This window comes from Deinococcus koreensis (assembly GCF_002901445.1).
Taxonomy (GTDB): Bacteria; Deinococcota; Deinococci; order Deinococcales; family Deinococcaceae; genus Deinococcus; species Deinococcus koreensis.
Map to the genome: position 1 here is coordinate 446,535 of NZ_PPPD01000001.1, position 56,614 is coordinate 503,148.

54 protein-coding genes (2 of these 54 only partly in view) are annotated in these 56,614 nt (G+C 70.9%); 30 read left to right on the forward strand and 24 right to left on the reverse strand.

All coding sequences use genetic code 11. The features are described 5' to 3' along the window. Positions 1–308: the 5' portion of a hypothetical protein gene (locus CVO96_RS02080; protein WP_103309786.1), read on the reverse strand. 115 nt of this gene lie to the left of the window's left edge; 308 of the gene's 423 nt are visible here — the first part of the coding sequence; its start codon is at positions 306–308; its stop codon lies off the left edge, out of view. 110 nt (positions 309–418) lie between these two features. Here CVO96_RS02080 and CVO96_RS02085 point away from each other — a divergent pair, with 110 nt between their 5' ends. Further along, complete coding sequence (locus CVO96_RS02085) at positions 419–1,657, forward strand: lipid-A-disaccharide synthase-related protein (protein WP_243398125.1); 1,239 nt, start codon at positions 419–421, stop codon at positions 1,655–1,657. Positions 1,658–1,712: 55 nt separating this feature from the next. Here the strand turns inward: CVO96_RS02085 and CVO96_RS02090 are convergent, their stop codons facing one another. From CVO96_RS02090 to CVO96_RS02115, 6 genes are all read right to left on the reverse strand, one after another. Continuing rightward, positions 1,713–1,970: an M-like protein gene (locus CVO96_RS02090; RefSeq protein ID WP_103309792.1), complete on the reverse strand. Its 258-nt coding sequence runs from the start codon at positions 1,968–1,970 to the stop codon at positions 1,713–1,715. A gap of 93 nt (positions 1,971–2,063) precedes the next feature. Next, positions 2,064–3,197, reverse strand: coding sequence for a DUF58 domain-containing protein (locus CVO96_RS02095; protein WP_103309795.1), 1,134 nt, complete (start codon positions 3,195–3,197; stop codon positions 2,064–2,066). Further along, positions 3,194–4,222, reverse strand: coding sequence for an AAA family ATPase (locus tag CVO96_RS02100; RefSeq protein WP_103309799.1), 1,029 nt, complete (start codon positions 4,220–4,222; stop codon positions 3,194–3,196). Before CVO96_RS02100 ends, CVO96_RS02095 begins: the two co-directional genes overlap by 4 nt. Then, positions 4,219–5,637 carry a DUF4129 domain-containing protein gene (locus tag CVO96_RS02105; RefSeq protein WP_103309801.1) on the reverse strand — a complete coding sequence of 473 codons (1,419 nt, stop codon included), beginning with the start codon at positions 5,635–5,637 and terminating at the stop codon, positions 4,219–4,221. The genes CVO96_RS02100 and CVO96_RS02105 overlap by 4 nt, the downstream gene beginning before the upstream one ends. 343 nt (positions 5,638–5,980) lie before the next feature. Next, complete coding sequence (gene rpoD, locus CVO96_RS02110; RefSeq protein WP_103309804.1) at positions 5,981–7,657, reverse strand: RNA polymerase sigma factor RpoD; 1,677 nt, start codon at positions 7,655–7,657, stop codon at positions 5,981–5,983. 299 nt (positions 7,658–7,956) lie between these two features. Next, the gene (locus CVO96_RS02115) at positions 7,957–9,156 is read right to left on the reverse strand and encodes a class I SAM-dependent methyltransferase (protein WP_423739368.1); all 1,200 of its coding nucleotides are present in this window, start codon (positions 9,154–9,156) and stop codon (positions 7,957–7,959) included. Positions 9,157–9,448: 292 nt separating this feature from the next. Between CVO96_RS02115 and CVO96_RS02120 the strand changes: the two genes are divergently transcribed. Beyond that, positions 9,449–10,579, forward strand: a complete 1,131-nt coding sequence (locus CVO96_RS02120) for a ScyD/ScyE family protein (protein WP_103309806.1) — start codon at positions 9,449–9,451, stop codon at positions 10,577–10,579. A gap of 424 nt (positions 10,580–11,003) precedes the next feature. On the opposite strand, the gene CVO96_RS02125 is transcribed toward CVO96_RS02120, so the two are convergent. From CVO96_RS02125 to CVO96_RS02155, 7 genes are all read right to left on the reverse strand, one after another. Then, a complete protein-coding gene (locus CVO96_RS02125) occupies positions 11,004–12,158 on the reverse strand; it encodes a phenylacetate--CoA ligase family protein (protein WP_103309808.1) in 1,155 nt (384 codons plus the stop codon). A gap of 34 nt (positions 12,159–12,192) precedes the next feature. Then, positions 12,193–13,038 (reverse strand): ABC transporter ATP-binding protein, encoded by an 846-nt coding sequence (locus CVO96_RS02130; protein ID WP_165795176.1) that lies wholly within the window; start codon positions 13,036–13,038, stop codon positions 12,193–12,195. A gap of 83 nt (positions 13,039–13,121) precedes the next feature. Further along, positions 13,122–14,306, reverse strand: coding sequence for an ABC transporter substrate-binding protein (locus CVO96_RS02135; RefSeq protein ID WP_103309810.1), 1,185 nt, complete (start codon positions 14,304–14,306; stop codon positions 13,122–13,124). A 177-nt stretch (positions 14,307–14,483) separates the two neighbouring features. After that, entirely contained in the window at positions 14,484–15,557 is a 1,074-nt protein-coding gene (locus tag CVO96_RS02140) for a branched-chain amino acid ABC transporter permease (protein WP_103309813.1), read from the reverse strand. Between the two features lie 105 nt (positions 15,558–15,662). Further along, positions 15,663–16,559 carry a branched-chain amino acid ABC transporter permease gene (locus CVO96_RS02145; RefSeq protein ID WP_103309816.1) on the reverse strand — a complete coding sequence of 299 codons (897 nt, stop codon included), beginning with the start codon at positions 16,557–16,559 and terminating at the stop codon, positions 15,663–15,665. A 38-nt stretch (positions 16,560–16,597) separates the two neighbouring features. Beyond that, the gene (locus CVO96_RS02150; protein WP_207795271.1) at positions 16,598–18,571 is read right to left on the reverse strand and encodes an AMP-binding protein; all 1,974 of its coding nucleotides are present in this window, start codon (positions 18,569–18,571) and stop codon (positions 16,598–16,600) included. Further along, positions 18,568–19,359 (reverse strand): ABC transporter ATP-binding protein, encoded by a 792-nt coding sequence (locus CVO96_RS02155; protein WP_103309819.1) that lies wholly within the window; start codon positions 19,357–19,359, stop codon positions 18,568–18,570. Before CVO96_RS02155 ends, CVO96_RS02150 begins: the two co-directional genes overlap by 4 nt. 262 nt (positions 19,360–19,621) lie before the next feature. On the opposite strand from CVO96_RS02155, the gene CVO96_RS02160 reads away from it, so the two are divergent. The 4 genes from CVO96_RS02160 (at position 19,622) to CVO96_RS02175 (ending at position 22,995) form a co-directional block, all read left to right on the forward strand. Continuing rightward, positions 19,622–21,163, forward strand: coding sequence for an AMP-binding protein (locus tag CVO96_RS02160; protein WP_103309822.1), 1,542 nt, complete (start codon positions 19,622–19,624; stop codon positions 21,161–21,163). Positions 21,164–21,265: 102 nt separating this feature from the next. After that, complete coding sequence (locus tag CVO96_RS02165; RefSeq protein ID WP_103309824.1) at positions 21,266–21,913, forward strand: ribonuclease HII; 648 nt, start codon at positions 21,266–21,268, stop codon at positions 21,911–21,913. 204 nt (positions 21,914–22,117) lie between these two features. Beyond that, positions 22,118–22,336 carry a hypothetical protein gene (locus CVO96_RS02170; RefSeq protein WP_103313245.1) on the forward strand — a complete coding sequence of 73 codons (219 nt, stop codon included), beginning with the start codon at positions 22,118–22,120 and terminating at the stop codon, positions 22,334–22,336. Positions 22,337–22,449: 113 nt separating this feature from the next. After that, a complete protein-coding gene (locus CVO96_RS02175) occupies positions 22,450–22,995 on the forward strand; it encodes an MOSC domain-containing protein (protein ID WP_103309827.1) in 546 nt (181 codons plus the stop codon). Positions 22,996–23,338: 343 nt separating this feature from the next. On the opposite strand, the gene CVO96_RS02180 is transcribed toward CVO96_RS02175, so the two are convergent. Continuing rightward, entirely contained in the window at positions 23,339–24,148 is an 810-nt protein-coding gene (locus CVO96_RS02180; RefSeq protein ID WP_103309829.1) for a GNAT family N-acetyltransferase, read from the reverse strand. A gap of 69 nt (positions 24,149–24,217) precedes the next feature. After that, positions 24,218–25,555 carry a M28 family metallopeptidase gene (locus CVO96_RS02185; protein ID WP_103309831.1) on the reverse strand — a complete coding sequence of 446 codons (1,338 nt, stop codon included), beginning with the start codon at positions 25,553–25,555 and terminating at the stop codon, positions 24,218–24,220. Between the two features lie 109 nt (positions 25,556–25,664). On the opposite strand from CVO96_RS02185, the gene lepA reads away from it, so the two are divergent. From lepA to ftsZ, 13 genes are all read left to right on the forward strand, one after another. Then, on the forward strand, positions 25,665–27,488 hold the full coding sequence (lepA, locus tag CVO96_RS02190; RefSeq protein ID WP_103313246.1) for a translation elongation factor 4: 1,824 nt from the start codon (positions 25,665–25,667) through the stop codon (positions 27,486–27,488). Between the two features lie 26 nt (positions 27,489–27,514). After that, entirely contained in the window at positions 27,515–28,123 is a 609-nt protein-coding gene (locus CVO96_RS02195) for a class I SAM-dependent methyltransferase (protein ID WP_103309833.1), read from the forward strand. A gap of 124 nt (positions 28,124–28,247) precedes the next feature. Then, positions 28,248–29,360: a sensor histidine kinase gene (locus tag CVO96_RS02200; protein ID WP_103309835.1), complete on the forward strand. Its 1,113-nt coding sequence runs from the start codon at positions 28,248–28,250 to the stop codon at positions 29,358–29,360. Next, positions 29,357–29,941 carry a response regulator transcription factor gene (locus CVO96_RS02205; protein ID WP_103309838.1) on the forward strand — a complete coding sequence of 195 codons (585 nt, stop codon included), beginning with the start codon at positions 29,357–29,359 and terminating at the stop codon, positions 29,939–29,941. The genes CVO96_RS02200 and CVO96_RS02205 overlap by 4 nt, the downstream gene beginning before the upstream one ends. 131 nt (positions 29,942–30,072) lie before the next feature. Then, the gene (locus CVO96_RS02210) at positions 30,073–30,573 is read left to right on the forward strand and encodes a hypothetical protein (RefSeq protein ID WP_133161727.1); all 501 of its coding nucleotides are present in this window, start codon (positions 30,073–30,075) and stop codon (positions 30,571–30,573) included. A gap of 60 nt (positions 30,574–30,633) precedes the next feature. Then, positions 30,634–31,800, forward strand: a complete 1,167-nt coding sequence (locus CVO96_RS02215) for a pyridoxal phosphate-dependent aminotransferase (protein ID WP_103309844.1) — start codon at positions 30,634–30,636, stop codon at positions 31,798–31,800. A 63-nt stretch (positions 31,801–31,863) separates the two neighbouring features. Further along, positions 31,864–32,634: an AIM24 family protein gene (locus CVO96_RS02220; RefSeq protein ID WP_103309847.1), complete on the forward strand. Its 771-nt coding sequence runs from the start codon at positions 31,864–31,866 to the stop codon at positions 32,632–32,634. 191 nt (positions 32,635–32,825) lie between these two features. Next, positions 32,826–34,013, forward strand: a complete 1,188-nt coding sequence (gene murG, locus CVO96_RS02225; protein WP_103309849.1) for an undecaprenyldiphospho-muramoylpentapeptide beta-N-acetylglucosaminyltransferase — start codon at positions 32,826–32,828, stop codon at positions 34,011–34,013. A gap of 118 nt (positions 34,014–34,131) precedes the next feature. Next, positions 34,132–35,502, forward strand: coding sequence for a UDP-N-acetylmuramate--L-alanine ligase (gene murC, locus CVO96_RS02230; RefSeq protein WP_243398429.1), 1,371 nt, complete (start codon positions 34,132–34,134; stop codon positions 35,500–35,502). After that, positions 35,499–36,404, forward strand: coding sequence for a UDP-N-acetylmuramate dehydrogenase (locus CVO96_RS02235; protein ID WP_103309854.1), 906 nt, complete (start codon positions 35,499–35,501; stop codon positions 36,402–36,404). Before murC ends, CVO96_RS02235 begins: the two co-directional genes overlap by 4 nt. Beyond that, positions 36,401–37,120, forward strand: coding sequence for a cell division protein FtsQ/DivIB (locus CVO96_RS02240; RefSeq protein WP_243398127.1), 720 nt, complete (start codon positions 36,401–36,403; stop codon positions 37,118–37,120). The genes CVO96_RS02235 and CVO96_RS02240 overlap by 4 nt, the downstream gene beginning before the upstream one ends. Further along, positions 37,117–38,442 (forward strand): cell division protein FtsA, encoded by a 1,326-nt coding sequence (gene ftsA / locus CVO96_RS02245; protein WP_103309856.1) that lies wholly within the window; start codon positions 37,117–37,119, stop codon positions 38,440–38,442. The genes CVO96_RS02240 and ftsA overlap by 4 nt, the downstream gene beginning before the upstream one ends. Positions 38,443–38,755: 313 nt before the next feature. After that, positions 38,756–39,823, forward strand: a complete 1,068-nt coding sequence (ftsZ, locus tag CVO96_RS02250) for a cell division protein FtsZ (RefSeq protein WP_103309859.1) — start codon at positions 38,756–38,758, stop codon at positions 39,821–39,823. A 65-nt stretch (positions 39,824–39,888) separates the two neighbouring features. Here ftsZ and pfkA read toward each other — a convergent pair whose 3' ends face one another. The 4 genes from pfkA to CVO96_RS02270 form a co-directional block, all read right to left on the reverse strand. Continuing rightward, positions 39,889–40,896: a 6-phosphofructokinase gene (pfkA, locus tag CVO96_RS02255; protein ID WP_103309861.1), complete on the reverse strand. Its 1,008-nt coding sequence runs from the start codon at positions 40,894–40,896 to the stop codon at positions 39,889–39,891. Between the two features lie 99 nt (positions 40,897–40,995). Further along, on the reverse strand, positions 40,996–41,997 hold the full coding sequence (gene rsmI, locus CVO96_RS02260; protein WP_243398128.1) for a 16S rRNA (cytidine(1402)-2'-O)-methyltransferase: 1,002 nt from the start codon (positions 41,995–41,997) through the stop codon (positions 40,996–40,998). Between the two features lie 22 nt (positions 41,998–42,019). Next, on the reverse strand, positions 42,020–42,235 hold the full coding sequence (locus CVO96_RS02265) for a hypothetical protein (RefSeq protein ID WP_103309863.1): 216 nt from the start codon (positions 42,233–42,235) through the stop codon (positions 42,020–42,022). Next, positions 42,232–42,660, reverse strand: a complete 429-nt coding sequence (locus tag CVO96_RS02270; RefSeq protein WP_103309865.1) for a hypothetical protein — start codon at positions 42,658–42,660, stop codon at positions 42,232–42,234. The genes CVO96_RS02265 and CVO96_RS02270 overlap by 4 nt, the downstream gene beginning before the upstream one ends. Before the next feature lie 157 nt (positions 42,661–42,817). Here CVO96_RS02270 and CVO96_RS02275 point away from each other — a divergent pair, with 157 nt between their 5' ends. From CVO96_RS02275 to CVO96_RS02320, 10 genes are all read left to right on the forward strand, one after another. Further along, positions 42,818–43,258: a 23S rRNA (pseudouridine(1915)-N(3))-methyltransferase RlmH gene (locus CVO96_RS02275; protein WP_103309867.1), complete on the forward strand. Its 441-nt coding sequence runs from the start codon at positions 42,818–42,820 to the stop codon at positions 43,256–43,258. A gap of 90 nt (positions 43,259–43,348) precedes the next feature. Then, entirely contained in the window at positions 43,349–43,975 is a 627-nt protein-coding gene (locus CVO96_RS02280) for a GNAT family N-acetyltransferase (RefSeq protein ID WP_103309869.1), read from the forward strand. 46 nt (positions 43,976–44,021) lie between these two features. Further along, a complete protein-coding gene (locus CVO96_RS02285) occupies positions 44,022–44,519 on the forward strand; it encodes a hypothetical protein (RefSeq protein ID WP_243398129.1) in 498 nt (165 codons plus the stop codon). A gap of 180 nt (positions 44,520–44,699) precedes the next feature. Further along, positions 44,700–45,500 (forward strand): hypothetical protein, encoded by an 801-nt coding sequence (locus tag CVO96_RS02290; protein WP_103309871.1) that lies wholly within the window; start codon positions 44,700–44,702, stop codon positions 45,498–45,500. A gap of 61 nt (positions 45,501–45,561) precedes the next feature. Next, positions 45,562–46,494 carry a phospho-N-acetylmuramoyl-pentapeptide-transferase gene (locus CVO96_RS02295; RefSeq protein ID WP_103309873.1) on the forward strand — a complete coding sequence of 311 codons (933 nt, stop codon included), beginning with the start codon at positions 45,562–45,564 and terminating at the stop codon, positions 46,492–46,494. A 28-nt stretch (positions 46,495–46,522) separates the two neighbouring features. Then, the gene (locus CVO96_RS02300; RefSeq protein WP_103309875.1) at positions 46,523–47,470 is read left to right on the forward strand and encodes a class I SAM-dependent rRNA methyltransferase; all 948 of its coding nucleotides are present in this window, start codon (positions 46,523–46,525) and stop codon (positions 47,468–47,470) included. A gap of 216 nt (positions 47,471–47,686) precedes the next feature. Further along, positions 47,687–48,361 (forward strand): monothiol bacilliredoxin AbxC, encoded by a 675-nt coding sequence (abxC, locus tag CVO96_RS02305; protein WP_103309877.1) that lies wholly within the window; start codon positions 47,687–47,689, stop codon positions 48,359–48,361. A 651-nt stretch (positions 48,362–49,012) separates the two neighbouring features. Beyond that, on the forward strand, positions 49,013–49,810 hold the full coding sequence (locus tag CVO96_RS02310; protein ID WP_243398130.1) for a hypothetical protein: 798 nt from the start codon (positions 49,013–49,015) through the stop codon (positions 49,808–49,810). Beyond that, on the forward strand, positions 49,807–50,211 hold the full coding sequence (locus CVO96_RS02315) for a DUF8082 domain-containing protein (protein ID WP_243398131.1): 405 nt from the start codon (positions 49,807–49,809) through the stop codon (positions 50,209–50,211). Before CVO96_RS02310 ends, CVO96_RS02315 begins: the two co-directional genes overlap by 4 nt. Before the next feature lie 76 nt (positions 50,212–50,287). After that, positions 50,288–51,898 carry a HAMP domain-containing protein gene (locus tag CVO96_RS02320; protein WP_103309884.1) on the forward strand — a complete coding sequence of 537 codons (1,611 nt, stop codon included), beginning with the start codon at positions 50,288–50,290 and terminating at the stop codon, positions 51,896–51,898. 72 nt (positions 51,899–51,970) lie between these two features. On the opposite strand, the gene CVO96_RS02325 is transcribed toward CVO96_RS02320, so the two are convergent. Further along, complete coding sequence (locus tag CVO96_RS02325; RefSeq protein ID WP_103309887.1) at positions 51,971–52,426, reverse strand: PA2169 family four-helix-bundle protein; 456 nt, start codon at positions 52,424–52,426, stop codon at positions 51,971–51,973. A gap of 182 nt (positions 52,427–52,608) precedes the next feature. On the opposite strand from CVO96_RS02325, the gene CVO96_RS02330 reads away from it, so the two are divergent. After that, the gene (locus tag CVO96_RS02330) at positions 52,609–53,325 is read left to right on the forward strand and encodes a YqjF family protein (protein ID WP_243398132.1); all 717 of its coding nucleotides are present in this window, start codon (positions 52,609–52,611) and stop codon (positions 53,323–53,325) included. Positions 53,326–53,467: 142 nt separating this feature from the next. Here the strand turns inward: CVO96_RS02330 and CVO96_RS02335 are convergent, their stop codons facing one another. The 3 genes in view from CVO96_RS02335 to CVO96_RS02345 are tightly spaced (each overlapping or abutting the next) and all read right to left on the reverse strand, a layout consistent with a single transcriptional unit that may run on beyond the window. Continuing rightward, positions 53,468–54,454, reverse strand: a complete 987-nt coding sequence (locus tag CVO96_RS02335) for a tetratricopeptide repeat protein (RefSeq protein ID WP_103309890.1) — start codon at positions 54,452–54,454, stop codon at positions 53,468–53,470. Next, the gene (locus tag CVO96_RS02340; RefSeq protein WP_103309893.1) at positions 54,451–54,981 is read right to left on the reverse strand and encodes a PH domain-containing protein; all 531 of its coding nucleotides are present in this window, start codon (positions 54,979–54,981) and stop codon (positions 54,451–54,453) included. Before CVO96_RS02340 ends, CVO96_RS02335 begins: the two co-directional genes overlap by 4 nt. Then, positions 54,978–56,614 carry the 3' portion of a RelA/SpoT family protein gene (locus CVO96_RS02345; RefSeq protein ID WP_165795347.1) on the reverse strand. 637 nt of this gene lie beyond the right edge of the window, so the window shows 1,637 of its 2,274 coding nt (coding positions 638–2,274); its start codon lies beyond the right edge, outside the window; it ends in the stop codon at positions 54,978–54,980. The genes CVO96_RS02340 and CVO96_RS02345 overlap by 4 nt, the downstream gene beginning before the upstream one ends.

Below are 56,614 nucleotides of genomic sequence, written 5' to 3' on the forward strand. Positions count from 1 at the left end.
CGGAACACGCCGCCCTCGCCGTATTCGCCCTGAAAGGCGCCGTCCAGGCGGCGCACGCGCACCAGCACCTCGCACAGCCCGAGCCGCAGCCAGGCCGCGTGGAAGCCGCCGCTGGGCGTGGGCCGCAGCCGGTTGGTGGGATCGTCGATGAAGTCCAGCGTGACGTTGTTCAGCGGCAGCCCCGGCCCGCTGGCTGTCCGCAGGGCGTGGTAGAGCGCCTGCAAGAAGGCCTCGCAGGCGCGTTCCTCGGCCTGACGCCGCTCGGCGTGCCGCTGGATGATGGCCTGGAGTTCGTCGAATTCGCTCATAGGGGGCCGGACGCCCGGGTCCGGCCTCCATTCCTACCACGGAACGGCGCCCGCCGGGTCGGGGGGCGCTCGAGATGGAGCGGCGACGGCCTGACCGCTATGCTGCCCCGGTGAGCGCTCCGCAGTCTGCCCCCGATTCCCCGTCCGGCGCGCTGTTCATTTCGAACGGCACGGCCGAAGACCTGATCGGGGCGCGGCTGGCCGCCCTGCTGGCTGGGGGCCCGGATGGACTGCAGGCCCGGTACGTGCCGCTGGTCGGGGAGGGCCGCGCCTACGCGGGCGTGAGCGGCGCCCGGCGGGTCGGTCGGGTGCTGCGGCTGCCCAGCGGGGGCTTCCCCTTCGGCAGCCTGGACAACCTGCGGGCCGATCTGCGCGCCGGACTGATCCGGGAGTCGCTGGGCCAGTGGGCAGATGCGGTGCGGGGCGCCCGGGGAGCCGGCGCGGTGGTGGTGGTGGGCGACGCCTACGCGCTGATGGTCGGTACCCTCACGGCGCGGCGCGGCGGGGCGGCCCTGATCCATGTCCAGCCGCTGCTGAGCGCCCACTATCTGGACGGTCTGGGCGTGGCCGGCACCCTGCGCGAACTCAATGCCATGGGAGCGAACCGGCCGCTGGGCTACGAGCTGGCCCTGGCCCGCCACGCCGACGCCGTGTTCGTCCGGGACGCCGCCACCGCCCGGTTCTACGCCCAGCGCGGCGTGCCCGCCCGCTTCGCCGGCAGCTTCGCCATGGACGTGCTGCCGGCGCCCGAGCGGGAGCTGGACGTGCCGGAGGGGCCTCCCCTGCTGGCCCTGCTGCCGGGTTCCCGGGACGATCACCGCCAGAGCCTGCCCCTGATGCTGCGCGCGGCGGCGCAGCTGCCGGAGATGCACGCGCTGGTGGCCTGGCCGCACGCCTTCGCGGACGTGACCCTCCCGCCGGGCTGGACGCTCGACCTCCAGGGCGGCGACCATCAGGGCGGGAACAGCGCCGTGGCCTGCGGGGAGGGCACGCGGGTCACGCTGCTGCGCGGGGCCTTCGGGGCCATAGCGCGCCGGGCAGACATCGCCGTGGGCACCTCGGGCACCGCCAACGAGCAGCTGGCGGGGCTGGGGGTGCCAGTGGTCGCCTTCCCGACGGACGGGCCGCAGTACACCGCCGGCTTCGCGCGCCGGCAGGGTCGCCTGCTGGGCGCGGCGCTGAGCGTGGTGGAGGCCGATCCGGAGGCGGTGGCGGCCGGCGCCCGCGCCTTCCTGCACAGCGGCCGCCTCAGGGCCCGCGCCGCCCACGCGGGGCTTGGCCGGATCGGCCCGGCCGGCGCGCTGCCCGTCATCGCGCGGGAGATCGTGCGGCTGGCCCGGCGCCCCTGAAGCGTGCAGGCCCCCGGCGCCGGAGCGGGGGGCCTGCGGGGATCGGGGTCGGGGCCTACTGCTCGTCCTCGGGAGGCATGGAGGTGCTGGCCGGGTCGCTGGCGATCATGCTGCCGGCCGAGGCCACGTCCTGGGCGTCCATGCCGCGCTGCTCGAACTCACCGGGGGCCTTGCTCTGCGCCTGAACCTCCGCGTCGAGCTGCTGCGCCGGGTCGGTGCGTCCCATGAACTGCAGGTCGACGTTGCTGACCTCTTCCTCGGTCTTGGGCAGCTGGGCCTGATCGGTCTGGGACTGGTCGGGAGTGTGCGTCATGGGGCCACGGTAGCAGGGGCGGCCCGGCCTGAATCTGAGGGCTTCCTTCACGTCGCTTGACCCTGCCCACCCCGACCGGCCCCGGCAGAGCGCTCAGCTCCCCAGCTTCAGGACACTCTGATTGCCGCGCAGTACGAAGACCAGAATTCCGGCCCCCAGCAGCGCTCCGGCCTGCTGCTCCAGCGCCCGCACGGAGTCCGGGGCGCCCACCCACTGGCGGCGCGGCTTCTCACCGGGCTCCAGGTAGAAGCCCTCGGGAAGCGCGATGATCGCCACCCGGCTGGCCTGCGCCCGGGCCCGCATGGCCTGGGCGATCAGCGCCGGGCCGGGCTGCGCGCTCAGGATGAAGAGGTTGCCGCCCGAGCGGGTCGGGGGAATGAGCGGCTCTCCAGGCTCCAGCGTCACCTGGGCCAGCCGCCGCAGGGCTGAGCGCACCGCCTCGGCGTGCTGCCCGGCCGGCGAAGCGCCGCTCCGCGTGGCGACCGACACCGGCAGGTTCAGGGCCAGCCCCTCCTGCACCAGACTCGCCGCGAGGCGCACGGCACTCTCCAGATAGACGTCGTTTCCGGCGGCCGTGTCGAGGTACACCGTGACGCTGCTCGCGGCGGTGCGCTCCGGATCCCGCACGGTCAGGGTGCCCAGGCCAGCGCCGGTGCCCAGGCTGCTGGCACTGCGCCGCCAGTGCACGCGCCCGGGCGGATCGCCCGCCACGTACTCGCGCACCCCGCGCAGGCTCAGGGGGTCGTCCAGGCCCAGGCGGCGGGTCAGGCCGCCCTCGCTCAGCAGGGGGCGCAACAGATCGGGCAGCACCAGCCCGTGCGTGCCGGGATAGACCACCAGTTCCTGCGGGGCGCTCACCGGGCAGTGCCGCCAGAACAGGCCCAGCGGGTCGGCCCAGCGCAGGGTGGCGCCGGGCCAGACATGCACGCCGCGGCGGTTCAGGCTCAGCGGGGTCAGGAACTCGACCGTGACCCGGCCGGCCCCCACCCCCGCCAGCGTGACCGGCGTATCCGGCACCACCGAGCGCGGGGCGGGGTCTTCCAGCACGAACCGCAGCGGCAGCCGCGAGTGCACCGCCACCTGCACCGTGAGCAGCGCGCGGGTGCCCTGGAAGCCGCTGGGAGGCAGCGCCCGTTCCAGGGTCACGGCCGGGGGCACGCGGTAGGCCCACCACAGCGCCCCGACCAGTGCCAGGACGACCCCCAGCCAGACCAGCAGGGGGGTCACGGCCGGGACGGCGCCGGACTGGGATCGGCCTGGGCCACCCCGGTCTGGGCCGTCCGCTCCGGTGCGGGGGCCTCCACGGGCACGGCCTCGGCCCTCAGCACCTCGCGCACCACGCTGTCGGGCGGCGTGCCCTGCAGGCGGGCTTCCAGGCTCAGGCTCAGGCGGTGGCCGAGCACGCCGGGCGCGGCGGTCTGCACGTCGTCCGGGGTCACGAAGCGGCGGCCGTCCAGCCAGGCCAGCGCCTGAGACATGCTCTGCAGCGCCAGGCTGGCCCGTGGCCCGGCCCCCAGCGTGACCTGCGGGTGGCGGCGGGTGCGGGCGCACAGGGACGCTAGGTAGCGCTGCAGATCGGCCGAGACGTGCACCTGCCGCACCCCCGCCTGGGCGGCGAGCAGGTCGGCGGGCGCCGCCACCGCCTGCAGCGCCTGGATCGGGTGCTCCGCGCGCAGTCGCCCGAGCATCTCCACCTCGTCCTCCAGCGCCGGGTAGCCCACCGAGAGCCGCAGCAGGAAGCGGTCGAGCTGGGCCTCGGGCAGGCGGTAGGTGCCCTCGTGCTCCACGGGGTTCTGGGTGGCGATCACCACGAAGGGGGCCGGCAGCGGCCGGGTCACGCCGGACTCGGTGACCTGCCCCTCGCCCATGGCCTCCAGCAGCGCCGACTGGGTGCGCGGCGTGGCGCGGTTGATCTCGTCGGCCAGCAGCACCCCGGTAAAGACCGGGCCGGGCACGAACTCGAAGACCCCGCTGGCCGGGCGGTACACGCTGACGCCGGTCACGTCGCTGGGCAGCAGATCCGGGGTGAACTGGACGCGGGCGAAGTCCAGGCCCAGGCTGCGGGCCAGGGCGCGGGCCAGCATGGTCTTGCCGGTGCCCGGCACGTCTTCGAGCAGCAGGTGACCTCCGGCGAGCACGCCGGCCAGCGCCAGCCGGGTCACGTCCCCTTTGCCGACGAGCACCTGGGCCACGTTGTCCAGAACGCGCCGGGCGAAAGCCGGCTGGGAGGGGGAAGCAGGGAGAAGGGTCATGGGTGTCCTTTTGGGGAGGGTGAAGGGGGATCGGGAGGGTCGGGGGTCGTCCGGTCGGCACTGTGCAGTTCGGCACTGTGCAGATCGGCACTGTGCAGATCGGTCGCCTGCGAGCGGAGGTCGGCCAGGGCGGCTTCGGCGACGTCCGCCTCGTCGTCGGTGATCCGGCCGCCGTAGCGCACGGGCCCGTAGGCGGCGCTGAGCACCTGCAGAGGCCCGGCCAGAGCGGGGAACTGGCGCCCCAGGCGCGCGGCGTACCCGGCCGGCGTCTCGGACTCGGCGCGGCCCTGCCCGGTGGCGCGCAGCGCGGCCTCGGCCTGCTGCCAGGCGCGGCGCACCCGGTGGAGGGGCTCGGCGGCCCGTTCCGGCCCGGCGGGCACCTCCGCGTCCGGCGCCGCTGCAGGCCGCAGAGCCTGTCCCAGCCGCAGGGCCAGGATCACCATCCCCACCAGCAGCAGCAGGCTCAGGATCAGCAGCACCGTGAAGAGCGGGCCGACGTCGATGATCCGCTCGGACGTGACCCTGTTCAGCAGTTCCCTGAGGGCATTGCCCGGCGGAGGAGGCGCTGACGTGGCGACCTGCTGCCCACCGCCCGCGCCGCTGCCGGAGAGCAGCAGCGACGCCGCGAGCCAGGCCAGGCCAGTAAGCAGCAGGCCCAGCACCATCAGCCGCTCGACCAGCGTGGGCCGGTGGCCGGTTCGCGCCCACAGCCGCCACTGGAGATACCCCAGGGCCGCCACCAGGGCCAGCCCGACCAGCAGGAAGAGTTCCAGAGGCAGGGCCGCCACCTGGCCCCCCAGCTGGAAGGGCAGGCGGATCTCCGGCGAGCCCCGCACCGCCTCCAGCAGCGGGCTGTCCGGCGGCGTGGGGGCGGCCGGGGGCGGGAGCGGGGGCGGTGGAGGGGCAGGAACGGAAGGCCGCGGCGCACTCGGGGCCGCCGGCCCGAACCACCCCGCCCACAGCGAGGGCTGCCGGGGCAGCAGCAGGGCGCTCAGGGTCAGCGCCAGCGCGGCCAGCCCCCAGCGCCACGCCGCGCCCCCGGGGGCGACCCGCCAGGCCACGGGGCGGTCGTCGGCGCCCGGCCGGGCCAGCGCGCCGCCCGCCAGGGCCAGCAGCAGCAGGGGCTGAGGGGCGAGCAGGCCCAGTCCCAGCGGCACGAGCAGGCCGGCCCGCCCGCCGTTCTCGGTCGACTGCGCCCCGAGGTGCATGGCCACCGCCAGGAGCATCTGCAGCACCAGGGCCAGGGCGGCCCGTAGCAGGGGCCCCGGTCCCGCCTCCAGGGTTCCGGGCAGCGCCACGAAGAAGCCCAGCGATACCACCAGCAGGCTGAGCAGCAGCCGGCCCGCCGCCCACTCGGCCGCGCGCACGCCCAGCGCGTACAGCGCACACAGCGCCCCCACCTGCCAGAGCGGCATAGCTCCGGCCAGGGCCAGGGGCAGCAGCGCCAGCCCGTACTGGCGCAGCGCCGGGGTGTCCGGCCGGATCGCCCCGGCCTCCGGGAGGGAGGGGGCGCTCAGGGGGCCGCCGACAGGGACAGGAAGCCAGACAGGAAGCGGGGGAAGATCACGATGGATCAGGATACGGGGCGAGGCGCCGCCGGGTTGCCGGCCATCCGGCGATGAGGTGTGCGGCGGCGATCACCCGTACTCCGCCAGTAGCAAGCACCGCCCCAGCCAGAAAGGCGTGGGGCGGCGGCAATGAGACCCGGTTCGATTCAGACCAGCCCAGTCCAGTCAGACCAGCCCAGTCCAGCGGGGTTCAGTCCAGGAAGTCGCGCAGCTTGCGGGTGCGGCTCTCGTGGTACTTGAGCTTGCGCAGCGCCTTGTTCTCGATCTGGCGGATGCGTTCGCGGGTCACGTTGAAACGCTGTCCGACCTCTTCCAGGGTATGTTCGCGGCCGTCCACCAGCCCCTTCCTGAACTTCAGCACCATCGCCTCGCGCTCGGTGAGCTTGCTCAGCGCCTTCTCCAGCTCCTCGCTGAGCAGGGTCTTGGCGGCGTTGTCTACCGGGGAGTCCAGGTTCTCGTCGGGGATGAAGTCGCCGTAGAAGGAGTCCTTCTCGTCGCCGATGGGGGTTTCCAGGGAGACTGGCTCCTGGCTGACCTTCTGCACTTCCTCGACCTTGGCGGCGTCCCAGCCCGGCCCCATCGCCTCGGCGATTTCCTCGTAGGTGGGTTCTCGGCTCAGCTCCTGCTGCAGCTGCCGCGCTGTGCGGGTCAGTTTGTTGATGGTCTCGACCATGTGCACCGGAATGCGGATGGTGCGCGCCTGGTCGGCGATGGCGCGGTTGATGGCCTGACGGATCCACCACGTCGCGTAGGTCGAGAACTTGTAGCGGCGGCGGTATTCGAACTTCTCGACCGCGCGGATCAGGCCCTGGTTGCCTTCCTGGATCAGGTCGAGGAAGCCCAGGCCGCGCCCGGTGTACTTCTTGGCGATGGACACGACCAGCCGTAGGTTCGCCTCGATCAGGCCCTGGCGCGCGGCGGCGCCGTCCTCGGTCTGGCGCATCTGGCGGCGGCGGGCGCGGTCGTCCATGTCGAGGTCTTCTTCCAGCACCTTGCGGGCTTCCTCGCCCTCCTCGATGCGGCGGGCCAGCGCGATCTCCTCTTCCAGGGTCAGCAGGGGCACCCGGCCGATCTCGTGCAGGTACTGCCGCACCGGGTCGTTGCTGACCGCGCGCGGCATGTCGTCGAAGTATTTCTCCTCGTCGTCTTCCTGTGGAGCGGCGGCCGCGACCGGGCCGTCGTCGGTATCGGCGTCGTCGGCGTCGTCATCGTCCTCGTCGAGATCCTGCACCTCGATGTTCTGGGCCGCCAGATACAGCTGCATGTCCTCGAAGGCGTCGGGGCTCTCCGGATCGAGGCCGCCCGCCTCCAGCGCGGTGGCGAGGGCCGTGGCGATGTCCTCGCTGGCCAGCACCCCCGTGGCCTTGCCGCCCTTGAGCAGTTCCTGAATGCTGGCGTGCGCGTAATACGGCTTCTCCGCGACACCCCCCTTGGGCGCTGGCGGGGCTTTGGGTGCCTTCGCCGCGCCTTTGGCCGCCTTGGCAGGCGTCAGGGTCGGGGTTACGGGGGTCGGCGTTGCGGGGCTCGCCACAGGGTCGACAGAAACCGTGTCGACAGCTTCAGTCTGGGCCGCCTCGGCCTTGCTGGCCTTGCGAGCCTTGACCGCAGGGGCCGCCGTGGGCTGCTCCTCCGTCAGGGCGGCCGAGGGCGCCGCCTGCGCCGCACCGGCTCTGGCGGGCCGGGCCTTGACGCCCGTCCTGGGCGCGCTGTCCTTGGTCTTGGCCTCAGGCTTGGCACTGGGCTTGGCCTTGGGCTCCGTCGTGGCCTTGGTTTTCGGTGCGTCAGCAGCCTTGGCCGGCGCGGCTGCCGAAGCACTCACCCTGGGGGTCGCCCCGACTTTGCTGCGGGTTTTTGTAGAATCTGCCATGCGGCCTCCTGCGATGGGGCGATTGTGCGTATAAACGTTGGTTGGTCTGAAGGTGTGTGGTGGAGAGATAAGACGGGAGTCGGCGGGCGGTGAATCCGGCTTTTTGGGCGCGCCGGGCACCGGAACGCGTCAGTCTAGCAAACCGGCCCCACTGAGCCGCCCATTGAAGCGGGGTCAGCGCTCACGTCCGAACCGACGCCTGGAGACGTGAAGTTTACTCTCGGACACCGAACCAGGACAGCCAACCCTATACATACGGGCCGGAGGGTCTGAAGGTTCCCGGGGCCTGCCGGATCGGTTCAGGCCGGGCCAGGCGCGCCGCGCCGCGCCTCCAGCACCTTGAAGCCGCCCGAGCGCGCCCGTTCACTCACAGGGCCGATGGTGCCCAGCGGACGCTCGTAGGGCAGCGGCTCGTTGGCCACCAGGTACAGCGTGCCGCCCGGATTGAGGCGCCGAGCCGCCGCCGCGATGAATTCGCGGGCCACGTCCAGCACCACCCCCCGGCCCACGTGGAAGGGCGGGTTGGTCAGGATCACGTCGAAGGTCGCGGGCGGCAGGTTCGCGTCCACGTCCGAATGCACCACCTCACCGCTCAGGCCGCTGGCGCTCAGGGTGGCCTGGGCGCTGCGGACGCTCTGCAGGTCGCCGTCGAGCAGCGTGACCCGCGCGCCGCGCCGGGCCGCCCAGGCGCCGATCAGGCCCGCGCCGCAGCCCAGGTCGAGCACGCTCCGGCCGTTCAGGTCGAGATCCTCCAGCCCCTCCAGCAGCAGAGCCGTGGCCTTGTCGGGTCGGCTCGCGCTGAACACGCCGCTCAGGCCGACCACCTTCACCCCGAACGCCTCGTAGGTCTCGGGTTCGGGCAGGGGGGGCGTCGGGCCGGGGCGCCGGATCAGTTTCGCCACGCGCATTCCTCCGTCACGGGCCACCGTCTCCCCCGTGCCGAAGGCGGCGCTGGCCGCGCGCACGTAGCGGTCGAAGCCCTTGTCGCGGTCGCCGGCCAGGTAGAGGGCGCCGCCGGGGGGCGTGGAGGCGTGCGCCCACGCCACCTGCGCGGCCGCGTAGGCGCTGCCCCGGTCACCGGCCAGCACCAGCGCCACGGTACGCGCCCGCTGGGGCCAGTGCCCGGTGAGGGGGTCGCCGGGGGCCGCCGCCAGCGGCTCGTGGCCGGCGGCCCGCAGCGCCGCCAGGGCCGCCGCCGAACCCTCCACCGCCCGCAGGGTCACGCCCGGCAGACTGCCCAGCAGGCCGCCCATGGCGCTCAGATCCAGCACCTCACCCCGCACCTTGTCTTTCCGCATGGTCTGGGCCAGCAGGGCCTGGGCGTCGTCGATGCCGGGAAAGCCGCGCACGCCGGGCTTGGTGAAGGCCACCAGCCCCTCCAGCCGGGGCGGAAGCAGCGCGGGCCGAACCTCGGTGTAGCGGGTCTGGGGGTCGGTTCCACCTTCAGCCCCGACCTCGGCACGGGTCTGCGTGACGGACGACGAGCGCTTCACACGGATCTTCTGTCTGCCTGGGCCAGTCACGCCCTACCGTCTATCACACCTGCCCGCCGGGGATTCGGGCAGCGCGGCGCGGCGGCGGCCCGGTAGCCTGCCGAGCGGCGACCGGACACTAAAGAAGGGGTGAATGTACGAATGCTGACCATTTCCCCCCACACTGTTAAAGTCTGAGGAACAGAAGGCAGATCACGGCGGCCGCAAACAGCCGCGCTGAACACCGACCAGTCGGCAGGCTCGGGAGCTGTCCCAGGGGGCTCGGGGCCCGTCCCTGTTGCTGGAACTGGAGGCACGTATGCATGGACTCGATCACCTGACCCGTCCGCCCCGTTCCCGGCTGCCGCTCGCCGGCCTGCTGAGCCTGGCCCTGCTGAGTGGCTGTGCCCGGCCGGTCACGCCGACGGCGCCGGTGCCACCGAAGGTGGTGGCGACCGGTCTGAACGGCCCGCAGGGGGTACACGTCTCGGCAGACGGCACGGTCTGGGTCACCGACGACGGACTGGGCGGCACCACTCCCTTCACAGTGCCCGGACAGACCGATCCGGGCAACTTCGGCGATTCGGCCCGTCTGGTCAAGGTCGCACCCGACGGCACGCAGAGCGTGGTAACCAGTATGCCCTCGATCAACATCCCCGGCATCGGCCCGACGGGCGGCGGCAAGATCGCCGTGATCGGCGACGCGGTGTATGTGGCCAACGGCGTGTGGAACGCGGGCTTCTCGGTGGCCCGGCCGGCCAAGGCCTCGGCGGTGCTGCGGGTCGACGGCAGCGCCACGGTGGAACTCGCCAACGTCTTCGCCTTCGAGGCCGCCACCAATCCCGACGGCGTGGCCCCGGCGCAGGGGGGCATCGACTCGCACGCCTACGGTCTGGCCGCCGGGCCGGACGGTCAGCTGTATGTGGCCGACGCCGGTGCCAACGCGCTGTTCAAGGTCAACCCCCAGGGCGGCCTGGTAAGTCTGGTCGCCTCGCTGGCAGGCAAGACCGGCACCGGAGCCCAGTCGGTGCCCACCGGGGTCGCGTTCGGGAACGACGGCAACGCCTACGTCTCGCTGCTCAGCGGCGGCCCCTTCCCGAGCGGCGCGGCCAGGATCGTCAAGGTCGCGGGCGGCGTGGTCAGCGACTTCGCCACCGGCCTGACCATGCTCACCGATGTGGAGAAGGGGCCGGACGGCAAGCTCTACGCCGTGTCGTTCGGCTCGTTCAACCCGGCCTCCACAGCCATCCCGTTCACGGCCAACGCGGGTTCGATCATCCGGCTGGGGTCGGGCGGCGAGAAGACGACTGTGCTCAGCGGCCTGAACTACCCGACCTCGATCTCATTCAATGCCGCTGGGGACGCCTTCGTGGCAGAGAACGGCCTGGGGCTGCCGGGAAGTGGCCGGGTGGTTCGGTACTCGCAGCTGACGCGGTACACCGGGCAGTAAGTCTGAGCAGACGACACTGGTTCTCCCCCCTGTATCTCCGGAGCAGTCCGTCTGGGAATGCTCAGAATCTAAGGTTTGATGGAGACCAACTAAGTCCGCAGTGAAGCCCCGTCACATCGGCGCTTTAGCCCCGTGCGCGATACTGCCCGTGTCGCACAATCAAACCGGTCGAGTGAAATCGGTTCCATCGCCCCGCATGACAGGCGGGGCTTTCCGTGGTCGTCGGGTGGGGTGTATTCCCGCAAGCATTCAACTCTGCCAGGCCTCAGTCCGACCACTTTCAGCATATATGGATTCCGTCGATTTCCCGAATATCGATAACATCATCAAACGTCCATTCAATTGCTGAGACTCGTCTTTTGCCTTGCATCAGAGTTCTACGAGTCCTGCTGGTTCGGATTGAGTCGAAAAACCAGGATTCAGCTCAGCCTCGCTCGTCCAGCACCCCCTGGCCCTCGTGGTCGGGGCTGATGTCCAGCGCGTCGAGCCTGACCACAAAGCGTTTCTGGAAGTCGGCGCGCAGGGCGGTCAGGTCGTCTCGTGGCGCTCCCCGTACCCCGATCCCTACCCGGTCGGCGCCCGACTGCGACCACAGCCGCAGGGTGTGCTGCGAGTGATCCAGGCCGAAGCCGGCCAGCCAGAAGGCGACCTCGCGCGGGAAGAGCTTCACGCCCTTGACCTTGAGCATCCCGCCCACGTTGCCGAACACCCCGCCGGGCAGGTAGGTGCCCTCGGCGCGGCGTTCCAGGCGGGTCAGGTCGCCGGTGCGGAAGCGCAGCAGGGGCATGGCCTGTTTGCCCAGATGCGTGACCACCAGTTCCCCGCGCTCCCCGTCCGGCACGGCGGCGCCCGTCTCGGGGTCGATCACCTCGAGATACACCCAGTCGTCCAGCACGCGCAGGCCGTCCTTGGCTGGGGTCTCCAGCGCCATCAGGCCCGCTTCGGAACTGGCGTAGCAGTCCAGGGCCACGCCGCCCAGCGCCGCCTCCACCTTCTCCCGGCGCCCGGCGATGGAGGTCAGGGGTTCCCCGCTGGAGATCAGCAGGTCGATCCGCGCGCCGGCCTCGCCCAGCCGCTGCGCGAAGCTGGGGGCACTGACCAGCACGCGCACGCCGAGCTGCCGGATCGTCTCCAGCTGCGCCTCCGATTCACCGGGGCCGAAGGGAAGCGTCTTGGCGCCCAGCGCCTCCAGGCCGTCCTGCATGATCCAGCCGCCGGCGAAGCGGTGGTAGCCGAAGGCCACCTGCACATGGTCGCCCGGGCGCACGCCGGCCCGCGCGAAGGCCCGCGCCGCCGCCTGACCGTGCGAGGCCACGTCGGCGCGGGTGGCGTATTCGGGCAGCCAGCTCCCGCCGGGGTGCGGGGTCAGGTGTACCCGGACAGCCTCCGGGTGCAGCAGTTCACCGGCCTCGAAGGCGCCGGTCAGCCGCCCTCTGGTCAGGAAGGGCACGTCGGCCCAGGCGGCCCCGTCGGGCACGTCCGAGAGCGCGGCGCGGTACAGGGGCAGGCTTCGCAGGCGGGACAGCAGGGCGCCGATGCCGGGGGGAGCCGGAAGCAGCGAAGACAGGGTATGGGTCATGGCACTCCACAGGCAGTGGGTTGGCGGTGTGGGACTACATCCAGCGTTTGCGGCGTTTGTAACTCTTGACGTCGCGGAAGCTCTTGCGCTGGCCGTGTTCGGTCACGCCCAGGTAAAACTCCTTGACATCGGGGTTGCTGGCCAGTTCGGCACTCTCGCCCTCCATGACGATCCGGCCCCCTTCCATCACGTAGCCGTAGTCGCTGTGGCGCAGGGCGATGTTGGCGTTCTGCTCGACCACCAATACGCTCAGGCCCTCCTCCTGATTGATACGCCGCACGTTCTCGAAGATCTCGGCCACCAGCAGCGGCGCCAGGCCCAGCGAGGGCTCGTCCAGCAGCAGCACCCTGGGGTGGGCCATCAGCGCCCGGCCGATGGCCAGCATCTGCTGCTCGCCGCCCGAGGTGTAGCCCGCCTGCCTGGAGCGCAGCGCCCGCAGCTTGGGAAAATAGGTGTAGATGCGCTCCAGATCGCTCTGCCAGTGGCCCCGGCCCAGGATCGCCCCGGCGCGCAGGTTCTCCTCGACGTTCAGGTGCTTGAAGACCCGGCGGCCCTCGGGCACCTGCACCACCCCGGCCTTCACGACGTCCGTACCGTTCAGGGCGCTGAGGACGCGGCCGCCGAACGACACGGTGCCCTCGCGGATCTTGCCGTTCTCGGGCTTGAGCAGCCCCGAGATGGCGCGCAGGGTGGTGGTCTTGCCGGCGCCGTTGGTGCCCAGCAGGGCCGTCACCCGGCCGGCCCTGACGCTCAGCGACACCCCGCGCAGCACCTGGATGATGTCGTGGTAGACGACCTCCACGTTGTTCACGGTCAGGTCGCCCTGCGCGGCCAGAGTGGGCGGTGGAGGCGCGGCGGACTGGATGGATGGTGCGGTCACGGAGTCTCCTTGGGAGGGCGCAGAGAACGGAGAGCAGCGGGCAACCGATGTCTTTGAAAGCCTTCTGCCCTCAGCCCTCTGCCTCAGTTCGGGTGCACCAGCTTGAACATCTGGCTGCGCTGCGCGCCCGTGATGGCCTTGAAGTTGCCGGTGTTGTCGGCCTGCAGCAGCCGCAGGCTCTCGGCGCCCACGTGATCCTTGGCGCTGAAGCTCACCGGGCCGACCGTGAAGCCGGGGTTGAAGGTCTTGCTGCCGGTCATGCCCGTCACGGCCCGGAGCATCGCCTCCGAACTGCCGTCGCCCTTGGCGCGCTTCAGGGCCTCGATGGCGATACTGGCGGCCAGCATCCCGGAGGTGTAATGCACCGAGCGGATGGTGTCGGCCTTGCGGCCGTACTGCGTGCCGACCTTCTTCACGAGCTGCATCCCCGGCTTGTCGGCCTCGTCGTAGAGGAAGTACGAGGTGCTCCAGATGAAGTTGTTGGCAGCGTCGCCGGCCAGGCGGGTCAGGTCTTCCCCGCCGGTGTAGTGCGCGCCCATGAACTGCATCTTGCCCAGCAGCCCTAAGCGCTTGGCGTCTTTCAGGATGTTGGCGACCGGCCCGGCGGTGTTCTGGTTGACCACGTACTTCACGCCCGCCGCCTCGAAGCGCTTGAGCAGCGCGGTGTTGTCGAGGTTGTTGGCGCCGACCTCCTGCACGTCCACGATCTTCACGCCCAGGCGCTCGGCGGCCTTCTTCACGTCGTCCACCGGGGCGCGGCCGAAGGGGCTGGGGTTCACGACCAGGGCGATCTTGGCGCCGCGTTCCTTTTTCGCCACCCACTCGACCAGACTGATCAGCTGCTCGGAGTACGAGGAGATCGGCAGGAAGATGTAGTCGGAGTTGGCGCCGTCGATGTTGCCGATGTGGTAGCTGCCGGGAAACGTGACGGTTTTGGTCTCCTGGATGGTGCTCTTGAGCTGCAGTGTGCCGCCCGTGGAGTAGCCCAGGAAGGCGCTGGCCCTGAGGTTCCCCACGTAGTCCTCGAAGTTGCGCTGGGTGTTGGCGTTGTTGTACTGGTCGTCGCGCACCACGCAGTTGAGCTTGGTGTCCGGCACCATGTTCTGGGCGATGGCGTACTTGCAGTAGTCCTCGATCCCGGCGGCGTAGCTGGCCCCGGCGTCGGAGGTCGGCCCGGTAATGGCGCCGCTCCAGCCGATGGTCACGGTCTTCTGCGCCGCAGCGGTGGACAGGGTCAGCAGGGCGGACAGGACAAGTGCTCTCTTCATGGTGAACCTCCGGGTGGGGCGGTGAAGGGGACGGGTTGGATGGGTATGGGTAAGTTGAAAGAGTCCAGAATCTGGCACTTCGCGGATATTCCGCTGCGCGTCGGTCGGGAGGGCACCGCCCGCCGCTCCACTGCACATCCGCTCTTCCCTCGGCTTTTCGCTTCGCTCGCGGGGCCGTTAGAACTTGTACGGCCACTTCTTGAAATACATCCTCACCAGCCGCCACCAGTTCGCCAGCCCGCGCGGCTCGAACATCAGGAAGAGGACGATAGCGAGGCCGAAGGAGAGGGGCCGCAGGGCGCTGGTCACGTCCACGCCCTCCGGGAAGAGGTTCAGGCCGCCGAGCCACTGGCTGGCCTTTTCCATGGTGCGGTCGAGCGCCACGATGAACAGCGGCCCCAGGAAGGAGCCCGGCAGGCTGCCCAGGCCGCCCACGATGGCCATGGCGAGCAGCTGCACCGAGATGGACAGGCCGTAGTCCTCGATCACCACGGCCTTCTGGAAGTAGGCGAAGAGGCCCCCGGCGATGCCCGCGTAGAAGGAACCGATCATGAAGGCGGTCAGCTTGGCGGTGCCGGGGTGGATGCCCATGGCGGCGGCGGCGCGGTCGTTGTCGCGCACGGCGATCAGCGAGCGGCCGTGCCGGGTGCGCAGCACGTTGCGCCACAGCAGCGCCAGCGCCACCAGCACCGGCAGGATCAGGTAATACCAGAAGATGTTGTGGTTCAGGAAAGTGTCGCGGATGCCGAAGACCTGCACGGTGGGCAGGCTGATGGCGCCGCCCTGCTCCAGCAGCGGCGAATGCCCGACCGACCACTCGAAGATCAGCTGGAAGGCCAGCGTGGCCACCGCCAGATACAGGTATTTCAGGCGCAGGCTGGGCAGGCCCACGAAGGTGCCGATGACCGCGCCGGCCACGCCTCCCAGCGGGATCGCCAGGAAAAAGGGCAGCCCCCAGCGGGTCGCCGCCAGCGCCGTGGCGTAGGCGCCCACGCCCATGAAGGCCGCCTGCCCGATGTTGATCAGGCCGGTGTAGCCGGTGGTCACGTTCAGCCCGATCACCGCGACCGCGTAGATCATGATCATGTTCACGTCGCGCAGCATGGTCTTGGGCAGCAGCAGCGGCAGGGTCAGCAGCAGCAGCACGAACACGATCAGGCTGGCCTGCTCGGCATACGTGGCGAAGATCGTCTGATCCTGCTGGTAGCGCGTGCGGTAGTTGCCGGTCTGGGTGAAGCGGGAAGCGGGCACTAGCGCACCTCCGCTGCGCGGCTGATGGCTGATTGCTGATGGCTGATGGGCACACGTCCACGAGAATCCCTGCTCTCTGCTCTCTGCCCTCTGCCTTCCGTATCCTTAAACACGCTCGATCTCCTTCGTGCCGAACAGACCGTACGGGCGCACCAGCAGCACGGCGATCAGGATGATGAAGGGAAAGACCTCGCGGGTGCCGCCGCCGGGCACCAGGCCGTCGAGGTAACCGGCGGAGAGGTTTTCCAGGATGCCGATCAATATGCCGCCCACGATGGCGCCGGCCACCGAGTCCAGCCCACCCAGGATCACGACCGGGAAGACCTTCAGGCCGATGCCCGCCAGGCCGCCCAGGGTCAGGCCGCTCATCAGGCCCAGGATCACGCCCGCCGCCGCCGCCGTGAGGCCCGCCGCCGCCCAGGCCAGCGCGAACACCCGCTCGACCGAGGTGCCCACCGACATGGCGGCCATCTGGTCGTCGGCCACCGCGCGCATGGTGATGCCCAGGGTGCTCTTGTTGAAGAAGTAGGTGAAGCCCGCCAGCAGCGCCAGCGAGGCCAGCACCCCGGTCAGCTGGATGCGCGAGAGCTGCGTGCCGAACAGCTCGATGCCCTGGCCGCCCAGCACCGCCGGGGTGGGGAAGGAGTAGTTGCCGGCGCCGTAGGGCGTGAGGTGCAGCAGGCCGTCGATGACGCTGGCCAGCCCGATGGTCACCATGATCACCGCGATGATCGGCTCGCCCACCATGCGGCGCAGGAAGACCCGCTCGATCAACATGCCCAGCAGGAACGTCGCCACCATGGCGATCAGTCCGGCCAGCCAGAGGTTCATGCCGGCCTGGGTCAGCGCGAAGGCGATGAACGCGCCGCTGGCGATGATCTGCCCGTGCGCGAAGTTGATCACCCGGCTGGACTTGTAGATCAGCACGAAGCCCAGCGCGGCCAGGGCGTAGATCGAGCCGATCACCACACCGGCCAGTAACAGTTGCGGCAGCAGTTCCATTCAGGTGTCCTTTCCAGAGAGAGGGGCGGAGACGACGGTCATGCGCCGGCTCCCACCGGAGCGGCCTGGCTTCGGCGGGGCGCGCCCTGGGGCTGGCCGGGAACCCGGTGCACCGTCACGTCGGTCTCCAGGCGCTGGGTCTGGCCGTCCTGGTATCTGAACTCGGCCTCCACGCGCACCCGCTCCGAGCCGTCGTACAGCGCCTCCACAATGGGCGCGTACTTCTCCCGGATGGCGCCCCGGCGCACCTTGCCGGTGCGGGTCAGCTCATCGTCGTCGGCGTCGAGCAGCTTGTACAGCAGCACGAAGCGCGCGATGCGTTCATGCGGCTCCAGGCGCGTGTTGGCGACCTCGACCTCGCGGCGGATCAGCTCGGCCACCTCGGGTTTGCCGCTCAGATCCATGTAGGTGGAATAGGCCAGCTGCCTCTTTTCGGCCCACTGCCCCACGGTCAGCGGATCGACGTTCAGGAAGGCCGTCACCTCGTCCTGGCCGTCCCCGAAGGCCACGGCCTCGCGGATGAAGGGGCTGAACTTCAGGCGGTTCTCGATGTACTGCGGGCTGAAGGTCTCGCCGCCCGCCGAGCGCATCACGTCCTTCAGGCGGTCGATGACCTGCAGGTGCCCGTCCGCGGTCAGGCGGCCGGCGTCCCCGGAGTGCAGCCAGCCCTCCTTGATGGTCTCGGCGGTGGCCTCGGGCTTCTTGTAGTAGCCCTGGCACACCGCCGGGGAGCAGCTCAGGATCTCGCCGTCCTCGGAGATACGGCACTCGCCGCCCGGCAGGATCATGCCCACCGTGTCGAAACGCACGTCGCCGTCGCGGTGCACGTAGGCGATCCCGATGTTCTCGGTCTGGCCGTAGATCTGCTTCAGGTTCACGCCGAGCCCGTGGTAGAAGCGGAAGACGTCCGGCCCCAGCGCGGCGCCGCCGGTGTAGGCGTGTTTCAGGCGCAGGAAGCCCAGCTGGTCGAGCAGCGGGCGGGTCAGGCCCCAGTACGCCACCCAGCGTTTGAAGGCGGCCAGCGGCGTGGGCCGGCGGCCACTGAGCGAGGCGTCGGCGGCGTCGGTGCTCCACCCCAGCAGCCGGGCGTACAGCGCGCGGTTGGGGCCGTACGACTCCTGCATGCGGATGTACATCTGGCTCTGGATGCCCTCCCACACGCGCGGCGGCGCGAAGATGAAGTGCGGGCCGACCTCGACCAGGTCCTGCATGGCGGTCTGTGTGCTCTCGGGGAAGTTCACGGTCACGCCGTTCGCCAGGGCCACCGCCACCGACATCATCTGCTCGCCGATCCAGGCCATCGGCAGGAAGCTCAGGTAGTCCTGCCCGGCCCGGAAGCCGTCCACCTGCCCCAGCGAGGCGCCCATGTAGAGCAGGTTGCGGTGCGTGAGCATGGCCGCCTTGGGAGACCCGGTGGTGCCGGAGGTCAGGCTGAAGTGGCAGACGTCGTCGGGCCTGCCCAGCGCCGACTCGTGGGTGAACACGTCGCCGGGCTGTTCCCGGCCCAGCTTCAGCAGCTCCGCGAAGGACAGGAACCAGTCGTCGCCGGCGTGCTTGCTCATGCCCCGGGCGTCCTCGTAGATCACCCGGCGCACCCTGGGCAGGGCGGCGCGGCACTCCAGCAGCTTGTCGACCTGCTCCTCGTCCTCGGCCAGCACCACCACGGCGTCGGTGTAGTCCAGGACGTACTGCACCTCGCTGGCGGCGCTGCTCTGGTACACCCCCACGCTGACCGCGCCCAGCGCCTGCGCGCCCAGTTCCATGAAGACCCAGGCGGGAATGTTCTCCGCGATGATGGCGACCTTCTCGCCGCGTGCCACGCCCAGGGCGCTCAGGCCAGCGGCGACCTCGCGCACCCGCTCCAGATAGGCCGCGTTGGTGGTCTCGTTCCAGATGCCGAATTCCTTGTGCCGCAGCGCCACGCCCTCCGGGAACAGCTCGGCCCGGCGCGCGAGCAGTTGCGGGATGGTCAGGGCGGTCACGTCGCCCATCACGGCGCCCAGTGATGTCATGCGCCCACCGCCTGCCGGGGGTCGTGGCCCGCCACGCCGGTGTACGCCTCGATCACGCGGGGATCGGCGCTGACCTCTGCCGGGGTACCGGAGGCGATCAACTGCCCGAAGTCCAGCACGTACACCCGGTCGCTGATGTCCATGACCACGCCCAGGTCATGCTCGATCAGCACGACCGTGATGCCGTGCTCGCGCCCGATGTCGAGGACGAAGCGCACCATGTCCTCCTTCTCCTCGACGTTCATGCCGGCCATCGGCTCGTCGAGCAGCAGCAGCGAGGGCGCCAGCGTGAGCGCGCGGGCGACCTCCACGCGCTTCTGGATGCCGTAGGCCAGCGTGCCGACCGGGTGGGCGCGGTGTTCCTCCAGCTCCATGAAGTCGATGATGCGCTCGACGTAGGCGCGGTTCTCGGCCTCGCGGCGGCTGGCCCGGCCGTAGTACACCAGCGAGTCCAGCAGGCTGTACTTCAGGTGGGTGTGCCGCGCCAGCAGCAGGTTCTCCACCACGTTCAGCCCCCGGAACAGCTCCAGGTTCTGGAAGGCCCGCGCGATCCCGTAACTGGTCACCACGTTCGGCGCGGCGCGGCTCAGGTCGTGCTCGCCGTAGCTGATGCGGCCCCGGGTGGGGTGGTAGAAGCCGCTGATGCAGTTCAGCAGGCTGGTCTTCCCGGCCCCGTTCGGCCCGATGATGGACACGATCTCGCCCTCCGGGACGCTCAGGCTCACGTCACTCAGGGCGTTCAGCCCGCCGAAGGTCAGGGTGACGTGTTCAACATGCAGTTGCGACATTGCACCTCCGGAAGTGAGTGAATGGCCGAACGCGGAGTGGCGGGCATGGGCGCAGGACAGCCGTTTGCCAGACCCGATGACATTGTTGGTGGGGCGATTATGGAGGGGCAGGGCGCCGCACCGGCTCTGATCTGTCTAGACCAGTCACGGTGACAAATCGAATTTAGGCAAATCTGTCTAGACCAGTTCCGAGGGTGAGGGTGGCCGCTCGGCACACTGGACTGCACCGCACCCCTCCCCACCTCCGAGCAAAAGGCCTCCCTTGAAGACCCCGCTGACGCCCCTGGAACCCGTGCTGCGCGCCCTCCGGGTGCATGGGCAGCGCCCTGCCATCGTGGAGCCGGGCGCCCCGGCCCTCGGCTATGCCGGGCTCGCCGACCGCGTGGCCCGCCTGATGACCCTGCTGCGCGAACACGGCCTGGCGCCCGGGGGCCACGCCCTGCTGGTCTCCCCCAACACCGCCGACGCCCTGTTGGCCTTCCATGCCGTGCCGCTGGCCGGCGGCGTGATCGTGCCCCTGAACCCCGCCTTTCCCGACGAGTCGCTGCACTTCCTGGCCGCCCACGCCGACCCCTGCGTGGCCCTGGTGGACAGCGCGCACCTTGGGCGCCTGCAGGGCCGGCTGGACGACCTGGGGGTGCCGGTGATCGCCATCGGGGCGGGGGGAGGGCTCTTTGAACGGCTCGAACGCTTCCCCCGCGCGCCCCTGACCCTGCCAGCCGGGCTGGACGAGGACGGGGTCATCTCGGTCAACTACACCAGCGGCACCACCAGCGACCCCAAGGGCGTGATGCTGACCCACCGCAACGCCTTCGTGAACCTGGCCAACCTGCTCTACCACCTCAACCTGCGCCCGGGCCACGCCTTCCTGCACGCGCTGACGCTCTCGCACTCGAACGGCTGGGGCAGCGCCTGGGCGGTCACGGCGGCGGGCGCCACCCACCTGACCCTGCCCGATCCGGCGGAGCTGCGTCAGGCCATCACGGCCTCCGGGGTCACGCACCTGTGCGCCTCGCCGTCCCTGCTCGCCCCGCTGGTCGACAGCGCGGCGCCCCTGCGCCTGCCCCGGCCGGTGCGGCTGCTGCTGGCCGGCACGCGCCCGCATTCCCGGCTGCTGGGCAGCCTGCAGGAGCAGGGCTTCGAGGTGCTGCACGGCTACGGCCTGACCGAGACCAGCGCCGTGCTGAGCGTGAACGACCTGAGCGAGACGCAGGGCGCCCCCCCCCAGACCCTGACCCGTCAGGGCCACCCGATGATCTACAGCGGTGAGATCCGGGTCGTGCTGGACAGTGGCGAGGCTGCGCCCCACGACGGCCAGACGCCCGGCGAGATCGTGATCCGCTCGAACCAGACCATGAAGGGCTACTACAAGAACCCCAGGGCCACCCGCCGGGTCATGAGGGACGGCTGGCTGCATACCGGCGACCTGGCCGTCACGCACCCGGACGGCCGCATCGACATCCTTGACCGCGAGGGCGACCTGCTGAACCTGGCCGGTCATCCCTTCTCCAGCACCCAGATCGAGGCCGTGCTCTACCGCCACCCCAGCGTGCGTGAGGCCGTGGTCATCGGCACGCACGCGCAGGGCGGCGACACCCCCACCGCCTTCGTGACCCTGCATCCGGGCGCGCAGGTGCTGGGCCGCGAACTGCTGAGCTTCTGCGCCCCCCACCTGCCGGACTACGCCCTGCCCCGCCGCATCCAGCTCGTGCAGGAGTTGCCCAAGACCGCCAGCGGCAAGGTGCTCAAACACGTGCTGCGCGAACAGGTCAGGGAGAAGGCGGTGGCGCAACCAGCGGATTAGGGCAGTCAGGGGCCTGAGGGGCCCCGACCATCCTGGCCCGTGTTCCCGGGGCCGGCGTGCGCCCCGCCCCGTTCCCCCGCCACCTCTGCTACCTTCCTCGCTATGCCGGCCCCCTCCGTGACCCCTGACTGGGCCTTCGAGCGCGAGCACTGGCGCCGGGGCCACTTCCGGGTGGCGGGGGTGGACGAGGCCGGGCGCGGCGCCTGGGCGGGGCCGGTCACGGTGGCGGCCGTGATCCTGCCCGGCACGGCCCAGGACTACCCCTTCCGCGATTCCAAGCAGCTCTCGGCGGCGCAGCGGGAGGAGTACGCGGCCGAGGTGAGGCGGGTGGCCGTGACCTGGGCTGTGGAGCACGCCTGGCCCCAGGAGATCGACCGCCTGAACATCCTGGGCGCGACCCACGCGGCGGCGCTGCGGGCCCTCGCGCGCCTGAGCCCCGCTCCGCAGGCCCTGGTCACCGATTACCTGCGGCTGCGGGTGGACATCCCCATTAGCGCCCCCCCGAAAGCCGACGCCCTGAGCTACTCGGTGGCGGCGGCCAGCCTGCTCGCCAAGACGGAGCGCGACCGCCTGATGCTGGAACTGGACGCGCAGCACCCGGGCTACGGATTCGCCGGACACAAGGGCTATGGGGCGCCCGCCCACCGCGCCGCCCTGCGCGACCTGGGCGTGAGCGGGGCTCACCGGCGTAGCTACGCGCCGATCCGCGCCCTGCTGGACGACCCGGACGGCCTCCCCCGGCTGCTGTAGACACCCCGGCGCCCGTGAGGACAGGTCGTGGACTCCAGGGTGATCCGGCCAGCGTGGACGCAGGCCAACGATGAACATCTGCCTAACCCGCTTCTGTTCGCTGGCGTGCAGACCTGAGCCCAGGGCCGACCCACAGTGGGGCCAGATGCTTATGTGCGGTCAGGCACCGGGCCGGGCCGCCGTCAGATGCGTCTGGGAGTCATCATGTCCAACCGCACGTTCTCGACCATCCTGAATTTCCTGGGCTTCGCCTCCATTCTGGCCTCCATCGCCATCTGGTTCACGCAGGGCGGCACCGAGAAGTCCCACGAGGAGCGCTCGCACGGCGAACGTTTCGGCATCTTCGTGGGCCTCTGGGCGCCGACCTTCTTCATCCTGGCCAACAAGTTCCACGAGACGGCTCTGGACAGGGGCGAGTCCTGAGCCAGGCGGGGTAGGAGGGCCGCGGCCCCGAGTGGGCGGCAGCCTCGCCCTGACCGGAAGTCATTTAAACTGGGGGTCATGACGTGTCCTGGCAGCCGTCGGCAGGCGGTCGGATGACCGCTCCCCACGTCGTCTGTGTCGCCATCGACGGTGAGCACCGCTTCAGCAAGGTGCCGCAGCCGCAGATCCGGCTGCTGGCGGGACTGGGGGCCGAAGGCGACGCCCACGCGGGGGTCACCGTCAGGCACCGTTCCCGCGTGGCACGAGACCCGACGCAGCCCAATCTGCGGCAGATCCACCTGATCCAAGCGGAACTCTTCGACGAGGTGCGGGCCCAGGGATTCAGAGTGCAGGCGGCCGACCTGGGCGAGAACATCACTACTCGCGGGCTCGACCTGCTGGGCCTGCCCCGGGGCACGCGCCTGTATCTGGGCGCGTCGGCCGTGGTCGAGGTGACCGGACTTCGCAATCCCTGCGCGCAGATTGACGCCTTCCAACCGGGGCTGCTGAGAACCGTGCTGGGTCAGGACTCACAGGGGCAAACGACCTACAGGGCGGGCATCATGGGAAGGGTGCTGGCCGGCGGCGAGGTCAGGCCGGGCGACGCCATCCAGACCGAGCTGCCGCCTGGGCCGCACGAGCGGCTGGAGCGCGTTTAGAGTTGTGGTTCCATTGACCGCACCAGCTCAAGGACAGCTAGAGCTTCCACGCCCCCCTCAAGACGCGTGATGTGCAATGCGAACCCAGTCGTCTGGATCACGGCCTGTTTCCCTCCCTCCGTGTGGGGGAAGGCTGGGGACTTGAAAAGCTGCGAAGCAGAGGGGGGTGGCGGGCGAAGCTCGCCCTCGTACTGGACGCTTATGTCCCATCCCCTGTCCGATACCGGTTCTTGTCATTGCACATCAGGCGTCACAAGGGGGGCGGAGCTAAAACCTTGTGTTTACCGAGTTCGAAAAGACACTCAACCAAAACTGCCCGAACCATTGCCCCTGACGAGCGCGTTCAATCGGCGGCAGGGCGCTTCTGGAAACCCACCTGGGTCTCGGTCTTGGCGAAGCCCACGCTCTCGTACAGGCGCTGGGCGTGGTATTCGGGGTCGGCCACGATGACCAGGGTGCGGGTGCCTAGGTGCTCGCGGGCCCAGTCCCCGGCCGTGTGTACCAGGGTGCCCGCCAAGCCGCGCGAGCGGGCCTCCGGATGGGTCTCGACGCTCTGGTAGCGGGCTACCCCCTCGCCCGCGTCGAAGATGCCCAGGCCAGAGAGCATGGCCCCGGTGGCGTCGAAGGCGCCCAGCATCGCGCCGTGCCCGGCCTCCTGCGCCCGGCGGTACGAGGCCAGCTTGAGCAGTGAGAACGTGCGGTAGCCCTCCGGCTCATGGCCCCCTGGGTCGGCTGCGTTGACGGCCTCGCGCAGGGTCAGCGCGGCGGCCCAGTCGGCATCGGAGGCCAGCGGGCGGAAGGTGGCGTCGCGGCTCAGGCGGCGGGGCGGCCAGGTGCGTTCGGACGTCAGCACGCTGTCCCTGAGCACCTGGTAGCCGGCGGCCAGGAACTCCGCCGGGTCACTGGCCTCGCCTCCAGATGTGTCCACGCCGAAGACCCGGTGCTTCGCACCCGGATGATGTCGGGCGAACAGCGCGTCCCAGCGGGCCAAGTCGCCGGCCTGCGGCGCGGCCGGCATCAGCAGGAAGTTGCCCCACCAGAAGCCCTGGTTCTGCGGTGAGCGGATCACGGTCAGGTCGCCCTCGCGGGTGATGACGCTGCCCTCGTGCCGGCGCAGGGCGAGGTCCGTGAAGTAGGCCAGGGAGCGGGACATGGCCGCAGGCTAAGGCAGGGAGGGGGATGTGGGGATGCGCCATCTGGCGGGGTCGACCGGACGCGCCCATCAGTACCGGCAGTCGCGGCCGGTGATGCCGCAGGGCTCCTCGCGAGTCCAGGGGGCCTGCAGCGCGGCCTGGGCCAGCCTGGAGGCGAAGTCGGCGGTCTCGGAGACCAGCGCCGGGTCGAGGCTGCGGTCGCCCGGCGCGTGGTAGTTCACGTCCTCGCCCCGGTTCAGGTACACGGTGCGGATGCCCTGGCGCTTGAAATTCAGGTGGTCGCTGCGCCCGCTCAGCGGTGAACTGCGCCCGAAGGTCTCACGGGTGCGAGTGGGTCGGTCGTCGAAGACCCGGATGTCCGGCCGGAGCCGCCGGGCCAGCGCCAGCAGCTCGGGATGGGCCTCGACCCCCAGCGGCGCGGCCCCCACCCCCACCATGTCGAAATTGAGCATGGCGCGGGTGTCGCGCAGCGGAAAGCCGTAGGTCGTGATGAAGGCGTAACTGCCGTGCAGGCCGTCCTCCTCGGCGTCGAACAGCACGAACCAGGCGCGCCCGGCCAGGGGCGTACCGGCGGCGCGGCGGGCGGCCTCCAGCACCGCCAGCACGCCGCTGGCGTTGTCGTTGGCGCCGGGCGAGCCGTTCACGGTGTCCAGGTGGGCGCCGAACAGCACCTCCGGGCGCGCCTCGACGCGAGCCGCGATCAGGTTGTGGCCGGTCACCTCCCGCCACTCCACCCGCGAGGTCAGGCTGGCCGGCCGCCCGGCCTGCGCCAGCACCCGCTCCGCGTCCCGCGCACCGACCGTCACCAGGGGCAGCGGGGTCTCCGAGACGCGCTCCAGGGGGTGACCGGGGCAGGTCTCCACCAGCACCAGGCCCAGGCCGCCCGCGTCGATCACGCGCTCGGTCAGGTCGCGCCAGGAGCCCCGCGGGCAGGTGGTCAGGGCCAGTCCGGCCTCCAGCCCCAGCGCCCGCAGCCGCTCCGCCGGGGCGTCCGGGGGCACGCGCACCAGCCGCCCCTGCTGATCGCCCCCGCGGGCCCCGTACAGCGCCCGCACCGGCACGCGCAGCTCGCCCACCCGCAGCTCGCCGCCCTGGTCGAAGGGCCGCGTGACCTGCACCGGCTGCTCGGTCACCCGGTAGCCCAGCGCCCGGAACTGCCCGGCCAGCCAGGCGGCGGCGCGCCCATGACCCTCGCTGCCCACCGGACGCGGCCCGAAGGCGGCGAGGTCGGCCCAGTCCTGCGCGGGGGTGCGGGTCAGGGCGGCGCCCTGGGGGCTCAGGTCGTGCGGCCGGCCGAGCACCGACCACCCGCCCCAGAGGGCCAGGAGCGCCAGCATGGCGGGCACCAGCCAGTGCCACAGGGGCCGGGCCGGACGGGTCGGCAGGGCGCGGCGCCGGGCGTACATGATGGGAGGATACGAGGCTGGCGGGCAGCGGGTTTCCTCAGTCGAGCGGCGTCCGGGGGCCAGGCTCTGCGCGTCCAGTGTGCTCCGGCCCTGTGAGCCGGGCCCACTCCTGGGTACACTGCCGGGCGTGAACGTCAGGAATTTTTCCATCATCGCCCATGTGGATCACGGCAAGTCGACCCTTGCCGACCGCATTCTGGAACGGCTGGGCGCGATGGGCGAGCGCGACAAGCGCGATCAGACCCTCGATACGCTGGAACTCGAACGCGAGCGCGGCATCACCATCAAGTCCACGCCCATCCGGCTGACCTACACCCGGCCCCTGAAGGACGACGGGACGGGCGGCGACTCCTACACCTTCAACCTGATCGACACGCCCGGCCACGTGGACTTCAACTACGAGGTCTCGCGCTCGCTGGCCGCCTGCGAGGGCGTGCTGCTGCTGGTGGACGCCTCGCAGGGCGTGGAGGCGCAGACCATCGTCAACGCCTACCTCGCCATCGACTCGAACCTGGAGATCATCCCGGTCATCAACAAGATCGACCTGCCCGCCGCCGACCCCGAGGGCGCCGCGAAGGAGCTGGAGGACGTGATCGGCATCCCCGCAGAGGACGCCGTGTTCGCCTCGGCCAAGGCCGGGATCGGCATCACCGAGATCCTGGAGGCCATCGTCGAGCGCATCCCCGGCCCCTCGGGCGATCCGGAGGCGCCGCTCAAGGCGCTGATCTTCGACTCCTTCTACGACGCCTACCAGGGCGTGATCCTTTTTGTGCGGGTGCTGGAAGGCACCCTGAGCAAGGGGCAGCCGATCATGCTGGTGAACTCCGGCAAGACCTTCGACGTCGACCGGGTGGGCATCTTCACGCCGGGGCTGGTCGTGGGCGAGGCCTTGCAGGCGGGCTCCGTGGGCTGGGTCGCCGCCGGCATCCGCGACATCCACGACGCGCAGGTGGGCGACACCATCACCCAGAAGAACCGCCCCACGCCGGAGCCCTTCCCCGGCTTCAAGCCCGCGCAGCCGGTGGTGTTCTCGGGCCTGTACCCGACCGACACCGAGGACTACCGCAAGATGCGCGACGCCCTGGAAAAGCTCAAGCTCAACGACGCCGCCTTCACCTTCGAGCCCGAGACCTCGGAGGCGCTGGGCTTCGGCTTCCGCTGCGGCTTCCTGGGCCTGCTGCACGCCGAGATCATCCAGGAACGCCTGGAGCGCGAGTACGACCTGGATCTGATCGCCACCGCGCCCGCCGTGATCTACCGCATCTCGCTCACCAACGGCGAGATCTTCGAGACCCAGAACCCGGCCGAGTTCCCCACCCGCGACCGGATCTCGCAGACCGAGGAGCCGTACATCAAGCTGAGCATCATGCTGCCCGAGGACTACGTGGGGCCGGTCATGCAGCTGCTGCAGGAGCGCCGGGGCTCGATGATCACCATGAACTACGTGGGCAAGCGCGTGGAGCTGCTGTACGAGGTGCCCTTCGCGGAGATCCTCTACGACTTCCACGACCGCCTGAAATCCATCTCGCGCGGCTACGCCTCGATGGACTACGAGCAGATCGGCTACCGCGACGGCGATCTGCGGAAAGTCGACATCATGGTGAACAACGAGGTCGTGGACGCGCTCGCCGTGATCGTCCACGAGGACAAGGCCTACGCCATCGGGCGCAAGATCGTGGACAAGATGGCGGAGGTCATTCCACGACAGATGTTCCCGGTGCCGGTGCAGGCGACCATCGGCGGCAAGATCATCGCCCGCGCGACCGTCAAGGCCTACCGCAAGGACGTGCTCGCCAAGTGTTACGGCGGCGATATCTCGCGCAAGAAGAAGCTGCTGAACAAGCAGAAGAAGGGCCGCGCCCGCATGAAGCAGATCGGCACCGTGGAAGTGCCGCAGGAAGCCTTCCTGGCCGTCCTCAGCACCGACGAGTAGAGCGGGGAGAGCGAAAGGGAGGCGGCATGGCGAACGCCCGACGGGTGCAGCGGCTGTATGACCGCCAGGCCTCCCGCTACGACGCGCGGTCGGCCTCGCGCCGCCTGGACGCCCTGCGCGCCGCGCTGTTCGCCCACGCCTCCGGCGACGTTCTGGAACTCGGGGTCGGCACCGGCGCGACCTTCGCGCATTACCCGGGCACGCTGGTCAGCCTGACCGGGCTGGACGTGAGCCCTGAGATGCTGTCGCGGGCGCAGGCCAGGGCGACCGGCCTGCCCTTTCCCGTGCGGCTGGTGCAGCACGACTTCCAGACGCTGCCCTACGGGCCGGCGAGTTTCTACACGGTAACGTCGTCCCTGGGGCTGTGCGGGATTCCCGACCCGGCCGGGTTGTTCGGCGAGGTGCGGCGGGTGCTGCGCCCCGGCGGACAGCTGCTGGCCCTGGAGCACGTCCGCCCCCCGCAGGTCTGGCTCGGACTCGTGGCAGACGGCATTGACCCGCTGTTCGAACGCTTCGTCGGCTGTCACGCCAACCGGCCCACCCCGCACCTGCTGCGGGAAGCCGGCTTCACCGTGGAGGTGCTGGAGCGGCGCCTGGCGGGGATTCTGGTGGACATCCGCGCCACGCCGACCTAAACAGCGGAACGCCGGGCGGGCGGGTTCCCGGTTCCCACCCGGGCCTGCCCGCTGGGGGTGGGGGTTGACAGAACCCTCCCCATCGTGAGGGTTCTGTCAGACCCGGCCCCGTAAGCTGAGTTTCATGAGCGCCGGCCATCCCCCCCTGCACCCCGACGAGGTGGCCCTGCCGGCCCCTGAGCGGGCCGGGGTGCGGTGGGGACGGGGGCGCGCCCTGACCACCTTGCGCGCCCAGTTCACGCTGGTCATCTTCATGCTGGCCTTCCTGCCCAACCTGGTGCTGACCTTCATGGCGCAGCCGACGGTGCCCCTGGCCAGCCTGGCGGTCTGGATGCTGCTGGTCGGCGGGCTGTGCGGCGCGGTGGGCTACATGCTCAGCGGCACCCTGCTCAGGTCGCTCAGCCGCCTGCAGGGCGAGGTGCAGCGCGGCGACTTCGCCCAGCCCCACGCCGACGATCCGGTGGAGATCCTCTCGCTCAGGTCGGCTTTCGGCAGCCTGCTGGGGCGCCTGGGCGTGGAGCAGACCCGCCGCAACGCCTTTATCGCCACCCTGGTGCACGACCTCAAGACCCCGCTGATTGCCACCGGGCACCTGACCCAGGCCCTGACCACCCTGCCCCTGCCCGAGGCCGAGCGCCGCGAGGTCGGCGTGCAGATCCAGGCCGAGACCGGCCGCCTGCTGGCCCTGGTGCAGCAGATGGCCGATGCCCACCGCTTCGAGCGCGAGGACGTGCGCGTGCATACGGCGCCCACCGATCTGCGCGCGCTGCTGGACGGCGTGGCCCGCCGCCTGCAGCCCCAGGCCGACGGACGCGGCCTGCGCCTGAGCGTGACCGGTGCCGGGCAGGCCCACGTGGACGCCCCGGTGCTGGAGCGCGCCGTGACCAATCTGGTCGAGAACGCGGTTCGCTACGCCCAGACCGGCATCCAGCTCGCGGCCGGGCCCCTGGGGGTCACGGTGTCCGACGACGGCCCCGGCCTGAGTGTGCCGGTGGACGTGCTGGCCCAGCCCTTCAACTCGCAGCCCACCACCATCGCGGGGCAGCAGTACACCGCCGGCACCGCCGGGCTGGGCCTCTTCATCGCCCGGCGCATCGCCGAGGCGCATGGCGGCGCCCTCGTCTACGACCGCTCCCCTGCCCCGGCGCCGCCGGACATTCCCCCCGAAGCCGTCCCCACCCCGCCCCCCACCGAACTCACCCACTTCACGCTCCACCTCCCGGAGGTCACCCCATGAGACTCGTCATCGCCGATGATCACCCGCTGTTCCGTATGGGCCTCAAGTACGCCCTGATCAACCAGGGCTTCGATGTGGTGGCCGAGGCCGCCGACGGCCTGGCCGCCCTGGACGCCTGCCGCACCCTGCAGCCCGACGCCGCCCTGCTGGACGTCAAGATGCCCGGCATGACCGGCATCGAGGTCTGCGAGAGATTGCGCCTGAGCAACCCCGGCGTGGTCTCCGTGCTGATCACCACCTTCGCCGAGCCGGCCATCGTGCAGGCCGCCCGCGCCGCCGGAGCACGCGGCTACGTGAGCAAGGAGACCGACCCGGAAAGTCTGGCCCGCCAGCTGCGCGACATCGTCGCCAACCCCGAGGTCGACCGCCTGCCGCACGTGAACGTGCCGCGCCTGACCCCCCGCGAGTCCGAGGTGCTGCCCCTGCTGGCCCAGGGTTACTCGAACAAGGAGATCGCCAAGAACCTGGGGGTGTCGCCGGACACGGTCAAGGATCACCTCGCCCGGCTGTACGCCAAGCTCGATGCCGGCGACCGCACCGAGGCCGTGAGCCGCGCCCGCAGCATCGGGCTGCTCCACTGAGCGCCCCAGTCCCACCCGACGTGACGAAGGAAGGCGGCCCTCATGGTCGCCTTCCGCGCTTGTCGGGACTGGCTGCGGGCTCCCTCCAGCGGGAGCTAGATCCTGTATGGATCGGCTGTCAGGCTGGCTGGGTGACTGCCTCCCTGCGTTCCACGGCCCTGTCCGCCGCCCTGACCCTCGGCGCCGCCAGCGCCCAATCGTCCACCGCCAGCGACGGCCCGACCGTCTGGGGCGGGATCTCATCCGAGGTGCTGATCCTGCCGACCCTCTACGGCGCCCTGAGCCTTCCCCTGACAACCACCTCGCCGCAGGTCTCGGTGCGGGGCGGCGTGCAGTATCTGGCCGGCGAGGTGGCCTTCGGGGCCGACCTGCTGCTCGGTTCCGGCCCGCGTGGCCTGTACGGTGGCCCCAGCGGCGCCCTGATCGTGGGCACCTCGCCCGGCTGGATGGCCGGCGCCCTGCTGGGCTACCGCAACACCCTCTCCGGCGGGCGCTGGGGCTATTTCGTGGAGGGCAAGGCGCGGTACCTCTTCCTGAAGGGCGCCGTCACCGGTCACTATGCCGGCGCCACCCCGGAGGATCTGTCCTTCGTGTCGCCGGGCCTGGGCTTCGGCCTGACCTACCGCTTCTAACCCTCTGTGCTCTGCCGGGCCGGGCCGCCTGTACCCTCGCTGGCCTGTACCCTCGCAGGTATGAGCGGCCCCTTCCAGCTGTCTGCCCGTGCCCTGAGCCTCAAGCCGTCGTCCACGGTCGCCGTGAGTTCCCGCGCGCTGGAGCTGCGCCGCCAGGGCATCGACGTCATCTCCATGAGCGTGGGCGAACCGGACTTCGACACGCCCGCGCACGTGAAGGCGGCGGCCATCCACGCCATCGAGTCCGGCAAGACCAAATACACGGCGGTGAGCGGGATCGCCGAACTGCGGGAGGCCATCAGCGCCAAGTTCACGCGCGAGAACGGGCTGAACCACGCACCGGACGCCGTGACCGTCACCAGCGGCGGCAAGCAGGCGCTGTTCAATGCCTTCTTCGCGCTGCTGAACCCTGGCGACGAGGTGCTGATCCCGGCGCCCTACTGGGTCAGCTATCCCGAGATGGTGGCCTTCACGGGAGCCGTGCCCGTGCCGGTGCCGACCACCCCGGAATCGGGCTTCATGCTCGATCCGGGCGTGCTGGAGGCCCTGGTCACGCCGCGCACCCGCATGATCGTGCTGAACAGCCCCGGCAACCCGACGGGCGCCGTCTTCCCGCCGGAGGTGCTGCAGGCCGTGGCCGAGCTCGCCCAGCGCCACTCCCTGACCATCGTCAGCGACGAGATGTACGAGCATCTGGTCTACGACGCCGAGCAGGTCAGCATCGGCCGCTACGCCCCCGAGCACACCCTGACGGTCAACGGGGCGAGCAAGGCCTACGCCATGACCGGCTGGCGCATCGGCTACGCGGGCGGGCCGAAGGGCGTGATCGCCGCCATGAACGCCATCCAGTCGCAGAGCACGTCGAACGCCAGTTCGGTCTCCCAGTACGCCGCCCTGGCCGCGCTGGAACAGCATGAGGAGACGGCGCGCTTCGTCGAGATGGCCAGGAATGCCTACCGCGAGCGGCGCGACTTCATCGTGGCGGGGCTGAACGCGCTGGGCCTGCCCACGCCCACCCCGCAGGGTGCCTTCTATGTCATGACCGATATCACGAGCATCCACCCAGGCGAACTGGAGGCGGCGCGCATCATCCTGGACGACGCGCGGGTGGCGGTGGTGCCCGGCACCGACTTTGGCGCGCCCGGCCAGGTGCGCCTGAGCTACGCCGCGGGCATGGACACTCTGGCCGAGGTACTGCGGCGCATCGGCGGGGTCGTCAGCCGGTAGGCGGCGCGCGCGGCGAACAGGGGCCGGGAACTCCGGCGGCCCTCCCTCCGTATTGTCTCCCGTATGACGAATATGCACCCTGGAAGTGACGGCACCTACAGCCTCCGCGATTTCGTGGCCCAGACCGCCGAGCGGGATCAGCCGGGAGATGTCTTCGAGCTGGAATCCAGCAAGATGCTGGAGGTCAAGGTCAACGGCCGCGTGTGGAGCAAGCTCGGCGCCATGATCGCCTACAAGGGCAACCTGAACTTCAAGCGCGAGGGCACGCTCGAAGGCGGGCTGATGAAGGCGCTCAAGCGCGCGGTCTCGCAGGAGATGAGCCCGTTGGCGAAGATCGAGGGCCGGGGCGTGGTCTACCTCGCCGATCAGGGCAAGGAAGTGCAGATCCTGAGACTTCAGGGCGACGCGCTGAACGTGAACGGCAACGACCTGCTGGCCTTCGAGGACTCCGTGCAGTACGACATCACCATGCAGCGCCGGGTGGCGGGCATGGTGGCGGGCGGGCTCTTCAGCGTGCGCGTGCAGGGCAACGGCCTGGTGGCGATCCTCTCGCACGGCAAGCCTCTGACCCTGCGCGTGACCCCGCAGGAGCCGATCTTCACCGACCCCAACGCCACCATCGCCTGGAGCGGCAACCTGCAGCCGCAACTGCGCGTGGATTCCTCGCTGCGCTCGATCTTCGGCCGGGGTGGCGGCGAGAGTTACCAGATGGTCTTCCAGGGCGACGGCTTCGTGGTCGTGCAGCCCTACGAGGAGTTCGAGCAGGGCCTGGGCGGCGACAGCGGCAACCAGGGCGGCGGCATGGGCCGCGCGATCGGCGACCTGTTCGACTGAGTGAGCTGTCCGGCTGATCCAGCGGGCTGAGCCGGCACGGCCAGCGGAGCCGGATCGGGCCACAGCGCTACAACAAGGGCCAGGGGCCGGAGGCGTGGACGTCCGGCCCCTGGCCCGTGCTGCCGCTCCCCCGAACGGGGGGGCCGCCTCCCCGCCTCCGGGCTCGGCCGGAAGCTCTACACTCCCGGGCGATGAGTCTGGTGGTGTTGGCGACGGGGGGAACGGGCGGGCATATCTATCCGGCGGTGGCGACGGCGCGGGAGCTGATCTCGCGCGGGCATGGGGCGCTGATCCTGGGGCAGGCGGGCGGCATGGAGGAACGGGTCGCCGCCGAGCAGGGGCTGGAGTTCCGGGGCGTCCAGGCCGGCAAGCTGGCCCGCAGCGGCCAGGGCAAGGCCGACCCGCGCGAGCTGCTGCGGGCCGCGCGGGGCGTGTGGCAGGCCCGCACGCTGCTCTCCGGACTGCGGCCGGGGGCAGTGGTGGGCTTCGGGGGCTTCGCCAGCCTGCCGGGGGTGCTGGCCGCCCAGAGCCTGGGCATTCCCACCGTGCTGCACGAACAGAACGCCCGCCTGGGCCTGACCCAGCGCCTGGCCGTGGGCCGCGCCCAGGCGGTCGGCACGGCCTACGCCGAGGTGGTCGGCCTGGAGGCCCGCAAGGCCACCCTGGTCGGCATGCCCGTGCGCGAGGAGCGCATGGAACGCGGCGAGGCGCTGGACAGACTCGGCCTGCAGGACGGCCCGCTGACCATCTTCGTGATGGGCGGCTCGCAGGGTTCGCTGTTCCTGAACAACACCGTGCCCGACACGCTGCGGAACATCTTCGGCGGCGAGGGGCTGGTGCAGCACGAGCTGGGCGTGATGACCCCGCGCATCGACCTGGACTTCGGCCCCGACCGGAGCGCGCTCGACCTGGGGGCCGGGGTGCAGGTGCTGCATTCCACCGGCCCGCGCTGGCTCGCGGACGTGGCGCCGCGGGTGCGCGGGCTGGACTGGTACCACGCCGCCGGCTACGTGGACGCCGTGGCCGCCTGGTCCGTGGCCGACCTGGCGATCACGCGGGCGGGCACCGGCACGCTGGCCGAAGCTGCGCTGCACGGCATCCCGCTGATCATGGTGCCGCTGCCCGAATCATCGGAGAACCACCAGTGGCACAACGCCATGAGCGTGCAGCGCGCGGGCGCCGGGCGCGTGGTGGAACAGGCGAAGGTCGGTGAGGCGCTGGGGGCGGCAGTGTTAGAGTGTGCGGCGGCAGGCACCCGGATCGCCATGCGCTCGGCGGCTGTGAAGCGTTCGCAGCCCGGTGCGGCCGCGCGCTTCGCCGACCTGATCGAGCGGCAGCTGTCCGGACAGGCCCCGCCCCCACACCCCACCCATGACTGACCTCTCCCCCGTTTTCCCGCCGCCCGGTTCCGCCGGGGAGCCCTCATCGTCTCCCGCTCTCCCTTCCGCCACCTCGGCAGCAGCCACCCAGGCCGCAGCGGCGCTGCACTACCACCTGATGGGCATCGGCGGCATCGGCATGAGCGCCTTCGCGCGGCTGCTGCGGGCGCGGGGGCACCGGGTCAGCGGCTGCGACCAGTCGCTGTCGGAACTGACCGCCCAGCTCGGCGCCGAGGGCATCGCCGTCTCGCTGGGCCACGAGGCCGTCCACATCACCAGCGCGCCGCAGGGGGCGTTCGGGCCGGTGGACGTGCTGGTGGCCTCCGAGGCGGTGCCCAAGGATCACCCGGAGCTGCGGGCGGCCCAGTCGGCCGGGATCGAGGTGCGCCCCCGCATGGCGCTGCTGGACGAACTGCTGCGCGCCGGGCCATCGGTGGGCGTGATCGGCACCCACGGCAAGACCACCACCACCTCCATGATCGCGGTCGCCATGCAGGGCGCGGGGCTCGACCCGGCCGCCTTCGTGGGCGGCATCGTGCCCGAGTTCAGCTCCAACGCCCGGGTCGGCCAGGGCCCTTTCGTGGCCGAGGTCGACGAGTCCGACCGGGCCTTCGCCGAACTCTCGTGCGAGACCGCCGTGTTCACGAACGCCGAGGACGACCACGTGGGCGGCAACCAGGCGACCTACTGGGAGACCGTCGAGCAGCAGCACGCGGGTTTCGCGCGCTTCGTGGCGGCGTCGAGCCGCGTGCTGCTGTGCGCCGACTGGCCGGGGCTCGAGCAGCTGTGCGTGGGCGCCAGAGAGGCGCTGAGCTACGGCCAGGCCGAGGGCGCCGACTACCGCGCCGTGGAGCTGAAACCGGACGCCGAGGGCACCTCCTTCCGCGTGAGCTTCCGGGGCACCCCGCTGGGCGAGGCGCGGGTCGGGATGCCCGGCCTGCACAACGTCCTGAACGCGCTGGCGGCGCTGGCGGTCACGCATCTGTACGGCGGGGACTTCGGCAAGGCGGCGGCGGCCCTGGCGGCCTTCCGGGGGCCGGGGCGGCGCTGGCAGCGCATCGGGGAACTGGGTGGGACGCCGGGCGGCGCGCTGGTGGTCGACGACTACGCCCACAACGCCACCAAGGTCGCGGCGGCGGTGCAGGCGGCGCGGCAGACCGGCCGGCGCGTCTGGGTGGTCTTCCAGCCCCACCGCTTCCTGCGAACCCAGCAGTCCTGGCCCCGCCTCGCCGACGCGCTGATGGACGCCGACGAGGTGTTCGTGATGGACATCGCCGCCGCCTCGGAAGCGCCCATCGAGGGCATCCACGCCACCCTGATCACCGGGCGCATGGAGGGGAACGGCCACCGGGGCGTGCGCTACATGCCGAACCGCGCCGAGGTGCTGGCGACCCTGCGGGCGCAGGCCGGGCCCGGCGACATCATCGTGACCATGGGCGCCGGCGACGTCTGGAAGCTGTCGCGCGAACTCGCCGGGGTGCCCACGTGACCGCCCACCACCCGAGCGCCCAGACGGTCAGCCGCACCGGCACGCGGGTCGAGCGCCTGCCGCTGGCCCGCTTCACGACGCTGGGCGTGGGCGGCGAGGCCGAGGTCTGGTTCGTGGAGACCGCGGCCCAGCTCCAGGAGGCCATGGAGGCGCCCTACCGCATCCTGGGCGGCGGCAGCAATCTGGTCATCGCCGACGAGGGCGTGTCCGAGCGGGTGATCCGCCTCAGCGGCCCGCTGGCCGAGCGCGACCTGAGCCCCGATGGGCAGCTCAGCACCGACGAGCAGATCGTCACCGGCTGGGTGGGCGGCGGCGTGCCCCTGCCCGGACTGATCCGGCAGCTCCAGAAACTCGGGCTGAGCAATCTGGAGGGCACCGTGGGTATTCCCGCGCAGGTCGGCGGCGCGGTGTGGATGAACGCCGGCACCCGCTACGGCGAGATGTTCGACGGCCTGCACACCATCGAGATCGCCACGCCAGGGGGCACCCGGCAGGTCTCCCCTGCCGAACTGGACTGGGGCTACCGCGACAGCGGCATTCCGCGCAACCACATCGTCACGCGCGTGCGCCTGAAGCTGCGCCCCAGCACGCCGGAAGAGGTGCTGGCCAAGATGGACTTCGCGGATCAGGCCCGCAAGGGGCAGCCCAAGATGAAGACGCCCGGCTGCGCCTTCAAGAACCCCGGCGGCGTGAGTGCCGGACGCCTGATCGACGAGGCGGGCCTCAAGGGCACCCGCGTGGGCAACGCGCTGATCGCGCCGGAGCACGCCAACTTCATCGTGAACCTGGGCGGGGCCACCGCCGCCGACGTGCACGCGCTGCTGGACGTGATCCGCAGCCGGGTGCCGGTGCCCCTGGAACTGGAATACGAGCTGTGGCCGGAGCGGCCAGGGCCGCTGTGACCGGCCACGGCCCCAGCGGCAATCGCCGGATCGCTCCGGTCGAGGTGGAGCCGGTCACGCCTGAAACGGTCGAATCGGACGAGCTGGAGCAGCCGACCCCCCTCCCCCGGCGGCTGAACTGGCCCTGGATCGTGGGCAGCCTGGCCGCCGCCGCCCTCCTGGCCGCCTCGTGGTTCGCGCTGCCGATCCGGCAGGTGGGGGTCAGCGGCAACCAGCAGCTGCCGGCCACGCAGGTCAAGGCGCTGCTGGGCGCCACGCCGGGTTTCGGCTGGCTGTACTACGGCCACTGGCGGGCCCGGCGGCTGCTGGAGAGCCCCTGGGTGCAGTCGGCCGTGGTCACGCGCCATTTCCCGGACGGCGTGGAGGTGCAGATCACCGAGCGGCGCCCGGTGGCCCGCTGGCGGCAGGGCGCGGACGCCCTGGCCCTGGCCGCCGACGGCACGCTCCTGCCCGGCGCCCATGACGTGGACGCGCTGCCGCTGGTGCAGGGCTGGGGCCCAGACCGGCGTGCCGACGCCCTGAAGGTGCTCTCGGCTCTGTCCGGGTACAATGTCCAGTCGGTGACTTACACGCCCGCAGGTTTAAAGGTTCAACTGCCCTCGGGGTCTGTCTGGAGTGGCGACCTCGCATCTCTCCTGAAGTATGCTGGGAGCATCAGCATGTACCCAGATCAAGACCTATCCATTTACCCCTGGGGGGTGAGCGTCCAGGAATGAAGGACCATCCGATTATCGTAGGCCTGGACATCGGCACGACCAAGATCACCACCGTGATCGGCGAGGTCGCCGAGGGCGGCAGCGTCGACATCATCGGCGAGGGCAGCGTGCTCAGCGAAGGCATGAAGCGCGGCTCCGTCGTGAACCTGGAGCGCGCCACCCACGCGATCCGGCAGTCGGTGCAGGCGGCCGAACGCGTCAGCGGCGTCAAGGTGGAGCGGGTCTTCGTGTCGGTGGCGGGCAACCACGCTAAGGCCATCACCAGCCACGGGCTGGCCGCCATCCGCCGCAACCAGGAGATCAACCAGCCGGACGTCGACCGGGCCATCGAGAACGCCCGCGCGGTGCCGCTCGATCCCAACCTGGAGATCATCCACACCCTGCCGCAGGAATACGTCGTGGACGGCCAGGAGGGCATCAAGAGCCCGGTCGGGATGCACGGCGTGCGCCTGGAGGTGGACGTGCATATCGTGGCGGGCACCGCCGGGCCGCTGCTGAACCTGCGCCGCTGCGTGCAGGAGGCCGGGCTGCAGGTCGACGGCTTCGTGCTGCACGCCCTGGCCTCGGGCCTCGCCACCCTGGAAGCGGTCGAGCAGATGCAGACCGTGATCGTGGTGGACATGGGCGGCGGCACCACCGACGTGGGCGTCTTCAAGCGCGGCAACCTGGCGCACTCCGCCTGCATCCCGATCGGCGGCGAGCACGTCACGGCCGATCTGGCGCAGATCCTCAAGATCCCGCTGGAAGAGGCCGAGAACGTCAAGAAGCGCTACGGCGCGGCCCTGCCCGAACTGGCCGACCAGGATCTCACCCTGGAGATCACCACGGCCTCGGGCAGCACCCACGCCATCAGCGCCTTCGAACTCTCGCGCATCATCAAGCCGCGCCTCGCCGAGATCTTCTCGCTGATCCGCGACGAGATCGACCATACCCTGGGGCCGGTGGAACTGGTCGCCCAGGGCGTGGTGCTCACCGGCGGCGCGGCCCAGCTGCGCGGCGTGGCGGAACTCGCCCGCGACCGCTTCCGGCTGCCGGTGCGGGTCGGCAAGCCGCGCGGCATCGGCGGCCTGACCGACATCGTGAGCGGGCCCGGACAGGCGGCCAGCGTGGGGCTGGTGCTGTACGGCATCGGCCAGGACGGCAAGGTGCCGCACTCGGTCTTCCGGCACGACCCCCAGGCCGAGAAGGTGCCCGGCCTGATCGAGGTCACGGCCCCGGTGGTCACCGCGCCGCCCCCCAGCACCCCCGCCCCCAAGGCCGCCCGGGCTGATGGCGAGGGCCTCATGGACCGTGTGCGGAACTGGTTCAAGGACTGGATGTAGGAAGCAGCTCTGCTTCCTGGGCGGTTCAGGCTCCCCGGCGTCGAGGCGTCCGGGGAGCTTCCCGTTGAGCGGCAGGGGCTCCGGGCGCTCCGGGGCCAGGACGGGTGAACCCGGTCTGCGGCTCCGTCCACGGCTCACACTCCGTGGCCTTCCGCCGGGCCGCCGCCCACCGCTGTGCGGGTCACGCTGTGGGGGTCACGGTACCCAGGATGGGTGTCCAACATGGCGGGTGGCACTCATGCTCAGGTGCGCTAAACTACCGCGAGTTGAGATGAACTCCACAAACGGGGCTTCACCTCTGTAAGGAGAAACGATGCAAGCGGCCAGAATTCGCGTGATTGGCTTGGGCGGGGCCGGCAACAACGCCGTCAACCGCATGATTGAATCCGGACTCGAGGGTGTCGAGTTCATCGCCGGGAATACGGACGCTCAGGTGCTGGCCAAGAGCCACGCTGAGATCCGCATTCAGCTGGGCGACCGCCTCACCCGCGGCCTGGGGGCCGGAGCCGATCCGGAAGTGGGCGAGAAAGCGGCGCTGGAAGACCGCGAACGCATCAAGGAATATCTGGAAGGCACCGACATGCTGTTCATCACCGCCGGCATGGGCGGCGGCACCGGCACCGGCAGCGCGCCGGTGGTCGCCGAGATCGCCCGCGAGATGGGCGTGCTCACGGTCGCCATCGTCACCCGGCCCTTCCGCTTCGAGGGGCCCAAGCGGCTGCGGGTGGCCGAGGAAGGCATCTCCAAGCTGGCCGACCGCGTGGACGGCATGATCGTCGTGAACAACGAGAAGCTGCTCACGGCGGTGGACAAGAAGGTCTCCTTCCGCGAGGCCTTTCTCATCGCCGACCGGGTGCTGTACTACGGCGTCAAGGGCATCAGCGACGTGATCAACGTCGAGGGCATGATCAACCTCGACTTCGCGGACGTGCGGAACCTGCTGGCCAACTCGGGCACCGTGCTGATGGGCATCGGCGCCGGGCGCGGCGAGAAGGTGGCCGAGGAAGCCGCCATGAGCGCCATCCACTCGCCGCTGCTGGAACGCGGCATCGAAGGGGCGCGCCGCATCCTGGTCAACGTCACGGGCGGCTTCGACCTGTCCATGACCGACGCCAACGAGATCGTCGAGAAGATCCGCGAGGCCACCGGCTTCGACGATCCGGACATCCTCTTCGGCATCACGCCCGACGAGGCGGCCGGCGACGAGGTGCGCGTGACCGTGATCGCCACCGGCTTCAACGACACGACCATCGGCATCGCGTCGGGCCTGCGCGGCCCCAGCCTGGAGACCTTCGTCAAGCCGGTGCGGGGAACGAGCAGCGGCTACGACCCCAAGGACTACGACATCCCCGCGTTCCTGCGCAACGTCGAACGGGACTGAGAGAGGCGCAGAAGGCAGATGGCTAAATCTTGAAACCATCTGCCTTCTGCCTTGAGCCTTCTGCCTCAGACGCTCAGCGTCTTGGCACAGCGGTACAGATCCCGGCTGACGTCCTTGCGCCGCTCCCAGGTCTCGTGCAGCGGCGTGTAGCAGATGCCGCCGGAGTCGCGGCCGACCATCACATCGCTGCGGCCGTCCATCAGGGCGTACACCGCCGCCTCGCCCAGGCGGCTGGCCAGGATGCGGTCGCTGGAGACCGGGCTGCCGCCGCGCTGGATGTGCCCCAGGATGCTCACGCGGGTCTCCATGCCGGTGCCCGCCTGGATGGCGTCGGCCACGCCCTGCGCGCCGCCGGGGTAGCCCTCGGCGACGATGATGATGCTGCCGCGTTTGCCCTTGGCGAGGCTCTCCTTGACAATCTCCACGGCGTCGGTGACCGGCTTGTCGTCCTCGGGGATGAAGACCTCCTCGGCGCCGCCCGCCACCGCCACGTCCAGGGCGATGTGACCGGCGTGGCGCCCCATGACCTCGATCACGAACACGCGCTCGTGCGAGGCGCCGGTGTCGCGCAGCTTGTCCACGGCGTCCAGCGCGGTCTCGACGGCCGTGAAGTAGCCGATGGTGTGATCTGTGCCGTACAGGTCGTTGTCGATGGTGCCCGGCACGCCGATCACGGGGATGCCGTGCTCCTGCTGCAGATAGTGGGCGCCATGGAAACTGCCGTCCCCGCCGATCACGATCAGGCCGTCCACCCCCCACTCGCGCAGGTACTTCGCCCCGCTGGCGCGGCCCTCGGGCGTGCGCCAGGTGCTGCTGCGCGCCGTGAGCAGGATGGTGCCGCCGCGCTGGATGGTGTTCGCCACGTCGCGCGGGCCGAGCAGATTCAGTTCGCCCCGGTGCAGGCCCGAGAAGCCCCGCCGGACGCCCACGACCTCCAGGCTCTCGAAGGTGGCGGTGCGGACGACCGCGCGGATGGCGGCGTTCATCCCCGGCGCGTCGCCGCCGCTGGTCAGCACCGCCACGCGCTTGACGCCGGCTGGATTGGGGTGGTGGATGGGGGTGGGTTCCGTCATGGGGGTCTCCCTGGGGGGATTGAGCTGGGGGCTTGAGAGGGTCGCCCCGGGCCGGGGAGGAACGGAGGCGAGCCGCCTGAGCCCGCTGGCCTGGACTCGTTAGGCGGTCTCGGCGCCGGTCACCTGCAGGGCCAGGGCATATGCGTCATTCTTACGCAAACCCCGCGCGATGAGAAGGTCACGTATATCTCGGGCGCTGTGGCCCTGGGCGGCCTGCGCCTGCGCCCAATCGCGCTGATCCCCCGGCTGCGGCTGCGCCACGGGCTGATCCTGCCCGCCAACGACGATCACGATCTCGCCGCGAACCTCGGCCGCGAAGTGCCCGGCCAGCTCGCTCAGGGGGCCGCGCACGGTCTCCTCGAAGCGCTTGGAGAGTTCGCGGGTCACGCTGGCAGGTCGTCCAGCGCCACACGCCCCCGCCAGATCGCGCAGCGTGGCGCCCAGGCGGTGAGGGCTCTCGTACAGCACGCTGGTCTCGGCGCGGGACGCCACGGCGCCCAGGCGCTCCTTGCGCTCGCGGCCCGAGCGGGGCAGGAAGCCCTCGAAGGTGAAGCGCCCGGTGGGCAGGCCCGAGAGCACCAGCGCCGGCACGAAGGCGGTGGCGCCGGGCAGGGCCTCGACCGGCACACCGGCCTCCAGGGCCGCCTGCACCAGTTCACTGCCGGGGTCGCTGATGCCGGGCGTGCCGGCGTCCGAGACGTAGGCCAGCCGGGGGTGCTTCTCCAGCACCTGGGCGGCCCGGTGCATGGTGTGGGCGTCGAGCCGCACCAGGGGTTTGCGGATGCCCAGGTGCGAGAGCAGCGCGCCGCTGCGGCGGGTGTCCTCGCAGGCCACGGCGTCCGCGCCGCGCAGCACCTCGATGGCCCGCAGGGTGATGTCGCCCAGGTTGCCGACCGGCGTGGGCACCAGCCAGACCCGGGGGCCGGCCCCGGGCACGGGCTGGGAACGGTCATGTGGATGGGTCTCGGGCGACTGGGTTCCAGGCAGCCCGGCGCTGTCGGGGGGCGGCGCCGGGTCGGGCCCATGATCCGGCCCGGGCTCGTCCGGTTCCGTGGCCTCCGGCTCCAGCATGTCCGGCCCTGTCACAGTCACCTCCGTCACGACCTCTTCAGCGGGAGCCAGCTCAGTCATTCCCGGGCATTTCCGTCGCCTGCAGCGCCAGCCCCGGGCTGGGCTTCAGGCGGATCCGCACCTTGCGGGGCCGCTTGAGCACCCCGACGATCCGCGCCCGCAGCAACTCGCCCTCTCCGACCGTCACGGTCACGACCGTTCCCTCCGGCAGCCGGGCGCCGATCACGACGACCACTCCGTTTTCGATAATGCCCTTGTAGGCCCTCATGCTTCCCTCCCCTGGGCCCGGCGCTGACGCCGCTCGGCCCTGGACAACGCCTCACGCAGCGCCACGATCTCGGATTCTCTGGCGCCGCCCAGGCGCGCGTATCGGTCGATCACTTCAGCGGCTTCCCGCCGCCGGTCCAGCCTGAGCAGCAGCGCGCCCAGGTGCTCGCCCCCGACGAAGTAGGCCCGGGGGTTCTGGGGATCGGCCCTGACCTGCTCGCGGGCCGCCTCCAGCCTCTCCAGGCTCAGGCGGTAGCGGGCCACCTGCCAGCGCACCAGCCAGGTGGCCAGCGCGAAGGTGAGCAGGGCGCCCAGGATCGACATCGTGACCGCCTGGGGCACGCCCACCTGCGCGCCCAGCCGTACCGACAGCGGGAAGCAGAAGGCCAGCACCACCAGCACGGCCAGGGTCGCGGCGTAATTCATGTCGCCCCGTTCATCCTGACCCCACCGGCGGGCTGTGACCCCTCATGCCAGACAGTGTAGCGGGCCAACGCCGCCAGGCGGGTCGGCACGGCACGGTTGACCCGGCGCGCGGATGGAGGGCGGAGCAGGTGGGCCGGGGCGCGCTAGGCTGCGCGGCGTGCGACTGCACCTGATCACCGTGGGAGAACCGAAACTGGCCTACGCCCGCGCCGGCTGGGACGAATACGAGAAGCGGCTGCGGCGCTTTCACAAGGTGCAGGTCAGCCGGGTACAGGGCAAGACCCAGGCGCTGGAGAGCGTGGCCGTGGCGCGCGCCGCCGGCCGCGCGCCGCTGATCCTGCTCGATCCGCGCGGCGGGCAGTTCAGCTCGGAGGGCCTGAGCGCGTTTCTGGAAGCCCAGGCCCTGGGCGGCGCCGGTGAACTGGCCTTCGCGGTCGGCGGCCCCGACGGCCACACCGACGAGCTGCGCGGCGCGGCCACGCGGCTGTGGAGCCTGGGCGAACTGACCCTGCCCCACGACCTGGCGATGGTCGTGCTGGTCGAGGCGCTCTACCGGGCGTCCAGCATCCATGCCGGCGAGCCGTACCACCGGGGCTAGGGCGCAGATCCAGAGCACGGGGCCGGCGCCTTGGACACCCGCCCGGACGGCCCGGCCCCCGGCGACTCCGCTGGTGTTTAGAGTGACCCCATGACCGACCCTGCCCCGACCGACCCTGCCCCCGGCGACCTCTGGTTCCAGCAGCCCACCCTCCGTGGCCGGATCGTCACGCTGGAGGCGCTGGGCGAGCAGCACGCCGCCGACCTGAGCGTGGGGGCCGACGAGGACACCCTGCGCTTCCTGTCGCGCGGCGGCCCCGCAGACTCGACGCCCGCGGCCTGGGCCAGCTACATCGCGCGCCTGAACGCCCTGCCGGATCGGCTCAACTGGGCCGTGCGGCTGAACGCCACGGGCCAGGCGGTGGGGCGCATCAGCTTCAGCGAGATCCGGGTGGCCGACCGCTGGGTGGAGATCGGCACCATGCTGCTACCCGCCGCGCAGGGCACCGGCGTGAATCCCGAGAGCAAGCTGCTGCTGATGGCCCGGGCCTTCGAGGCGCTGGGCGCCAGCCGCGTGCACTTCAAGGTGGACGCCCGCAACGGGCGCAGCGTGCGCGCCCTGCAGAAGCTGGGGGCCGTACAGGAGGGGGTGCTGCGCCAGTATCAGGTGCGGCCGGACGGCTCAGCGCGCGACTCGGTGATGTTCAGCGTGCTGCGCGCCGAGTGGCCGGCGGTTCGGGCGGGGCTGGAGGCCCGGCTGTCTGTACCCGGTACATGAGAATCGCCGGAAGCTTGTCAGAAAATCTTTGCTAGCGTGATGAGCCATGGGTCAGATCATCTGCTTTCCCCGAATCCGGGCCGCCACCAGGCGGGGCCTGGCGCTGCCTGCACTCCTGGCTGCACTGGGCCTGTTCGCCCCGGCGGGCGCCCTGATCGTTCCCATGACCGGCTGGGTGCCGGTGAACGGCGACGCCAACTTCTGGACGGACGCCAGCGGCGCCTGCCTGATGCGCGAGGAACGGCATGGGCAGGCCTTCCCGCTCTTCGGCACACCGGACGAGGCGCGCGCCTTCGCGCTGAAGCTGCAGACCACGCTGGACAAGCGCATGACGGCCGTGGTCACGCAGCCGGTCGACCGGGCCGGCGCCTGGGGCGTGCTGGCCGCCTACGACTACACCCAGGGCGGGGCCACCTACCGGGTCTCGCAGCTGTACCTCAGCGACTCGGGCATCCTGCGCACCATCACCGGCAGCAGCGCCCTGAGCGAGTCGGGCGAGTGCGTGAACTCCATGCGCGACTTCATCCGGTATCTGGCGAACTGAGCCCACAGCCCGGTTCCTGCGGAACCACCGGGCCAGGAGCAGGCGAAGCCAGCAGAGCGGACAGGCGAGGCGCGACGGACTTCCTCTGACCCGGAGGCGAGTCCGGTATGGGCGCACGCGCAACATCCGGCCTGGGCCGCACCCGCCTTGAGGCGGCCCGGATTCGGGTACAACGGGAGGATGCCCACCACACCGGCCGCCCTGCTCGAGCGCCTGAACGCCATCGCCGCCGCCCTGGAGCGTTCCCGGCGGGCGCTGGCGCTGATCGGTCTGGGCTCGGTGGGCAGCGAGCTGGAGCGGCTGGATCGCTGGTCGGATCTGGACTTCTTCGTGATCGCGCGCCCGGGCGAACGAGACTGGTTCATCCAGACCGCGGACTGGCTCCAGGGCGCCGCCCCGCTGGCCTACACCTTCCGCAACACGCCGGACGGCTCGAAGGTGCTGTTCCAGGACGGCATCTACGCCGAATTCGCCGTCTTCGGCCCACAGCAGCTGCCCGAACTGCCCCTGTGGGGCGCCCGGCTGGTCTGGGCCGCGCCGGACTTCCCGCAGGGGCAGCTTCCGCAGGCGGCTGCCCCGGGCTCCCCGCCCGCCACGGAACGCGCGCACCACCTGGGCGAAGCCCTGACGAACCTGCTCGTCGGGCTGGGCCGCTTCTGGCGCGGCGAGCGGCTGAGCGCCCTGAAGTTCGTGCAGGAGGACGCGCTGGGGCATGTGCTGGCGCTGGACGCCGACCGCGCCGAGCGCGCCGCCAAAGGGGCGCCGGGCGCCGACGCCTTTGGCCTCGAGCGGCGCTTCGAGCAGCGGTATCCGGAGGTCGCCCGCCTGCTGCCCGCCTTCGCGCCGGGCTACGGCGAGACCCCGCAGGCGGCGCTGGCCCTGCTGGAGCACCTGGAGCGACATGAGGAGGTGCCCCCGGCCATGTCGTGCGCCATCCGCGAGGCCGCCCAGCCTCCGAACCTCCAGTCAGGGCCGTGCTAACCTCGCCGCTTGAGATGGCACCCCAACTGACTCCCCTCCTGACCACCGTGGGGTTCCTCCCATGATGGTCGTCGCCGCCCTGTTGTCGTGGTTTCTGGTCGGCCTGTTTATCCGCGCGAGCAAGGCGCGGGGCTGGGGCCAGCCCATCCGCGTAGACGGCCCGGCACACCAGCACAAGGAGGGCACCCCCACGGCCGGCGGCGTGCCCTTCGTGCTGGCGCTGGCGCTGGTGTTCTTCCCGCTGTACCTGAGCGGGCAGTTTCAGGGCGGCCAGGCCGGCGGACAGCGCGAACTGATCCTGATGCTGGGCGCGCTGGGCATGGGCGTCATCGGCGGGATCGACGATCTGCTGAAGGTGCGGTCGCGCATGGTGGGCGGCAAGAAGGAGCTGCTGGCCCGCGAGAAGTTCCCGCTGCAGATTCTGGTCGCGCTGGTGTTCGCGTACTTCGCCGCGCCGCTGGCCTCGCACGAACTGGTGCCGGGCTTCGGGCGCTGGGGCGACATGGCCCTGATCACCTTCGTGATGGTCGGCGCGGTGAACGCCTTCAACTTCGCCGATGGCCTGGACAGCCTGCTCGCGGGCCTGTCGATCATCGTGCTGCTGCCGCTGATCGCGCTGTCGCCGGCCAGCGCGCTGCTGGTGGCGGTGCTGCTGGGCTTCCTGTGGTTCAACGCCCACCCGGCACGGGTCTTCATGGGCGACATGGGCTCCCACGCCATCGGGGCGATCGCGGCCGGCGCGTACATCCTGTACGCCGACGTCTGGCTGCTGCCGCTGGCGGCGATCATTCCGGTGGCGGCGGTGCTCAGCGTGGTGATCCAGGTCGTCTCGTTCAAGACGCGCGGCAAGCGGGTCTTCAAGATGTCGCCCATCCAGCACCATTTCGAGCACCCGGACGTCGGCTGGCCCGAAACCCACGTCACCATGCGCTTCTGGATGATCACCGCGCTCGCCACCGCGGCCGTGTGGTGGCTGCTGGGCGGCCGGCCCTAGCGCCCCGCCCCTGCCCGTGACGCCGACTATGACGCTCCCCGACCTCGCGCCCCTGCTGGCCCGCCGCGCCCACCTGCCCGGCCAGGGCACGACCGTCTACCGCGCGGTTCACACCACCGAGACCGCCGGGGCCTGGGCGCTGGACGTGGCGGCCGATACCGGGATGCTGAGCCTGTACAACCCGTTGAGTGAAGCGCAGGAGGCCGGGCTGGCCGCCGCCTGTGCCGAGGCGGCGGGGCTGGCCTCGGTGTACCTGAAGCGGAGGCCGGTCGAGGCCCGGCATCTGGCGAACGTGGCCCGCGAAAGCCTGTCGCCGCCGGAACCGGTGTGGGGCGTGGCCCGGCCCGAACTGACGGCGCTGGAGGGCGGCGTGCCCTTCCTGATCCGGCCCGGCGCCGACCTGAGCACCGGCCTGTTCACCGACGCCCGGCCCGCCCGCGCATGGGTGCGTGGGCACTCGGCGGACGCGCGCGTGCTGAACACCTTCGCCTATACCTGCGGCTTCGGCCTGAACGCGGCGCTGGGCGGGGCGGAGGTGGTCAAGAACGTGGATCTGTCCCGCAAGGTGCTCGCGTGGGGGCAGGCCAACTACGCCCTGAGCGGCCTAAGCGCCCCCGACACCGATTTCCTGTTCGGCGACGTGTTCGACTGGCTCGCCAGACTGCGCCGGCGGGGCGACCGCTTCGAACTCGTGGTGCTCGACCCGCCCAGCTTCGCGCGGGGCACATCCGGGACGTGGCGGGCCGAGCGGGATTACCCGGCGCTGCTGGCCCTGGCCGCCGGGGTCACGGCGCCGGGGGGCCGGGTGCTGGCCCTGCTCAACCACGCGGGCGTCGGCGAGCCCGCTTTCGGGCGCCTGCTGCAAGCGGGTCTGGAGCAGGCGGGCCGGACGGGGCGGAGCCTGACCCGGCTGGGCGCGGGCGAGGACTATCCGGGCGCGACCCACCTCAAGGCGCAGGTCTGGGAGCTGGGCTGAGGGCTGGCGCCCGCACCCGACCGGGCTGAACCGGGCTGGAGAGCAGTCGAGGTTCAGGCGACCCCTCCAGATGGGGAACCGGCCCCGAAGACGATCGCCCAGCCGCCCGACCCCAGCCCCTCAGACCCTGAGGCCCGCAGACGACAGCCCCGTCCACCCGGCCCGACTTGTGCACCGCCTCACTTCGTTTTCTAAAGCGGCAGGTATGCTGGGGGCATGACCCAGACTGCCCAGACCACTGCGGCCCAGGCCGACGCCGCCAGCGCTGAAGCCCAGGTGCTCGTGCCCCTGACCACCCCCGAGGACGTGGACGCCTTCCTGAAGGAGTACCCGCTGGCCGCCGTGTTCAAGGCCGGCACCTGCCACAAGACCATGCAGGGCTTCGGGGTGCTGGAAACCTTCCTGCAGCGCCACGAGCTGCCCGTGGGCTTCATCCGGGTGGTCGACTGGCGCCCGGCGAGCAACCATGTCGCCGAACTGACCGGCATCCAGCACCACAGCCCGCAGTTCATCCTGTTCCAGGGCGGGCAGCCGCAATTCGAGGTCAACAACTGGGACATCACCCCCGAGGCGCTGGAGCCGGTGTTCACGGCCCACGTGCCGGCCCGGCAGGGCGTGGTCGGCGTCGCCACCGACGACAACGTGGAACCCTACCGCCGCCTGATGCGCGCCTACCTGGAGGGCAGCCTGAGCGAATGGGCCTTCCAAGATCAGTACGTGAACATGTTCCGCGACGACGCCAGCCTGCGGAGCCAGCGCGAGTTCGAACTGCTCTCCCGTCTGTTCGGCGATCCGGACGCCTACCACGGTGGCCTGCACCAGCTGGGCGCCCCCCAGGAACGCGGCGACCTGAAAGCCCGCGTGGCGGCGCTGCTGAGCGAACTCGGCTGAGCCCATCCGGTCGCCTCCACTGAACCCAGACCGCGCCGCCGCGCGGTGACGTCCGGCCCCAGGAGATTCCTGGGGCCGGATGCTGTGCTGAGGGGACACGGCCTCCGGGCGCGGCTTGATGGATCTGCCACGCCAGCGCGACTCGGCACCGTCCGCGACGGCCTCCACCCGGCCGGAACCACCGCCACCCGTTTCCCCCGAGACGCCTGATGGGAAATGAGACGACCGACCATTGGATGCAGACTGCGCATTGGTCGTCGGGCAGGATGGCGAGCGGCGCTCGCCCTCCCTGGGCGAGCCTGGACTGGGGCACGGTTTGACCATTCTCCAGCCGCTTCCAGCCGGCGTCCGGAGCGGGACGTGAACTTTTCCACGCGTGTAAGCCGCTGGTAAGAGGCCGCACAGTGTCATGGCACCGTGTCACAGAGGCGTTTCTTAAGGGCCTTCTCATCCCACTGCGGCTGAGTCCCCCTCCGGGCCGCGCCTCTGCCCCCAGCCCCTCACCTCAGCCCTCCAGCGTGCCCGATTCCCGACTGCGCGCCGAACCCACACGCGGAACCCGACCTCGGAACCCAAGCTTTCTGGACACCCAATGACTGGACGCTCATGACCCATCCTGCCCCTCCCCCTCCCACAAGCGCCGCACTGCCCGTGCCCACTGATCAGGCGGTGTACACGGCGATCAGCACGGATCATTACCCCTGGACGGACATCGCCGTGGACCTCGCCACCCGCCGCTCGCAGGGGGCCAGCTGCGTCTTCGATGCCTGGCAGGACGGGCGCTGGGCGCGCTTCGTGTGGGCCCGGGGCGAGGTGCTGGGAGGCTTCACCTGGGGTGGGCAGGACGTGTCGTGGGCCACGACCATGCAGGCCCTGCCCCGGGCCCAGGTCAGCCTGAGCACCCAGAGTCCGAAGATCGCGGGACTGGTCTGGGCGGCCCGCGCCAGCACGCCGCAGCCTCTGGACGACGTGTGGCCCGGGCTGCAGCGGCGCCTGGAACGCGAGATGTTCTCGGGCGTGCTGGTGTCCGGCACCGGCGGCAGCTACTGGGACTCCGGCCAGGTGATCGGGGGCACCCTGCCGGCGCCGGGCGCGGCCGCCACGGCCTATGCCCCCTACGCCGAGGTCAGTCCTCAGGCCCTGGCGACCCTCTGGAAGGAACTGGTGGAGGTCGTGGCGCGCAGCGTGCCGCTGGAGACGGCCTGGTGGGAGGTCAGCACGCGCCTGAGCGTCACCTACGACTGCCTCGACCCCTTCGCCCGTGAGATCGCGCTGCGCGGCACGGCGCTGCACATCGACCCGGCCCTGGAGGTCAGCGAGTTCCGGCCCGCCCTGCTGGCCGCTCTGCGGGCCTCGCTGGCCCGCCTGGGCGTGCGGCTGGCCGACCTGCCCACGGCGCCCCTGCGGGATCGTCCGGAATGGGCCGCCGCCGGACTGGAGACGCTGTGACCTCCCTGAACTGGCCCGAGGGCCTGAGCGACACGACCCCGATGCCCTACCGGGTCTGGAAAGTGCTGCACGCCGTCGACGGCCTCCGGGGAACCGACGAGGTGGCCCGGCTGGCCCGCACCACCCCCGCCGACGTGCAGTTGCAGCTGGATGAAGCGGCGCGCTGGGTCGGCCAGGCCGTGCAGCGCGAGCAGCAGGTCGGCGACGCCGTGGCGCGGGTGGTCACGCAATGTCTGGCGGCGGCGGTCGGCCCCCTCGCCTCGCTGATGGTGGACGAGGTGCTGGAGGAACTGGGCCAGCAGGCCACCCTGAGCGCCCTGCTAAACCGGCTGGCGGCCCAGCTGTCGCACGACCGGGCGCAGCTGTTCGTCCGGCAGCTGCGGGAACGGGGGATGGCGTGAGGGCGCCGCCCGCCAGCGGGCCGGCGGCACGGAGCAGGGGCACATATTGGTGTGATCAGGGCAGGGGGAGAACGGCATGAAATATACGGTGGTGATCAGACAGGCAGTGAGCGACGACGGACGGCTTCAGCTGGAGCAGCTGCTGACGGAACGCTTCGGGCTCACTCCCGAGCAGGCGCAGCGCCTCGCCTCACGCCGCACGGGCCGGCTGATGAAGCCCACGAGCCGCGCCCGCGCCGAGCTGCTCATGACGATGTTCCAATCGGTGGGTGCCGAGGTCGCGCTGGAAGGCGTGCGGGACGAGACCAGTGTGATCACCGAGCCCTTCCAGGCGGTGGCCCCCACCCCGGCCTTCATGGCGACCGACGCCTTCCCCGACGACGCCCCCCTGGCGCCGGCCCGCGCCCCCGGCAGCCCGGCCGGGGCCACGCCGGCCAGCCCCGATCCCTTCGCCGCCGCCGCGCCCGCCTGGCCCAGCGCACCCATGCCGAGTGCCGTGCCGGGTGCGCCGCTGCCCGCCACCCCACGGTCAAGCCCCTTCCAGACCTCCCCAGCCTTTCCTTCGCTGGCAGCGGCGGCCCTGCTGGAACGGCCCGGCGACGTGGAACTGATCCGGGACAGTTCCCCCTTCGCCAGAAGCCCCATGCCCGAGGTGACGGCGCCCCGGGTCTCCAGTACGCCGGCCCCGGCTGCCCCCATGACGGCCGCCCCCATGACGGCGGCCCCGTCTCCAGCCGCACCCGCATCCCCAGCGCCGGAGTCCATGGTGAGCGCTCCTTCCGAGATGGATGTCTGGACGGATTTCACCGGCGCCCTGACCATGAACGAGCCGCCGCCCACCCCGGAGGGCCGGCCCGAGTCCGTGGTGATGCCCATGCTGCTGAGCCCGGCCGACGAGCCCGGAACGCGGCGGGCCCGTCGCCAGTCTCTGTCCCGGCGCCTGCTGCTGGGCACCCTGCTGCCCCTGGGGCTGGCCACCGCGCTGACCCTGCTGCTGCTCAGCGCCCTGCTGCCGCGCCTGCAGGGACAGATCGTGCAGGATCAGGCCCAGACCCTGGCAGCGGCGCTGGGCACCACGCTGAGCACCGGCAGCCAGAGCGTCTCGAACCTGCAGCTCGACGCCATCGTCAAAGACCGCAACGTGGCCTTCGTGCGGATCGAGAAGCCCGGGGGCAGTTCGTACCTGCGCTCGGCCGATCCACGCGTGAACGCCGCCTGGAACAAGGAAGTGGGCCAGTGGACGGCCCGGCACCCGGATCGCGGCTCGATGCGGCTGGGCGGCGAGACCCTGGTCGTGACCCGCGTGGCGGTCGTGGAGAACACGCTGGGCCAGCCGACGGCCGTGCCGGTGAAGGCCGCGCCGGGCCAGTTCACCCACAAGGTCACGGTGGGGCTGCGGAACGACCGCTTCCGGGCCAGCCTGCGCGACACCATCGGTCTGGTGGTGCTGACCTCGCTGTTCAGCCTGCTGGTCGCGTCGGTGCTCGCCAACCGCACCGCGCGGGCCGTGGTGCAGCCTATCGAGCAGCTGGTGAAGGCCGCCGACGCGATCAGCATGGGGGATCTCTCCCGGCCGGTCAGCGCCGACCGCAACGATGAGATCGGGGATCTGGCCCAGGCCCTGGAGCGGATGCGCCTGAGCCTGGAATCCGCCCTGGAACGCCTGCGCCGCCGCAAACGCGAATAGTTGTCCATTCAGGGGCACAGGGAAGGGCCGGGACTTCAATCCCGGCCCTTCATCCTGCAGTCGATGGCTCGCTCAGCTGGCCTTCAGGCCGTCTTTCAGGCCACGGATCTGGTCGTGGCTCTGCTGCACCTTGGCGTACTGCGCCTCGACCAGCGAGCGGACGTCGGCCGGCAGGTCGCTTTCCTTCAGCACGTCCTGGTAGTTCTCCACCGCGACGTCCTCGCCACGCTCGCACTCGGCGACCACCTGGTAATCGTCGCGGCCGGTCACGGCGTCGCGGACGTTGAGCCAGGTGCGGTGCAGGGCGGCGCCCACGCTGCCGCCTTCGCGGGGCTTGTCGCCCATGGTGCCGATCCGGGCCTCGATCTCGGCGGCCATGCTGGCGCGCTGGGCACTGCGCTCCGTGAACAGCGAGCGCAGCTGCGGGTCGGTGGCGTGCTCGGCCGCGTCCTTGAAGCCCTTCTCGCCGTCGCGCACGGTGCCCAGGAGGTACTGGAGTTTGTCGAGAACCTGTTCGTTGTTCATCATGGGAAGCTCCTTCCGGCACGGCCACGTGGGGCTCATGGGGCGTGCAACGTGTCCAGCCTAGTCAGCTCCGTGAAGGATCGTGTGCGGAAGGTGGCGGGCAGCGTTTACGGAACTTTGAGCTGACCTGTACCAAGTCTCCATGCACGCGGAAGGCCGGGGGGAAGGGGCGTGTAGGCTGCCGTATGGCGGAACACTCGGGCTGGGCCCTGCGGATGACCTGGCGTGACCTGTGCTTCATGCACTGGCCGGTCGACGCGCGGCACCTGGCCGCCACCCTGCCGCCGGGGCTGGAGCTGGACACGTTCCAGGGGCAGGCGTGGCTGGGCGTGGTGCCCTTCCGCATGAGCGGGGTGGCCCCACGCTTCCTGCCGGACGTGCCGGGAGTCAGCGACTTTCCCGAACTGAACCTGCGAACCTACGTGCGGCCCTCCAGGCAGCAGGACGGGGAAGGCGGCGTCTGGTTCTACTCCCTGGACGCGGCCCAGCCGCTCGCCGTGCGGCTGGCGCGCACCCTGTTCCATCTCCCCTATTTCGATGCCCGGATGTGGGTCTCCCACGCGGCGGGCGTGACCCGCTACGCCAGCCTCCGCACCCACCGCCACGCGCCGGGGGGCCGCTTCGCCGGCGCCTACCGGGCGGTGGGAGCGCCCCTGGCCGCGCCGGAGGGGAGCCTGGAACACTGGCTGACCCACCGGCTATACCTGTATTCCGCCGATGCCTCGGGCCGGCTCTACCGGGGGCGGATCCATCACGAGGCCTGGCCCCTGCGCCGCGCCGAGGCGGCGATCACCGAGAACACCCTGGCCGACCGCCTGGGCGTGACCCTGCAGGGCGAGCCCCACCTGATGCACGCCGGGGAACTGCAGGTGCGGGCGGACTGGCTGCAGCGGCTGGAGTAGACCGGGCGGAGTTCAGCGGGTGGGCGGCACAGGGCAGGCGTAAGGAACTTGCCCTTTCGATGTTGCCCATGGACGGACGACGGTTCTCAGCGGTCAGATCGGCCAGATATCAAGCGGATGCGTCCCCGGCGCGGCCCTGAGCCTACGCCTGATCCGCCCCACCGGACAGCTGCAGCGCGAAGGCTTCCTTCAGGCCCGCCTCGGCGGTGTCGCGGGCAATCTGGGGGGCGTGGCTCAGGGCGAGCACGGCGCGGTAGGTTCGCACGGCCAGGTCGCGGTCTCCCAGGGCGTCGCGCACCTGGCCCAGCCGGGCGAGCACCAGTCCCGCCAGGCTGCGTGGCAGTTCGCCCTGCAGACTGTGGGCGGCGCGCTCCAGCAGCTCGCGCGCCGCCTGCAGGTCGCCCACCGCGAGGTGGATGCTGGCCGCCGTCGCCTGCAGTTCGGCCTCAGGGGTCACGCGGTCGCCGGTCTCCCGCTCCAGGGCCTCCAGCAGCGCGGTCAGGTCATCCTCCTCGCGCAGTTGCCAGGCGCGGTCGGCCAGGGCCCGCAGGCGGCTGGTCTCGCCGGGAGTGAAGGCGCTCAGATCCGGCAGGGCCGCTCCTGGCAGGCGGGCCAGCAGTTCCGGCAGATCGTCCAGCGGGGCGATCACCACGCCCGTGTGCCCGGAGAGCCGCCCGGCCAGCCGGGTCAGCCGGCGATCCCGCCAGACGGTGCCCGGCCCCTCGTCCAGCACGCGGCGCTGGGTCTCGTGGTAGCGGGCGGCGGCGTCCAGCACCTCCGGGCCCAGCAGGCGGTCGGGAGCGGCCGGGGTGCCCAGCAGCGCCGCGAATTCGCCCTCGGCGCGGCCCGCCTCCCGCAGCCTCTCGCGGCCCTGCGGGTAGAGCTTCAGGAAGTCGAGGAACTGGTCGTATTCGGCCTCGGCCCAGGCCCAGTCCTCGGTGAAGCCCTCGCGGATGGCGAGACCGGCGGCGGGAAGCGCGTCGCGCAGCGGGTGATCCGGGTCGGCCGACGAGGCCCACAGCACCTCACGGGCACCGAGCGAGCGCACGAGTTCCACCACGGTGCCGGCGTTGTACTGCGGATAGAGCCGCAGCAGGTCGCCCAGATCGGGGAGCAGAGTCAGGCTCACGGCGCCACCGTTGCGCCGCGCCGCGCCAGTTCGCTCAGGAAGGCGTCCGGATCGGCGGGGGTCAGGAAATAGGCGCGGCCCGCGTGTTCCACGATCACCCCCCGATCCGGCCGGCTCGCCGCCGCCATCACGGCCGAGCGGGCATCCGGCCCGAAGGTGAAGAAGCCCGTGAGGTAGCCCGGCAGGCCGGTGCCGAAGGTGCGCCAGCCCAGCCGCCCAGCCGAGCGGCGGGCCGTAATCTCCGGAATGGCGAGCCGGGTCGTGCCCGAGAGCCGGCGTATCAGCAGGTCGGTGCTCGTCAGGGCGTAGCCCAGGCGGCGCGGGGCCAGCCAGAACAGCAGGCCCAGCAGCACGGCCAGCGTGCTCATCAGCAGCATCAGCAGGGAGCGCGGGGCCGGGGCGCCGTCCGGGCCGGGCAGGAAGGCGCCCAGCAGGATCAGGGCCGGGACGCCCAGGAGCAGCAGGCGCTGGGCCGGTGATCCGGCGGCCGGCGCGACGGGGATGTCGAGCAGGCCCGGAGCCCTCACGCGCTGGCCCCGTTCCGGACGCGGCCGTCGCCCCGACCTACCCGCACGAGGTCGGTCACGCCGTCGACGCGCAGGATCGCGGCGCGCACGGCAGCCAGATCCGCGTTGCCGGTCACCGCGAGGCGCAGCAGGATGTGCGCCACGGAGTCCATGCCCACCCGCGCGTCCACTTTCAGGGGGCTGCGCTTCTCGGCGCTCAGCGCGCCCAGCACGTCGGCCAGCAGGCCCGAGCGATCCGGCGCGATGACGTCCAGATCGACCAGCGTGCTGCCGGGCGTGCCGGCGTCCCAGGAGGCGGCCACGCAGCGTTCGGCCTCGTACTTGAGCAGGCGGATCATGTTCGGGCAGTCGATGCGGTGCACGCTCACGCCGCGCCCCCGCGTGAGGTAGCCCATGATCTGGTCGCCCCGAATGGGCGAGCAGCAGTTGCTGAGCTTGGTGGTGGTGGTAAAGCCCTCCACGTACACGCCGCCGTTCTCCGGGCGGGGAGCGGCGGGCGCGCGGCGCTGGGCCGGGCCGGCCTGCTCCTGCGCCAGACTGGGCGAGAGCACCCGGCCCACCGCCGAGGGCGTGAGCTTCCCGGCGCTCAGGGCGTGGTAGAGGTCGTCGGGGTTGCGGCTGCCGATCAGCTTGTTGGCGGCCTCCTCCAGCAGTTTGGTACGCATGAGCTGGCGCACCGGCAGCTGGCGCTTGCGCAGGTAGCGCTCCAGCAGGTCGTGGCCCTTCTTGAGCGCCTCGGCGCGCTCCTGGGTGCGGAAGTGGTGGCGGATCTTGGAGCGCGCACTCCTGGTGACCGTGAAGTTCAGCCAGTCCTTGCTGGGGTGCCCGTTCTTGGAGGTCACGATCTCGACCATGTCGCCGTTGCCGAGCTTGTGCGAGAGCGGCACGATGGAGCCGTTCACGCGCGAGCCGATGGTCGTCTCCCCGATGCGCGAGTGGATGTGGTACGCGAAATCGACCGGCGTGGAACCCAGCGGCAGGCTGATCGCCATGCCCTTGGGCGTGAAGACCCGCACGCGCTGCGAGAGGATGTCGGACTTCACGGCGTCCATGTAGTCGGACGCGTCGTTGATCTCGTTCTGCAGTTCGCGCAGCTGCGAGATCCAGTTCTCGCGGTCTTTCTGGGCCAGCTGACCGCCCTGCTTGTACATCCAGTGGGCCGCGATGCCGAACTCGGCGACCTCATGCATGCGCCGCGAGCGGATCTGCACCTCGATGGGCTGGCCGCTCTGGGAGATCACGGTGGTGTGCAGCGACTGGTAGCCGTTGGGCTTGGGCACCGCGATGTAGTCCTTGAAGCGGCCCGGCAGCGGCGTCCAGATCGAGTGCACGATGGAGACCGTGTGGTAGCAGATGCGCTTCTCGCGCGTCTCCTCGGCCCGCTCGCGGCGCTTCTCGTCGGTGCCGGCGGGGGCCACCAGATCACGCGGGGTGAGGATCACGCGGATGGCCAGCAGGTCGAAGATCTGCTCGAGCGCCTTGCCCTCGCGCTGCATCTTGTTGTGGATGCTCCAGAGGTGCTTGCTGCGCCCCGCGATGTCGATGTCCGCGACCCACTCGGGCAGCTCCAGATCGTCGACGAGCGCCTCGTTGAGCTGCGCGACCGCCCGCTCGATCAGCGCCTGGCGCTCCT

Bases quoted from the DNA above. Each gene is read 5' to 3' on its own strand.
- CVO96_RS02090 (WP_103309792.1), bottom strand. From the start codon at position 1,970: ATGACGCACACTCCCGACCAGTCCCAGACCGATCAGGCCCAGCTGCCC.
- CVO96_RS02100 (WP_103309799.1), bottom strand. From the start codon at position 4,222: ATGACCCTTCTCCCTGCTTCCCCCTCCCAGCCGGCTTTCGCCCGGCGC.
- CVO96_RS02105 (WP_103309801.1), bottom strand. From the start codon at position 5,637: ATGCCGCTCTGGCAGGTGGGGGCGCTGTGTGCGCTGTACGCGCTGGGC.
- rpoD (WP_103309804.1), bottom strand. From the start codon at position 7,657: ATGGCAGATTCTACAAAAACCCGCAGCAAAGTCGGGGCGACCCCCAGG.
- CVO96_RS02120 (WP_103309806.1), top strand. From the start codon at position 9,449: ATGCATGGACTCGATCACCTGACCCGTCCGCCCCGTTCCCGGCTGCCG.
- CVO96_RS02125 (WP_103309808.1), bottom strand. From the start codon at position 12,158: ATGACCCATACCCTGTCTTCGCTGCTTCCGGCTCCCCCCGGCATCGGC.
- CVO96_RS02135 (WP_103309810.1), bottom strand. From the start codon at position 14,306: ATGAAGAGAGCACTTGTCCTGTCCGCCCTGCTGACCCTGTCCACCGCT.
- CVO96_RS02145 (WP_103309816.1), bottom strand. From the start codon at position 16,559: ATGGAACTGCTGCCGCAACTGTTACTGGCCGGTGTGGTGATCGGCTCG.
- CVO96_RS02150 (WP_207795271.1), bottom strand. From the start codon at position 18,571: ATGACATCACTGGGCGCCGTGATGGGCGACGTGACCGCCCTGACCATC.
- CVO96_RS02155 (WP_103309819.1), bottom strand. From the start codon at position 19,359: ATGTCGCAACTGCATGTTGAACACGTCACCCTGACCTTCGGCGGGCTG.
- CVO96_RS02165 (WP_103309824.1), top strand. From the start codon at position 21,266: ATGCCGGCCCCCTCCGTGACCCCTGACTGGGCCTTCGAGCGCGAGCAC.
- CVO96_RS02170 (WP_103313245.1), top strand. From the start codon at position 22,118: ATGTCCAACCGCACGTTCTCGACCATCCTGAATTTCCTGGGCTTCGCC.
- CVO96_RS02175 (WP_103309827.1), top strand. From the start codon at position 22,450: ATGACCGCTCCCCACGTCGTCTGTGTCGCCATCGACGGTGAGCACCGC.
- CVO96_RS02180 (WP_103309829.1), bottom strand. From the start codon at position 24,148: ATGTCCCGCTCCCTGGCCTACTTCACGGACCTCGCCCTGCGCCGGCAC.
- CVO96_RS02185 (WP_103309831.1), bottom strand. From the start codon at position 25,555: ATGTACGCCCGGCGCCGCGCCCTGCCGACCCGTCCGGCCCGGCCCCTG.
- CVO96_RS02195 (WP_103309833.1), top strand. From the start codon at position 27,515: ATGGCGAACGCCCGACGGGTGCAGCGGCTGTATGACCGCCAGGCCTCC.
- CVO96_RS02200 (WP_103309835.1), top strand. From the start codon at position 28,248: ATGAGCGCCGGCCATCCCCCCCTGCACCCCGACGAGGTGGCCCTGCCG.
- CVO96_RS02205 (WP_103309838.1), top strand. From the start codon at position 29,357: ATGAGACTCGTCATCGCCGATGATCACCCGCTGTTCCGTATGGGCCTC.
- CVO96_RS02215 (WP_103309844.1), top strand. From the start codon at position 30,634: ATGAGCGGCCCCTTCCAGCTGTCTGCCCGTGCCCTGAGCCTCAAGCCG.
- CVO96_RS02220 (WP_103309847.1), top strand. From the start codon at position 31,864: ATGACGAATATGCACCCTGGAAGTGACGGCACCTACAGCCTCCGCGAT.
- murG (WP_103309849.1), top strand. From the start codon at position 32,826: ATGAGTCTGGTGGTGTTGGCGACGGGGGGAACGGGCGGGCATATCTAT.
- murC (WP_243398429.1), top strand. From the start codon at position 34,132: ATGGGCATCGGCGGCATCGGCATGAGCGCCTTCGCGCGGCTGCTGCGG.
- ftsA (WP_103309856.1), top strand. From the start codon at position 37,117: ATGAAGGACCATCCGATTATCGTAGGCCTGGACATCGGCACGACCAAG.
- ftsZ (WP_103309859.1), top strand. From the start codon at position 38,756: ATGCAAGCGGCCAGAATTCGCGTGATTGGCTTGGGCGGGGCCGGCAAC.
- pfkA (WP_103309861.1), bottom strand. From the start codon at position 40,896: ATGACGGAACCCACCCCCATCCACCACCCCAATCCAGCCGGCGTCAAG.
- CVO96_RS02265 (WP_103309863.1), bottom strand. From the start codon at position 42,235: ATGAGGGCCTACAAGGGCATTATCGAAAACGGAGTGGTCGTCGTGATC.
- CVO96_RS02270 (WP_103309865.1), bottom strand. From the start codon at position 42,660: ATGAATTACGCCGCGACCCTGGCCGTGCTGGTGGTGCTGGCCTTCTGC.
- CVO96_RS02280 (WP_103309869.1), top strand. From the start codon at position 43,349: ATGACCGACCCTGCCCCGACCGACCCTGCCCCCGGCGACCTCTGGTTC.
- CVO96_RS02285 (WP_243398129.1), top strand. From the start codon at position 44,022: ATGGGTCAGATCATCTGCTTTCCCCGAATCCGGGCCGCCACCAGGCGG.
- CVO96_RS02290 (WP_103309871.1), top strand. From the start codon at position 44,700: ATGCCCACCACACCGGCCGCCCTGCTCGAGCGCCTGAACGCCATCGCC.
- CVO96_RS02295 (WP_103309873.1), top strand. From the start codon at position 45,562: ATGATGGTCGTCGCCGCCCTGTTGTCGTGGTTTCTGGTCGGCCTGTTT.
- CVO96_RS02300 (WP_103309875.1), top strand. From the start codon at position 46,523: ATGACGCTCCCCGACCTCGCGCCCCTGCTGGCCCGCCGCGCCCACCTG.
- abxC (WP_103309877.1), top strand. From the start codon at position 47,687: ATGACCCAGACTGCCCAGACCACTGCGGCCCAGGCCGACGCCGCCAGC.
- CVO96_RS02320 (WP_103309884.1), top strand. From the start codon at position 50,288: ATGAAATATACGGTGGTGATCAGACAGGCAGTGAGCGACGACGGACGG.
- CVO96_RS02325 (WP_103309887.1), bottom strand. From the start codon at position 52,426: ATGATGAACAACGAACAGGTTCTCGACAAACTCCAGTACCTCCTGGGC.
- CVO96_RS02330 (WP_243398132.1), top strand. From the start codon at position 52,609: ATGGCGGAACACTCGGGCTGGGCCCTGCGGATGACCTGGCGTGACCTG.